This window comes from Cytophaga sp. FL35 (assembly GCF_014349235.1).
Taxonomy (GTDB): domain Bacteria; phylum Bacteroidota; class Bacteroidia; order Flavobacteriales; family Flavobacteriaceae; genus Euzebyella.
In genome coordinates this window covers 1-57,671 of the sequence record NZ_JACSOH010000026.1, presented here as the reverse complement: position 1 = coordinate 57,671, position 57,671 = coordinate 1, and the positions used below count along the sequence as shown (strand labels likewise).

General features: G+C 44.9%; 53 protein-coding genes (1 of these 53 running past the window's edge). 19 read left to right on the top strand and 34 right to left on the bottom strand.

Annotation, left to right across the window (positions count from 1 at the left end):
- The 21 genes from BIZ36_RS17185 to BIZ36_RS17085 all read right to left on the bottom strand — a co-directional run.
- Positions 1–578, bottom strand: partial view of a hypothetical protein gene (locus BIZ36_RS17185; protein ID WP_187459128.1) — the 5' portion only. It extends 268 nt beyond the left edge of the window; only the first 578 of its 846 coding nucleotides appear in the window; it begins with the start codon at positions 576–578; its stop codon lies beyond the left edge, outside the window.
- 313 nt (positions 579–891) lie between these two features.
- Complete coding sequence (locus tag BIZ36_RS17180) at positions 892–1,095, bottom strand: hypothetical protein (RefSeq protein ID WP_187459127.1); 204 nt, start codon at positions 1,093–1,095, stop codon at positions 892–894.
- Between the two features lie 6 nt (positions 1,096–1,101).
- Positions 1,102–2,130, bottom strand: a complete 1,029-nt coding sequence (locus BIZ36_RS17175) for a relaxase/mobilization nuclease domain-containing protein (protein ID WP_187459126.1) — start codon at positions 2,128–2,130, stop codon at positions 1,102–1,104.
- Positions 2,127–2,468: a plasmid mobilization protein gene (locus BIZ36_RS17170; protein WP_187459125.1), complete on the bottom strand. Its 342-nt coding sequence runs from the start codon at positions 2,466–2,468 to the stop codon at positions 2,127–2,129. The genes BIZ36_RS17175 and BIZ36_RS17170 overlap by 4 nt, the downstream gene beginning before the upstream one ends.
- Before the next feature lie 171 nt (positions 2,469–2,639).
- A complete protein-coding gene (locus tag BIZ36_RS17165) occupies positions 2,640–3,125 on the bottom strand; it encodes a hypothetical protein (protein ID WP_187459124.1) in 486 nt (161 codons plus the stop codon).
- Entirely contained in the window at positions 3,122–3,910 is a 789-nt protein-coding gene (locus BIZ36_RS17160; protein WP_187459123.1) for a hypothetical protein, read from the bottom strand. Before BIZ36_RS17160 ends, BIZ36_RS17165 begins: the two co-directional genes overlap by 4 nt.
- A 29-nt stretch (positions 3,911–3,939) precedes the next feature.
- On the bottom strand, positions 3,940–4,977 hold the full coding sequence (locus tag BIZ36_RS17155; protein WP_187459122.1) for a nucleotidyl transferase AbiEii/AbiGii toxin family protein: 1,038 nt from the start codon (positions 4,975–4,977) through the stop codon (positions 3,940–3,942).
- Complete coding sequence (locus BIZ36_RS17150) at positions 4,970–5,572, bottom strand: DUF6088 family protein (RefSeq protein ID WP_187459121.1); 603 nt, start codon at positions 5,570–5,572, stop codon at positions 4,970–4,972. The genes BIZ36_RS17155 and BIZ36_RS17150 overlap by 8 nt, the downstream gene beginning before the upstream one ends.
- 632 nt (positions 5,573–6,204) lie before the next feature.
- Positions 6,205–7,005 carry a PRTRC system ThiF family protein gene (locus BIZ36_RS17145; RefSeq protein ID WP_187459120.1) on the bottom strand — a complete coding sequence of 267 codons (801 nt, stop codon included), beginning with the start codon at positions 7,003–7,005 and terminating at the stop codon, positions 6,205–6,207.
- Complete coding sequence (locus tag BIZ36_RS17140) at positions 6,995–7,705, bottom strand: hypothetical protein (protein ID WP_187459119.1); 711 nt, start codon at positions 7,703–7,705, stop codon at positions 6,995–6,997. The genes BIZ36_RS17145 and BIZ36_RS17140 overlap by 11 nt, the downstream gene beginning before the upstream one ends.
- Positions 7,705–8,748 carry a hypothetical protein gene (locus tag BIZ36_RS17135; protein WP_187459118.1) on the bottom strand — a complete coding sequence of 348 codons (1,044 nt, stop codon included), beginning with the start codon at positions 8,746–8,748 and terminating at the stop codon, positions 7,705–7,707. The genes BIZ36_RS17140 and BIZ36_RS17135 overlap by 1 nt, the downstream gene beginning before the upstream one ends.
- A gap of 2 nt (positions 8,749–8,750) precedes the next feature.
- Complete coding sequence (locus BIZ36_RS17130; protein ID WP_187459117.1) at positions 8,751–8,966, bottom strand: PRTRC system protein C; 216 nt, start codon at positions 8,964–8,966, stop codon at positions 8,751–8,753.
- Positions 8,967–8,978: 12 nt separating this feature from the next.
- On the bottom strand, positions 8,979–9,464 hold the full coding sequence (locus BIZ36_RS17125; RefSeq protein ID WP_187459116.1) for a hypothetical protein: 486 nt from the start codon (positions 9,462–9,464) through the stop codon (positions 8,979–8,981).
- Positions 9,465–9,783: 319 nt separating this feature from the next.
- Entirely contained in the window at positions 9,784–10,983 is a 1,200-nt protein-coding gene (locus BIZ36_RS17120) for a hypothetical protein (RefSeq protein WP_099545113.1), read from the bottom strand.
- Entirely contained in the window at positions 10,984–11,814 is an 831-nt protein-coding gene (locus BIZ36_RS17115; RefSeq protein WP_187459115.1) for a serine/threonine protein kinase, read from the bottom strand.
- A 5-nt stretch (positions 11,815–11,819) separates the two neighbouring features.
- Entirely contained in the window at positions 11,820–12,521 is a 702-nt protein-coding gene (locus BIZ36_RS17110; protein WP_094997565.1) for an Lrp/AsnC family transcriptional regulator, read from the bottom strand.
- Between the two features lie 376 nt (positions 12,522–12,897).
- On the bottom strand, positions 12,898–17,913 hold the full coding sequence (locus tag BIZ36_RS17105; protein ID WP_187459114.1) for a helicase-like domain-containing protein: 5,016 nt from the start codon (positions 17,911–17,913) through the stop codon (positions 12,898–12,900).
- Between the two features lie 6 nt (positions 17,914–17,919).
- Entirely contained in the window at positions 17,920–18,285 is a 366-nt protein-coding gene (locus BIZ36_RS17100; protein ID WP_121848334.1) for a hypothetical protein, read from the bottom strand.
- 12 nt (positions 18,286–18,297) lie between these two features.
- Positions 18,298–18,612 (bottom strand): hypothetical protein, encoded by a 315-nt coding sequence (locus tag BIZ36_RS17095; protein WP_121848333.1) that lies wholly within the window; start codon positions 18,610–18,612, stop codon positions 18,298–18,300.
- Between the two features lie 3 nt (positions 18,613–18,615).
- Entirely contained in the window at positions 18,616–19,875 is a 1,260-nt protein-coding gene (locus BIZ36_RS17090) for a hypothetical protein (protein WP_162987842.1), read from the bottom strand.
- Between the two features lie 10 nt (positions 19,876–19,885).
- On the bottom strand, positions 19,886–20,680 hold the full coding sequence (locus BIZ36_RS17085; RefSeq protein WP_187459113.1) for a M23 family metallopeptidase: 795 nt from the start codon (positions 20,678–20,680) through the stop codon (positions 19,886–19,888).
- A 98-nt stretch (positions 20,681–20,778) separates the two neighbouring features.
- Between BIZ36_RS17085 and BIZ36_RS17080 the strand changes: the two genes are divergently transcribed.
- The 19 genes from BIZ36_RS17080 (at position 20,779) to BIZ36_RS16990 (ending at position 40,454) form a co-directional block, all read left to right on the top strand.
- Positions 20,779–21,990: a hypothetical protein gene (locus BIZ36_RS17080; RefSeq protein WP_121848330.1), complete on the top strand. Its 1,212-nt coding sequence runs from the start codon at positions 20,779–20,781 to the stop codon at positions 21,988–21,990.
- A 119-nt stretch (positions 21,991–22,109) separates the two neighbouring features.
- Positions 22,110–22,922, top strand: coding sequence for a hypothetical protein (locus BIZ36_RS17075; RefSeq protein WP_119648309.1), 813 nt, complete (start codon positions 22,110–22,112; stop codon positions 22,920–22,922).
- A 251-nt stretch (positions 22,923–23,173) separates the two neighbouring features.
- Positions 23,174–24,427, top strand: a complete 1,254-nt coding sequence (locus tag BIZ36_RS17070) for a toprim domain-containing protein (protein WP_187459112.1) — start codon at positions 23,174–23,176, stop codon at positions 24,425–24,427.
- 45 nt (positions 24,428–24,472) lie between these two features.
- Complete coding sequence (locus tag BIZ36_RS17065; RefSeq protein ID WP_187459111.1) at positions 24,473–26,938, top strand: type IV secretory system conjugative DNA transfer family protein; 2,466 nt, start codon at positions 24,473–24,475, stop codon at positions 26,936–26,938.
- Entirely contained in the window at positions 26,938–27,336 is a 399-nt protein-coding gene (locus tag BIZ36_RS17060; RefSeq protein WP_109649945.1) for a hypothetical protein, read from the top strand. Before BIZ36_RS17065 ends, BIZ36_RS17060 begins: the two co-directional genes overlap by 1 nt.
- Positions 27,337–27,509: 173 nt before the next feature.
- Positions 27,510–28,253 (top strand): ParA family protein, encoded by a 744-nt coding sequence (locus tag BIZ36_RS17055; RefSeq protein WP_187459110.1) that lies wholly within the window; start codon positions 27,510–27,512, stop codon positions 28,251–28,253.
- Between the two features lie 2 nt (positions 28,254–28,255).
- The gene (locus tag BIZ36_RS17050) at positions 28,256–28,696 is read left to right on the top strand and encodes a hypothetical protein (protein ID WP_187459109.1); all 441 of its coding nucleotides are present in this window, start codon (positions 28,256–28,258) and stop codon (positions 28,694–28,696) included.
- A 125-nt stretch (positions 28,697–28,821) separates the two neighbouring features.
- On the top strand, positions 28,822–29,049 hold the full coding sequence (locus BIZ36_RS17045) for a hypothetical protein (RefSeq protein WP_187459108.1): 228 nt from the start codon (positions 28,822–28,824) through the stop codon (positions 29,047–29,049).
- Positions 28,982–29,338: a hypothetical protein gene (locus BIZ36_RS17040; RefSeq protein WP_187459107.1), complete on the top strand. Its 357-nt coding sequence runs from the start codon at positions 28,982–28,984 to the stop codon at positions 29,336–29,338. Before BIZ36_RS17045 ends, BIZ36_RS17040 begins: the two co-directional genes overlap by 68 nt.
- A gap of 2 nt (positions 29,339–29,340) precedes the next feature.
- Positions 29,341–29,664 carry a DUF4133 domain-containing protein gene (locus BIZ36_RS17035; RefSeq protein ID WP_187459106.1) on the top strand — a complete coding sequence of 108 codons (324 nt, stop codon included), beginning with the start codon at positions 29,341–29,343 and terminating at the stop codon, positions 29,662–29,664.
- Positions 29,649–32,255, top strand: a complete 2,607-nt coding sequence (locus BIZ36_RS17030; RefSeq protein WP_187459105.1) for a TraG family conjugative transposon ATPase — start codon at positions 29,649–29,651, stop codon at positions 32,253–32,255. The genes BIZ36_RS17035 and BIZ36_RS17030 overlap by 16 nt, the downstream gene beginning before the upstream one ends.
- Positions 32,252–32,881, top strand: coding sequence for a TrbJ/VirB5 family protein (locus tag BIZ36_RS17025; protein ID WP_187459104.1), 630 nt, complete (start codon positions 32,252–32,254; stop codon positions 32,879–32,881). Before BIZ36_RS17030 ends, BIZ36_RS17025 begins: the two co-directional genes overlap by 4 nt.
- A gap of 8 nt (positions 32,882–32,889) precedes the next feature.
- Complete coding sequence (locus BIZ36_RS17020; RefSeq protein WP_187459103.1) at positions 32,890–33,795, top strand: type IV secretion system protein; 906 nt, start codon at positions 32,890–32,892, stop codon at positions 33,793–33,795.
- Between the two features lie 8 nt (positions 33,796–33,803).
- The gene (locus BIZ36_RS17015; protein ID WP_094997547.1) at positions 33,804–34,430 is read left to right on the top strand and encodes a hypothetical protein; all 627 of its coding nucleotides are present in this window, start codon (positions 33,804–33,806) and stop codon (positions 34,428–34,430) included.
- Between the two features lies 1 nt (position 34,431).
- A complete protein-coding gene (gene traM / locus BIZ36_RS17010) occupies positions 34,432–35,463 on the top strand; it encodes a conjugative transposon protein TraM (protein WP_187459102.1) in 1,032 nt (343 codons plus the stop codon).
- The gene (locus BIZ36_RS17005) at positions 35,460–36,443 is read left to right on the top strand and encodes a DUF4138 domain-containing protein (RefSeq protein ID WP_187459101.1); all 984 of its coding nucleotides are present in this window, start codon (positions 35,460–35,462) and stop codon (positions 36,441–36,443) included. The genes traM and BIZ36_RS17005 overlap by 4 nt, the downstream gene beginning before the upstream one ends.
- Before the next feature lie 90 nt (positions 36,444–36,533).
- Positions 36,534–37,085 carry a conjugal transfer protein TraO gene (locus tag BIZ36_RS17000; RefSeq protein ID WP_121848315.1) on the top strand — a complete coding sequence of 184 codons (552 nt, stop codon included), beginning with the start codon at positions 36,534–36,536 and terminating at the stop codon, positions 37,083–37,085.
- A gap of 11 nt (positions 37,086–37,096) precedes the next feature.
- Positions 37,097–39,520, top strand: coding sequence for a TraQ conjugal transfer family protein (locus BIZ36_RS16995; protein ID WP_187459100.1), 2,424 nt, complete (start codon positions 37,097–37,099; stop codon positions 39,518–39,520).
- On the top strand, positions 39,444–40,454 hold the full coding sequence (locus BIZ36_RS16990; RefSeq protein WP_187459099.1) for a hypothetical protein: 1,011 nt from the start codon (positions 39,444–39,446) through the stop codon (positions 40,452–40,454). Before BIZ36_RS16995 ends, BIZ36_RS16990 begins: the two co-directional genes overlap by 77 nt.
- A gap of 44 nt (positions 40,455–40,498) precedes the next feature.
- Here the strand turns inward: BIZ36_RS16990 and BIZ36_RS16985 are convergent, their stop codons facing one another.
- From BIZ36_RS16985 to BIZ36_RS16925, 13 genes are all read right to left on the bottom strand, one after another.
- Positions 40,499–40,984, bottom strand: coding sequence for a hypothetical protein (locus BIZ36_RS16985; RefSeq protein WP_187459098.1), 486 nt, complete (start codon positions 40,982–40,984; stop codon positions 40,499–40,501).
- A 321-nt stretch (positions 40,985–41,305) separates the two neighbouring features.
- Positions 41,306–43,042: an efflux RND transporter periplasmic adaptor subunit gene (locus BIZ36_RS16980; protein WP_187459097.1), complete on the bottom strand. Its 1,737-nt coding sequence runs from the start codon at positions 43,040–43,042 to the stop codon at positions 41,306–41,308.
- 6 nt (positions 43,043–43,048) lie between these two features.
- Positions 43,049–43,528 carry a DUF305 domain-containing protein gene (locus tag BIZ36_RS16975; protein WP_094998933.1) on the bottom strand — a complete coding sequence of 160 codons (480 nt, stop codon included), beginning with the start codon at positions 43,526–43,528 and terminating at the stop codon, positions 43,049–43,051.
- A gap of 19 nt (positions 43,529–43,547) precedes the next feature.
- On the bottom strand, positions 43,548–44,255 hold the full coding sequence (locus BIZ36_RS16970; RefSeq protein WP_187459096.1) for a PepSY domain-containing protein: 708 nt from the start codon (positions 44,253–44,255) through the stop codon (positions 43,548–43,550).
- Between the two features lie 5 nt (positions 44,256–44,260).
- Complete coding sequence (locus tag BIZ36_RS16965) at positions 44,261–46,774, bottom strand: heavy metal translocating P-type ATPase (RefSeq protein ID WP_187459095.1); 2,514 nt, start codon at positions 46,772–46,774, stop codon at positions 44,261–44,263.
- 1 nt (position 46,775) lies between these two features.
- A complete protein-coding gene (locus tag BIZ36_RS16960; protein ID WP_187459094.1) occupies positions 46,776–48,002 on the bottom strand; it encodes a permease in 1,227 nt (408 codons plus the stop codon).
- Between the two features lie 74 nt (positions 48,003–48,076).
- Positions 48,077–48,532 (bottom strand): heme-binding domain-containing protein, encoded by a 456-nt coding sequence (locus BIZ36_RS16955; protein ID WP_187459093.1) that lies wholly within the window; start codon positions 48,530–48,532, stop codon positions 48,077–48,079.
- Positions 48,533–49,129 (bottom strand): DUF3347 domain-containing protein, encoded by a 597-nt coding sequence (locus BIZ36_RS16950; protein WP_187459092.1) that lies wholly within the window; start codon positions 49,127–49,129, stop codon positions 48,533–48,535.
- 25 nt (positions 49,130–49,154) lie between these two features.
- Positions 49,155–51,602, bottom strand: a complete 2,448-nt coding sequence (locus BIZ36_RS16945; protein ID WP_187459091.1) for a multicopper oxidase domain-containing protein — start codon at positions 51,600–51,602, stop codon at positions 49,155–49,157.
- A 74-nt stretch (positions 51,603–51,676) separates the two neighbouring features.
- Positions 51,677–52,240, bottom strand: coding sequence for a helix-turn-helix domain-containing protein (locus BIZ36_RS16940; protein ID WP_187459090.1), 564 nt, complete (start codon positions 52,238–52,240; stop codon positions 51,677–51,679).
- A 2-nt stretch (positions 52,241–52,242) separates the two neighbouring features.
- Positions 52,243–53,541: a TolC family protein gene (locus BIZ36_RS16935; protein ID WP_187459089.1), complete on the bottom strand. Its 1,299-nt coding sequence runs from the start codon at positions 53,539–53,541 to the stop codon at positions 52,243–52,245.
- The gene (locus BIZ36_RS16930) at positions 53,538–57,290 is read right to left on the bottom strand and encodes an efflux RND transporter permease subunit (protein ID WP_187459088.1); all 3,753 of its coding nucleotides are present in this window, start codon (positions 57,288–57,290) and stop codon (positions 53,538–53,540) included. Before BIZ36_RS16930 ends, BIZ36_RS16935 begins: the two co-directional genes overlap by 4 nt.
- A 122-nt stretch (positions 57,291–57,412) precedes the next feature.
- On the bottom strand, positions 57,413–57,671 hold a 259-nt coding region (locus tag BIZ36_RS16925; protein ID WP_502709170.1), incomplete at its 5' end, for an HYC_CC_PP family protein.

Below are 57,671 nucleotides of genomic sequence, written 5' to 3'. Positions count from 1 at the left end.
TTTATCGGTTCAAGGAACCCTATTCCGAGGTCCACAATGGTAAATTTCAGGCTTTTCTTTATCGGGTAGTATTGGCCGCATAAAAAAATCGGATAATCAGCTTTTGAGTGTATTTCATAGTTTGTGAAAATTTCAATCAATGATTGCACGATTACGTCTTTGGAGTTATCCGCTAATACCAATCTAGGAAAATCAATGAAATCAGATTCTATATATTCGACAAACTCATCTTCGTGGTTCGGAAAAAATTCTTTTAGACGAATAGTTGTACCAGTATCTCTTCCTTGGAATTCATTAGATTCGAACAAGCCGTTTCTAAAAAGTATACCAAAATCAGAAGTGGATGCCGTAAGGTCTGCAAGTAGCTCTAAACTATTTTCCTTTTCTAATTTTCTAACTATGGCTTGAAGCAAAGCTGCCATATTAGCGTCAATCCAATTAAGATCTTTAAAGCAAACTGTAATGGGAGCATTTGAATAATGGCAACATTCCTTATAAAGTGATATCAGTTTCTCATGTCCAAAATGAGTAGTGGAAATGGTTCCTCTAAGTTTAACCGTTTGTATAGTTTCCGCCATAAAGGTCAAACATGAAGTGTAACAATCGCTTTCGTAAAGATTACAAATGTAATATATTTCTAAATTATGGAGTTACCAAGTAGTCAACAATAGTAAAAAGATTGCTCCAGTAATTTTCTATTCATCCAATGAATTCAATATTCTCGGTTATTACTAAGAACTATGTCCAATACAAAATCTTATGAATAGACTTAGTCAAGCCCTCTAAGGTATAAATGAGGTAAACTCTTTACAAATTGCACCTTTTGTAAAGAGTTAATTGTGCAACAGATTTTTAAATTCTTCCTTAAAAGTACAAATAACGACCTCCCTCCTATTTATTTAAGTGTAGCTTACCCATAGAAAGGAATAGGTTTCTATAATGTTTTTTTAGTTTTTCTCTTTCAGTCATGGGTTTTGGTTTATGGTCAGGACATTCCTTAGCTATCTTCTGGGACAGAATAGCTTCCAAATCCTCAACGGACAAGCTATCCACCAGGGCGTTTAACAATTTATCGCTGACTAGACCTCCTTCCATAATGCGCTATAACCTCCTTTTTTTTCTCTTCTTCCTTCGCTTCCAACGGTCGAAATCTTCCAGTTCCATTTTGAACGGAGTGAAAGGTTCGTCATCTAGGCCATCCTTTTGAGTGCCTCCCAAATCGTATTTTGGTTTTTCACCAATTTGGACTGTCCCTCCCTCAGCATCTTTTGCCTTTCCGATAGTGTTCCTTGATGGGCCTGTATCCGGAGCAACAACTCCTTTATTTCCTTGTTCTGGATGATTATTTTCGAGAATAACTCCACCGTCTCTGATTTGTTCATAATCGATCTGTTTTATGATGTTGTTCCATGAATATTTTCGGCCCAAGCTACTCCCCTTATAAATGACCCCTTCGTATTTGAAGGAGATACCGGAAACCCTTCCCGTGTTCTTGCTGATATTGAACTTTGGCCGAATATCCCTTGAACGCAATTGATTGAGAAATTCCTCTGTAGTAGATGAATGTTTTAACGCTTCCCTCAAATGATGTTGAAGTAGGCTTTTAATCGGTGGATTGCCTGTCCGGAGCGATTTTTCTATCTCTTTTTGAGTGAGCGCCGCCTCTCTTTCCAAGCTTGCGTCCGGTAGCTCTGAAAGACCAAATTTCTTTTCCAGCTTGCGTACCAAGCGTTCACTGCGCTCGTAGTCTCTGCTATCGCTGACCAACGCTCCTGATAGTTTTACCCTATTGGCAACGATATGGATGTGTTGGTGGTTTCGGTCATCATGGCGGTACATGATGTATTGGTTGTCATCGAACCCCATTCCCTTTAGATAGTCCGATCCCATCGAAACGAATTCCTTGTCGTTCATTTTTTCACCTGGCGGCAGGTTCAAGGACACATGATAGACCGCTTTGCCAAGTCTCGGGCGTAACTGCCGAATTAAATTGAACTCTTTGGTCATCTCGACTGGGCTTCCCAAATCTATATTCGCATCCAGTACAACGGCCTGGCCCAATTCCACCTTTTTTTGGTTATAGGCCAACAGTCCGTAAAAATCCTTGCCCTTTATCTGTTTTGCTATCATTTGTTGGTGATATTCGACTTTAATTCATGCAAGAGATGCCGTAACTCTCCCAAGTGACGATACAGGTCTTTAGGGGAATGCATACGCAAATGTGAATTTTTGGTCAGTTGGTTGATGTTGTTTCCGATCCGGCTCAACTCGACGAACAATTTTCTATCTTCTGGTGTCACCTTGGTTCTTGGTAACGGTCTGCCCGTTACCTTTTTTCGAATATAATCCGGTATGCCCATGCCCAACGTGGCCGCATTTCCGGAAACGATAAGGTATTCATTGACCGTCATGCGTACATTGACCCGTATCGCTTTCAATGATTCAATATCCTTTTTTGGCCGTGCCATAATCTAGGGTTTAGGGAGGATTCCCCACAAGCCTCGCGAACGAAGTGAGCGGTTTTTGCTTGCAAAAACATGGCTTGCTACGTGACCTCCGATTAACTTAGGCCAAACCTAAAACATATCGCAAGTCAATAAGGGCTTTGCCGTACACGGAGTGTTGTACGGTAAATCGATTCAGCAGAGTTTTACGTCCTCAAAAAGGATTTTAAGCGAAGCCTCCGCTTCAGGAACCTCAAAGTATCTATGGGATTCCAATACGAGATGCTTTAATGCGGATCTATAGCGTGCCTTGCCATGTGCGTTGTCCTCATAAAAAGTACAGGGGTCTTTAGGATGCACCTCCATGGGCGTTGTAAAGGATTTTACGTCTCTGTTCATATATTCGAACCGTTGGGAAGCCCTTCTGTGGATACCTTGAAGGGTAAGATCTTTGGGATATTTAGGGACATTGTAATAAAGTTCTTCCAAGATTACGATAAAGGCCCTCCTGCGGGAAAGTTTCGGTTTCTGCGAAGCGATGCCGATGGCATTTTGTACATCGCGTACCAAACGCTCGGCCAATAGGACCTGTGATCGGGAATATTCCTTGCCGTTGACCTCGGGATGTTCCTCCTTGGCCAATTCCTCCAGATAGCTGAGCAGTTTTTCCGACGGAATCATAATTTAGGGCCGCCCCTGCGTTTGTTTATGTTTGGTGTTCGCTCCATGGCATTTACCAAGGCCTTGGCAAGTTTTTCGGACCGAAGGGAGAGGCCCAGCAGGTGCTGTTGCGTTATAGAACCCGCCAACAAATAATCGGCCATGGTTGACTTCCCAGGCCAAAGCTTTGCCTTTACGACAAGATGTAGCAGTAATTGCTCGTGGGCATCGAGACCATAGCGTGCATTTTCCAGTTCCTTATCAAAATTTTTGAGATAAGCTTCGGGGCGTGGTTTCTTTTCTTTCACGGTTTTCTCCACTTTTTTCCATTGGGCCTGCGTCGAAAAATGCGCTGTTAAATAAGCTACAGAGAATCGGCCATATTCCCATTTCCGGTATGAAGTGGTCTGGTCCAAGAGTTCCATTTCTACAAAATCCACTAGCGGTTCATTGGACAATGGCCGTTTCAGGTCATATTCGACATTCTGGAGTGCTTCCAGCTGTGATTTTTCAGAACTATCCAGATTGTTCATCAGATGTCTTGCAAAAGTTTGGGATAGGTCGAACAGCGGTTGTTTATCTTCCAGAATGGCCTTTAACAGCAGTTCCCTTTGCTCTTTCGGGACTTCATCATAATGAAGTCCATACGTAAAAATGATCGCGACAAGGGTTTTTAGTTGCCCTTCCGAAAGCGTGGACTCTTTGTGGGAAGGGGAAAGACCATCCAGTTCAATGATGACCTCAACGAAAGACTGTCGGTCTATTGGCCGACTGAAATCCAGCACTTTATATAGGGTTTCCGACATGGTATAAATTTAATCAATATAGATTGTTCTCAACTTTTAGGCAAGGGAAATTCCACTCCCATTCTCCAATCCAAAGCAGTCATCTTTTCTAAAAACCCTTGGATTCCTTTGACCAAATCTTCATAGGCTGGGGAATCCCCATAAATCATTTGCTCTTGCATGGTTTTATAATCTGCCTTCCAATCGTCGTCATACTCGGGGGATGGGATGGGCCGTATATCTTGTGGTTGATGCAGATTATAATCGACCCCACCGAGTTTTGTGAATACATATCGATGGTTCACGATGGTTTCGTATAAACCTTTGTCGTGGATGGCATTTGTCGCAAATTCCGTTTTCGATAATTGGAAAATATCATACAAATGTCGGCTTAGCCTATCCACCCTTATTTTTTCCTTGGGACGTTGGAATTCCTCATGCAACAGGAAAAGTTTTTCCAAAAAAGTCCTTTCAGGGGTTACGGAAGGAATCTTCACTGGAGGCTCGACAAATTCGGCATCGGGATATTCTTCGTCAACAAAGGAGTTTATCGGTTTTAATCGAAAAGGTTCCCTTAAGGAGCGACAGCCAATCTCGACCTGTACCCTTGGTTGGATGTATCCGGGGGATTTGGTCAGAAATGGATAATAGATTTCTATGATACGGGGGTCTTGGTCGCTTGATTCGGCCTGAATGATATTGAAACCCACATCCTTAAATCCGCCGTTCTTAAATCGCTGCTGCAACACTGGATAAAATTTCCCTGAAATATAGGAGCTGGTTTCTTTCCTCAGCTTGGTCAGCTGTTTTTTTGATAGCTCCCCTGAATATCCAAAAAATCCGCGGTCAACGGCAAGGTCGATATCTTCACTAAACCGATCTATCAGTTTCCAAGCCTTGCTTAGCGAGGTCCCTCCTTTAAAGACCAAATGTTCCGCTATCTCCATTTCAAAGATTACCTTTAATGCCTGGACGACCCACCAGTCTTTTTCAACCGCAAAATCAGGTATTCCCGTTTTGTTTTCTACATTTTTAAAGATGGCAAGCCGATCTTCTTTAGGTATATCGTAAAATGTCCTTTTATTCATTTTCCAAGCTCTTTTCCATAATTTTACGGATCCATGCCGGAGCCAATGCTATATCGTGAAGCAGGTCTTTTTGGTCTTCTTTTTTCAATAGGGCAATAATCTTTGCTTCTTCCTCGTCCGTTAATTGTTCCTTTCCTATCTCGCGAAGGGCCTGTATGACCAGTCTGCTTATCTCGCCCTTGGCCGATAAATTCTTGGGGGTGGTCTTCTTTAGTTTTATGCTTCGCTTCCCCAATTTTAATTCCCGGGGAGCTCCATCGGTAAGGAAGACAAGTTTCATGGGTACCTGTGTGCTAAGCCCCAACGCACTTAAAGCATATACCCCGGTAGGTACCAACCTGATCTTGTCCCTTTTGGCTATGGCCCTAGCAATCTCCTCTGCCGTTGGCAATACCTCTCCCACATATTTACTTATCTTGGGACGGACATAAATTCCTTGGGCCACTCTTTTTATATACCCTTCTTTTTCAATCCTATGGAGGGCCAACCGTATGGCTTCAGGTGAACCCAATCCCCGAAAATCATCGGGGAACACTAATTCTCCCCGCTCCTTTTTAGAAATGGATTTTTTTATTTTAGACTCAACACTCTGCATAACACATTCATCTTATCTGTAACAAATTTAGTAAATTTTTGTTACAGAATACCTTTGGCTATTAATCTATTCCTACAATAGTTGCCTTCAAATTTGTTTGCGTAAAAAACGGTAAAATATCTTAAATACGGGAACCAACGGTACACACACCGAACAAAGTTCTCGTACACTATGGAACTACAAAACACGTTCCGCAAAGGTATGGGACCCCGATAGGGGCTTCCATACGTTTGCATCCCGTTTCGAGGGGGTTGAAAATCAGTAGCCGGAAAGACGACCGAATGCGAGCCAGCGCAGCGTGCTCGCTCGGTCAGGCTTGAAGGTGGAGGGTTTTCAATTCCCGCAGAAACCATGGGGAGGGAGAGAAAAAGACGAACCAATGAGAACGATTATTCCAATGGTAAGATCAAGAATATGGCCTCGGCCATCTTTTAGCGATATAATATCCCCAGACCGATAGTTCCATTACACCGAAGAGCCAAACCAGATCTTTTATAAATGGAATGCCGACCATGATGAAAAGAAAAAGTAGAAACGGTATTCTCAAAAAACGTTTGAGCCTGAGCATTCCCTGTAAAATAATCCACATAAAAATGATGAATCCCAAAAAGGGAAGCTTTTCGTAAAGAATATCAAGCGACAGCATGCACGTTGGATTTTATGGGGAGCGGATTCGTCCTGCCCGTTTCAAGGTTTACGAATGCCCCGTGATATTTGATTTTTTTGTTCACTAAAAGTTCATAGAGGCAATGGACGGCCATTGATGACAGGGCATCATTGATGAACAGCGATTGTTCCTGCAACTTGTCCGCATAGCTACACCCTTTACCCTGTTCCACCTCATCCTCCATTTTTGATAGGTCGGGGAACAAATCAACGATATGATCTAACTTTTGGTTTTGCACCTCCCCATTCGAAGGCCGATCATTGTGTTGCAGATTTCCGAGGACATACTGACCAAAATATTTCCCGTTGCCCAAATCCAACCAATAATGTTGGTTCTCATAGGGATAGAAACTTGAGTGTGGGTGTTCCAACACCTTTGCCAGTTCCAACCTAAAATCGGCACAGTCCACACAGCTAATGATCAAATTGGCGTGCAATCTTTTATCGTCCGCACCTATCCGTTCGGGAACGGCATCCCATTGCAGTCCGAAGGTATGGTTGACCTTGGTTACGGCACAAATGGCCTTGTTGCCCCCAACGTCCTGTGGGGCGTACAACTGTCGGCCCACGTTCGAAGGCTGTACCATATCCCCGTCGAAAACGGTCACATAGATGCCTGGATGCCCCAACTGCACCAAGGCATGGTCGAGCCTTGCCAAACGTGCCAACACGAGGGAACCATTGCCCCCTGCCCCGACCAACGCAATGGTTATGGGATGGGTGGGAGCGAAAAAATAATTCGGGGCGTAGTGGTAATTAGTTTTCATAGACATGCTGTAAAAGTTGGTGGTTCGGGAGTAAAAGGGCTTCCTCGAAATGCATCGTCTCGTGCATCTGGAGCATCAACTCAGTGTAGTTTCCGTTCAGCAGATGGTCGTGGTTCGTATGGGTAAACACGGACAGGAAAAATTGCTTTTCCACAAAGGCCATGATATCCTCATAAAAGTCCAAATGGCGATTTTGCAATGTCGCATCGCCCATGCACACCTTTCCAGAGGCATATATGTTCATAAAGGGGGCATGGTAGAGTTCAGTACCGTCATGGATGGGCTTTTTTCGAGTTATGGCAAAAACGGAAAGCGATTCCCCCGAAAGGGAAAATACCAATTTGGGTATGGGATATGTTCCCGTAGGTATGTCCAATTGCTCCTTAAAAAGAAGCCTTTCCGTGGGTCGGTCACAAGACCAGACCAACTGCAACGTCCCCTTGTCCCTGAAATAGAGCAACTGTTTGGGCAACCGGCCCTTAAAGGAAAACTCACTTTGGTCCACATCGACCAATTTGAGCATGTCCCTTACCATATCCATGGTAAGCGGGGATCCTGCCCCCAATTTCCCGTTTCGAATAGTATGCCTTGAAAAGTAACATTCGTCCCGTCCGTAATACCCGTTTATGGCCTCATAGCCTATGATGGCCATTTTGGGTACAAAGTGAAATTTCGGGTCTTGTAGGGTGTTTTCTTCCATCAGAGTTCTTTTAAGAGTTCGTTCAAACGATCGATAAAATTGAAAACGGCATTTATCTGCCCTTTCTCCCGCAATACAAAGGCCTTGGTCTCTTTACCAATGGTAAGGGATGTATCGTAGATGGTATGGGAGTATCCATACTGTGCAATCTCGTTTACAAAGTTGATATAGCCGTTTTCCAGTTGGGAATCCTCCCTATCCAAAAAGACGATCAGATCGTCCACCTCCATATCCATATCATCTTCCAAGAAACATAGGTTGGCAAAGGCATTGAAATCAATATTAGGGGCTTCCAACAGCAAATCCCGCATCATTTTGAACAAGGTGTTCTTTGAACGGTAGCCACGCATACAGGCCAGCCAATCGAAATCCTCGTACTCCGCATAATCGGAAGCATGGGCCTCGATAAAGCACAGGACGCATGGCCCCTCGGCACAGCAGTCGGTCTTGGGGTCGGATTCCGCTTCCGAGACCTCGAACGACCATTCGAGCAAGCATTCCAAGAGGTAGCCCATCCGCTTGAATACATTGTCAAAGGGCAATGAATGTACAAAGGACAGCAGGGCAGCGAACAGTTTAGGGCTACGGGAACGCAATGAAAATATGGGTGCCATTGGGATTGCCCAAATATGGTGCGCCTCAAAAACGGGTTTCATGACAAGGATGCCATTATTTCCCTCTTGGGTACATACCTCCTTTACCAGTGCATCGGGAATTTCCATGTGCAATCGTTGCAATTGTCCGAAGAACCGCATTTCAGGGCTATCGTGCATCAATGCGATTTCTTTGCCCGTAAGCGTATCCAATGCATTTTTCGTTAGGGTGCTTAGCGTATCCCATCGATTTCCGTCGGCACAGTCGAATACCTCGAATCGGGGCAAGATGGGGATGGTCAGGTCAGAAAAAAACGATCCCCTTGTTGGATGTGCTTGGGTCTTCTTGTTCCCGATGACGGCCTCTTCCGCGAATCGAGAATGCCGAACAAGGCCTTGTGGAAGTGCGACAGTTCCCCTTTTGATGGTATGTGCTTCTTTTTCATTCATCGCTATCCTTTGGTTCCCGCTATGGTCTTGAACATAATTTCATGCCGACCGTCGACAATGCCGTTGTCCACGATCTTGGCGTTGGTCAATTCGGGATACACCGAGGCATAGTGGTCTTTGATTTGGTCAGGTGTCCAATTTGGGTCGATGTCGTACAACAGGGATTCGCCCGAGACGTTCTTTAGCATAAATTTTCGTTCCAATCCTAATACTTCCATAGTGCTTGTGGTTTAAAAAAAGGTGGGTTGTTGATAGGCTTTCATATCCTCGATGGTCTTTTTAGCCAAAGCGTCGTTTTCATCGAGTTCCAGTACCTTCTTGGCCTGATCCACGGCCTTCTCGTGTTCGACCATCGGGTTGAATTTCTTGCCCTTGACCAGTTCCCTTAGGTCGGACAGGGCTTTCTTCTTTTTCTCCTTACGGTCGCTCGCCATTTTGGTCTTTTCCTCGGCCTTTTTCAGGTTGCCGAGATAGCCGTTGGCATTGTCGAACAGTACTTTTGTTTCCTGCATGGGTTTCCCCAACCGTTCCAAAAAGACGGTATCGATTTCCTCGATGCTGCCCTTGAGCGTAAAGGGCCGTATCGCTTTTAGGGCATTGTCGCCCTCCGATGCCTTTGGGAGTAGGGAGACCGCACAGTCCGTACCGTGAAAGGAGACCGATATGGAGAATTGTCCAATGCCCGTCTTGCCCAAAGATTTAAAGAATGTTTCCATAGGTATTGTTTTTAATTGTTGTTACAAGATACCCTCCAGAATCTTTAAATCATTGAAAATTAAGGATTTAAACCACAATCGACTTCTTCTTCCCCTCGCCACAAAATACGCCCCGAAGGGGCGTTGGAACCGGTGTTCGCTTATTGGAGGCGGGCGGGAATCATTGCAAATTTTTGGATGGACTTTAGGTAACCGTAAAAATTTTAGCGGAAGTAGTTTACGGTATCTATGGCAGGCTGTGTTGCATACGAAGTAGGGCTTTCGTTAATTCATGCGCTTTTCGTAGTTGATAACTGAGATGTATAAATCCATAGGAAATTTAAATAGAATCCCATTTGTGACTTAAGACCATTCCTCTTAATCTGTGAAAAACATTTAAAGCAGAAAGGTTGGAGTCTACAACATCCGAAAAATCCCTGTCTTTTCCTCGTATTCCATTGTCATTAAAATATTTGGTCAGTCTATCGGCTCCTTCCAGTCTTAATTTAATGGATTCCTTAGTCTCAATATAAGATTCTTTCACGGTATTTTGGGCTTGCATGCGTAAACATTGTAGATAGTGCCGGAAAGACTCTCGGTCGCCATATTTGACAGTTGTTGGTTGCGCACCAGAAAAGAGAATATCGGCATAACCAGAAAGGTTTTCTGTATCCGTTCTTAAATCACTCAAAATACCCAAACGTCTCGCAATATCTAAAAACGGTATCTGATATTCCGATAGGCTCTGAGGACAATAGTACCATGTTGACCTCCTACTAACAGAATCCTCCGGATTGTTGAACTTATTGGCATTAAAGCTCCTAACATTGAGCCAATTTCCGGATGCTATTGCATCGGTTTTCGTAAGTGCCAAATTGAGCATTTGATGATTGGCGTAGCCAACAACAACCTGTTTACCTTGAAGTTTTAAACCTGCGGTTAAATCCATTAGATTGACAAGCCAATTTGGGTTGTCAACCAAATAGCGATTGTTAGATGGTTCTGGTACCACATAGCAGCCTTGCACATTCCAAGTATCCATATATTCTAAAACATCGTGAATTGCCTCCTCAGAATTCATAGCTTCTTGAGATAAACACAAAGTGAAATAAATGTTTTCATGAACATTTAAATTCTGTGCTTCATTGATAATTAAAGTATGGTAGTTATACCAATTATCATTGATTTCAGAGCTTCTGCTTCCCGGTAGGATGAAAAATGGCGTTTCATAAGGGCTATTATACTCGTCCCTTAATACAGCGAGCATTCTTCTGACGTCGACCGAATTAAAAAGAGCTGTTGAATAATCCGATGGCCAAAACGAATGGGATGTCAATCTTCCATGGTCAGCGTGCGGCACATAAAATTGAGGATCAAAGACAACTTGACCACCTACTTTATGTATGTCCGGAACAAAACCGTTCATTTGATCTATGTCTTGATCTCTTGGACTCAAAATCACAGTGCCTGACTGCCAGTTCTTAATAAGGTGCTTGCAATGCGCCATCATTCCATATCCAAATTGAAGGTATAGTTCCATTTAATTTAAAGTAAGTGTTTCCTTTAAAGTGTCAAAAATAATTTTTGCCTCATTAGCCGTATTCGGCCTTCTATTTCTTCGATGGTCTCCTAAAAGACTAATAAAGGTAGAGAGTTGGAATTGTCCATCGCCTTCTATTCTCAGAGGCGGTAAAGATATATTCTCCAGTTTTCTAAGAACCTTAAAAATATCATTATCGACATCGACCATATAAAAATTTTGCCCCCTTAACAATTCATAACAAACCACCCCTATTGAAAAAAGGTCTGCGCGTATATCAATATCTTTTTTATAGTTTCTAAATTGTTCTGAGGATGCGTAACCCACTGTAAATAGGCCAAAGGGGTCATCAGACTTGGTTATGGATTCTAGATCAAGGTGTCTTGCTATTCCAAAATCAAGAAGCCAAAAGTTGTCATCATCGTCGAGGATAATATTCTCTGGTTTAATATCCCTATGCACCAGTTGTTTGTTTTCGGTATGAACAGCTATTTCGAGCATAGTGTCCAAAAACCGAACAATATCATTTATTAGGAACTTTCTGCCGTCATTTATGGCGTCCCTTAGATTTTGCCCTGAAATGTACTCTTCGACAATCCAAATAAATTCAGGGTCAGCTTCTTCGCAATTATGAGCGATGATTCTAGGTATATTCGGAGATTCGTCTAGTACGGATACCGCTCTTATTTCCCTTTTTGTTCGCTCTAAACTGTCAGAATTTGGAAAAACTTTCTTGAATACGATTTGACCATGTTCATCATGTGTACCTTGGAAAACTTCCTTTTGCCCCCCTTTTTTGATTAGATTTAAATCCTTTAATTCTTCTATCATAAAACTTACAAAGCTGATGCCAATTGACGGCCTATATATTCATTGATAATCCAAGAGAAATAAGACCCAGGTAGTTTGGCTTTTTTTGCCCTTACCTTCAATTTTGCGCCGTCTTCACTTTGAGATAAAATTCCAAGGTTGCCATTGATCGAAGACACTACATTCTCGGTTATGGTTTTATCAGGAAGCAACACATAAGAATGTGAGGAAAAGTTTTCATTTAACTGTGCTTGCTTAAACGCATTCTTCCAATCACTCATTTTAGCTTCGATGGAAATGATTTCACGTACAAAAAAGGAATTTTCAAAATCCTTTATTCTGGCAGTCATTCCGTTAAAGAATATAAGCTCTGCTTGCACCAGCTTTTTAAGGGATTTCTGAGCGGATTTTTCGGAGTACCCAAGTTGTTGAAGTATTCTTTTAAAACGGATACCTCTTTTACCATTTGAAGAAATATGGTGCAGGATTTTAATGTCTGTTTTATCGAGTTTGTTTCGCTTTGGCGACCAATCACTTTTATTAACATCTTCCCATACCACAATCAGAATATCTGGGATTCCTGTCTCAGCATAAACTTCCTTCAATATTTTAAACTTGTAATTTTTCTTCTCAAAGTTGTGAGTGTATTGATTTAGAAAAGTATTGACCAAGTCATTTTCAGGGCCTTCTTTTTCTTTCCTAAAGTTAAATTGCAAGTTATTGAGCATATAAATTTTGTTTTGAACAAAGATAACAACCTAAAGATAATTCCTTTTTTGTATTTGAACAGGATAATAAAAATAAAGAGTTTATCGCTCTTTGTTTTCAAAGAAAGTGCTAATAATAGGTTCTGAAAGGGTTAAATGAAATTTCTCCCTATTATATGCCGGACAAACAACTCCAATTTAATTTGAACTTCACAATCTCAGGAATCTCTGTAAGTTGCTTTTTAAAACAACCGCATAGCTATTGCCTAAGAAATATCCATTTTAAAGGGGCTGACTGTCAACATTCAACTACTTATTTATAAGGTAGTGTGGCTATATCTCACTTTAGGTGTGTTTACATTCTAAATTGGAATTTACGAAATAGTCTTTGCCGCGGTTAGACTTTGACTGCCCTTTTTCGTTTGAGCTCTTTGATATCCTGTCTTAATACCTGCATCTTGGCCGTTTTTTCCCGAGGGAAGCCAATGGCCGTTTTCTTTCTATGGGTCTCCATCGAACGTAGGTTATAGTCCAGATCGAATTTCTTGGAGCTGATTTCCCGTTTTACCTTTTGACATAGCTTGACGAGTTGCAGGGCCACTTTTTCCGGATCGAACCGTTGCTGTTTTCTGCCAGCGATGTGGATATTCCTGAACTCTAGCCGATAGCAATAGAGATAGTTGTGGTTTGAGGGAACATATTCCGCTTGAAAGACCAAATTGGCGTTCAGGGTTTGCAAGCGGGCAACTTGCTTGTGCTTTTGTATGTTCAGGTTCAAATTCGACCGTTCGACCATCGCCAGGCCCAATCCTTTGAAAAATGTTTTGGGTTCCCTTATGTTATGGACACGCGATTCGAGTTCGGAACCCGAAACGAGACCTAGCAAACTTCTTTGCAACTGGCCCATGTCCTCGGGTTCGATTTCATCCATGGGCAGGTTCAGCTGGCTGATCGTATTTTGCGCCCTCTCCAAATCGGCCACTTGGGAAACAATATGTTTGTTTTCCTTTTCGATGCGCTCGATGGCTTTGAAGGAATTGGCCTTGTTGAGCTCGTGCAACCGCTTTTGCGATTGTAGAAACTTTAGGTCATCCGAAAGCTTGACGAGTTGAAACTGGTCCATATCTCCAATCAACGCGGCCTGCATCTGTTCATAGGACAGGCTCTTGTCATCGGGAACGAGGTCGTCATAAATGCGCTTGTTCGGATCGGCCTCCCTGATCTGTTCCCGAAATCTTTCTTTATGGGTATTCAACGAATAGGAAAAGATGTCCGTGGAATCCTTGATGCCGTAAAATCGCTCCACCACCGTATTGCCATAGATTTGGGCCACTTCATTTCCCTTGCGCAGGCCCCGTCCGGCACGTTGGTCGAAGGCATCTGGGGAATAGGGAATGTCCATATGGAAGATGCCTACGACCCGTTTTTGGATATTCGTGCCCGTACCCAATACCTGTGTACTACCGAGTGCCACCCTAATCTCTCCATTTCGTATCTTTTCTTGCATGAAATCCGTTTTGTTCTTCGCCTTTTCCTCTTGGGCCAAGGCAATTTCATGGGCTGGAATGCCATAGTCTTCCCGAAGGATTTCACGGACAGTTTCATACGAGTTATATTGTCCAGGTTTCCAAACGTTCAGGTCGGAGAACACCAAGCACACCCCTTTGTGTTCCGATGTTTTTTTATAAAGCCCGGCGACATCCCGGCACAGACGCTGGAGTTTGAACTGATCGAGTTCCGAAAAATCAATGGCGAGATTGTCCTTTGCCAAAGGGTCGATCAAAAGGGACCGGTTGATATTGAGTGCCGTTATGTGGGCGGACTTCATTTGATCCTCGTTGTAAATGGGAACCTTGAACAGGGCATTTTGGTTCCGATCCTTGGTAAACCTGAGCGAGGCCTGTTTGAGTTCCTCATAGGCTGGTGTCGACTCTAAAATGATAAATTCCCTATCAACCTCAAGGTCATGGGTCCTGAAATGTTTGTCCCTGCAGATATGGGTAAAGGAGTTATACATCTTGCTCAGTTCGGGCAGGTTGGTGTAGTATCGAAATCGAGCGTGCATCCTCGGATCGCCAAAAATATTCGGTTCGATGCTAACGCTCTGCTTCAGGAAAATCGAGGCCCAGGCATCGAAATTGAAGATGTTCTTGCGCTTCAGTGCCGCAGGGGTAAGGTAGCGCTGGTAGGCATACAGTTCGGTGACCGAGTTTTTCAAAGGGGTACCGCTATAAAAAAAGATGTTTTTGTCGGGACCCATCCTATGGTGGATGGATTTTATGCTGATTTCGAGATCTAGGTTCCTTTGACTGTCCGAATGGTTGTTGAGGCCGGAAACGTTCTGGTGTCGGGTCGTGAAACCGATGTTCTTGAAATAATGGGCCTCGTCGATCATCAAGGCCTCGATGCCTAGATCGGTCAGGGTCGTTTCCGTCTCCCCGGACCGTTCCTCCAATTTTTTAAGGGTCGCCTGTAGCTTGTCCTCCAAATGTTCCTTCCTTTTGATCAGGCCCTTAATCAGTTTTTTGGATTCCTTGATATTTCCGTATTCCCTCGCAGTTTGCAGGTCCTGTTCAATCATGTCGATTTTTTCCCCAAGGATATCCATGACGAAATGCCTTGATTTGGGAATCTGTTTTAGATGGCCGTGCTCGGCGATGATAAGGTCGATCGCCCTATGGTTTTTGATCGTTCTCAATGTTTTGGTCCTTTTGTCCTTTGCCATGTTCTTCGAACTTAATCGGAGGATGATCAGTTGGGGGAAATTGGCCCTGATCTCGGCCTCGATCTGGGGGGCCACACTCTTTAAGGTCAATAGCAGGGTTCTCCTGCTCTTCCCGTGCTGTTTCAGCTTATGGGCCAGCATGGCCATGGATAGGGTCTTGCCCTTTCCGACCTGATGATCGTTCAAGGCACTCCCTTTGGTAAGCCCGAAGAGGGTGGAGTCGATCTGATGCTGGTAGGGCGGGTAGACCAAGGTATCGGGAAAGGTGAGCCATCCCTTGGGCACCGTGATATTGACATCGGCCAAAAAGGCCTGGTAATAGTTGTTCTCAATGGTGGCCTTCAACTCTTGCCGCCCTTCGATAAAGGACTTGAAGTGGAGCTGCAGCTCCTCGTAAAGATTTTGGGCCATCAAGGTGGCATCCTTGTCCAATTTCCTAATGGTCTTTCCAGATCGGTCCTTGTAGGAAGTAAAAATGACCGGATACCTATTTTCCGCAAAATGTTGCAATATCCGTTTATAGTTCGCCTTGACCTCATGGCGGAGCACCACACTGAATCGTTCGTGGGCCTCTTGGTTAAAGTCCCTTGGGAACATCAAGGTCAAGGTGGAGTTGAACTGCGCCATATTGATCTGAACCTTCTCGCCTATGAGTTCCTCCAAAAAGGACTCTTTTGCGGAAATAGGAATAAAATGGCTTTCGAAATTGAACTCGATATCGTCCAGGTCCAACTTTGCGGGAAGCAGTTCCGTCAACGCCCGTTCCATTATTTCCGTTTCGATTCCGAATGGCGGAGGATGCTTCCTGACATGTTCGATTTTGTCCTGGATATAGCCACTGGAAAATAAAAAATAAGGGACTAAGGCATAGCCCGCTTCGGATTCCGTATCGGGCTCCAAAAAAAAGGAACGGGTCTCCAACCCGTCAAGCAACAGTTCCTTTTCGGTGGTCTTGAAGGCTCTTGCCATGGCAGCTATATCGATCTGTCCGTTATGGTCAAATTGGTAACGAGCCATTTGTTCGGGATTCTCGAATCGTGGTTCCTTCGAGTTGGATAAATCTGGGCCAGTTTCGGCAGGAACAGTTTCATTGGGTTTTGCCTTAGTATGAGGAGCCTTTAGAAATCGTTCCAAGGTAAACGACGGATTTTTGCCATAACCCTTTCCGTCCTCCTTTTTCTCAAACTGTTGGCGGACCTGCTCGAAATAATGGTCGTCCTTCAGAAATATGAGATGCCCCTTCAGGAATCCCCACTTAAAATGGAAGGTGTCCAATTGGTAGTCCAGGTCCTGGAAGCGTCGGGCAACTTCTTGCTCCGGAAGTTCCCTTTTTTCGATATTGAGGTTGAGCAGTACGAGCTCGTTCCGCATACGGGCATAGTCCGCCACCAATTCCCTGATTTTATGGGGTACCTTTCTTGTGCTCTGTGGGTCGGTGTAAAACAACACTTCGCCCTTCTTGTTAAAATTGTAGGTACCAAAAAACAATCGGGAGTATTGTTTGGCTTCTTTATCGTGCAAGGCAATCGGAGGTAAAACCGTATCGACGATAGGAGGCGTTGGTGGTGCTGTTGTTTGTTCCTCGGCTATGGCCTCCTTTGGCAAGGGTTCCGGTTTTTTCGGTATATCTAAAGGTGCCGGACCGACCTCGAACTTGAAACCATCGGATTGTCCTTCCAGAAAACTGGACAGGAGTATTTCGTTGGGTTCAACGACCATACTTGGCCTGCTGTGGAAAAAGCCGAGCTTGGGCTTACCGTGGACGTTCCCCGGATTGTTCTTGAAAAAAAGATTGGTCAGAAAGGATTGACCTTCCAGTTCAACGGCTTCGGTATCCGCAAAATCCATTTCGTCGGCGGACAGCGTTTTTTTGTTGGAAGTCCTTCGGTAAACCAATAGATCCGATACGACCTTGGTGCCCTCCTTTACGAACAGATCGGTGTTGAAACGGTTGGCCAGGAGTAGGTCGTTCTCCAACAATATAGACTCCCTAAAGTCATTGTAGGCACTTCGCTCGGCAAAGGCCGAAGAGGTAACCAAGGCCGTGATACCGTCATGGCGTACCATCTTCGGCGCATAAAAATTAAAATAATTGCCCACATTCTTGAGCGGACCTTCCGTCAGGTAATCGTGTCGATAGGCCTTGGTGATGGGAATGTCGCCAAAAGGGATATTGGTCATGACCAAATCGAAACGGGTCTTATCCCCTAAATCCAGAAAAAAATCCTCAAAAGTGGTGTTCAGTACGGTTACACGGTCGTTTTTTTGGTTATTGGACTTGAGGATCTCAAAGGATAGGATATCAGGTTCCAAAGCCGTGATTTGGGCTTCGGGGAACGCCTTTTTCAATTCCTGCACATAGGCCCCATTGCCCGCCGAGGGTTCCAGTATGGTCTTGGGTTCAAACCCGTTCTTTTTTAGAAGACCGATTTTATATTCGATAAGGGTCTTGGGCGTATAGTAGCTGGTCAGATGGTACCGCCGCAACGAATCCAGGATTTCCCTGAAGGTCTCCGGAAAAGCCTGTTCAATCGTCCGCAGCAACTGTTTCCCTTGCTCCTCTTTTCCGGAGGGAGGATAGAACAACAGTTCCCCCAACTTGGCAAGTCCGGAATTGTTGATATAATAGTTCTTGGGATTCGATGCCTTTATCAAGGCAACGATCTGGGCCAAATGTTCCTGTTTCATCCCGGACTATTGAAGCGATTTCAGAATCTCCGCCCTTCCCTTTGGGTGTTTTTCGTTCAGGGCCCGATAGATGTCCGACAGGGCTTCATTGGCATGTTCCAGCGCAAGGGGCATGATGTGGCCGTCCTCAAGAAACTGTTCCTGCAATTTGGCGTGCAGGATATGGGCATTGATGGCAAAATCAAAACGGTATTCCGCGGCATCCAAACGGGCGGTAAGGTTCGGATAGGCCTCCAACGCGTAAAAACAAAAATGAAGGTCGGGACCGCATTCCCCGCTGGCAAGCTGGCGCTCCCAGTCCTTGATCGTTTCCGGATGTTCAGTTCGGAACCTTTGGGTTTCCGAGGTAAGCAATAGTTCTTCCTGTGTCATGGATTGTATTTTTTAAGGTTTGTTCGACGGTGTAAAATCAATTGTGTATTCGATGTTTCGCCATGGAGTTTCGTTCAATTCGATAAGGTGTTCGTACAAGGCGTTCTTGAACAGCATCACGCCGTCAAGTGAATCTAAGCGATAGAAAACGTGTCGACCCTTTTCGGAGCGGATGAAAAGCTCATAGGCCTCTTTCTCGGTGCTTTGGCTACATGGTGATAATATATCCGAAGTAAAATCCAACAACGTGGTAATACTGTCCATAAGGAAAGCATCCCGTAGTAGGGGACGGCCGTTTATATCGAAAATCGTTATCTCAAAAAGCATGGTTCAAATGGAAATTTTAATTTGTCTTTTTTTCTTTGTCCCCAATGGTTCCAAGGGATTGGTATGGTTCATATATTCCCTATAGCTATGGTAGTATTCGGGATGTTTGCTTTTTAGATTGGCAATGGGCCTATATTCCTTGAGTTCTGGTTTCTTGCCGTTTTTCGACAATGCAAAGTAGGTTTTACCTGAACCGTAATGCTTTTTTAGCAGTAGGGTATCATTGGTCTGCCGCAAGGGAATCTTGTCCACATCTATGAGAAAGTCTTTCTTCTCGATAAGGTTTTTGACGACCTCGTACTTTAACCGTTTGGGTGCGCTTTTGGATTCCAAAAAATCATCCAGCAATGTCCATTGCTTTAAAGCATCGATACCTCTTATACTGTCCGTAGCCTTTAGGTATAATCTGTTCCCATGAATGCCGAGGGAAACGCCGTATTTGGTCTCGGCCAAAACGGTTATCGATTTTTGTCCGAGCAGGGATCGGAACTCCTTTACCGAGAGGTAGCGTCGATTTTTTTCATTGGCGACTTTTAGATATGGCACCAGTACGACCACGTTTTTTCCTAGGGTTGCGGGAACGAAGAGTCCCTCCAAGCCTTGTTCGATCTGAATAGGCAACGTTTTGGAAAATTTGGGTAGTTTATCGCCAGGCGGCCCTAGAGTTTGGATGCCATTTTGTAGATGCCGATTGTATGAGTAAATATTACTTAAAGTATCGTTGAAAAGGTGGAGCAGCCTGTTTTTGGTCTGCATATCCAAATGGTCGACATCCCTTTGGAAATACCTGTGCTTCATAAACAAATGATCGGATCTGGAAGGATACAGGTGTTGAACTCTTTCCTTTAGTAGCGAAATGGAATAGTTGCGCCAGACCGGACAATTGTTCACATGGGTAAAGGATATATATGTCCTATTCTCTACACTATTATAGCCCAATAGCAGTTTCATCAGCTTATTTTCGTTTTCATGGATGGATATGCGACCTATAGGGGTAATATTCCGGTCTTTTTGGAACAGCCGGTCTTTACTTTTTAAAAGGGCCAACTGCTCTTTCAGTGCCGTATTGATAAAACCCGATTCGGCCAATTTGAGATCACGGACATATTGCAACTTTCTGAGGTCGTTCAATTGATCGGTCGGAACGGCCTTAAATTCAAATTTTTTAAATGCACTGAAGTCGGGGTCCAAAAATCGGGACACAAAATTTTTGATCCTGTGGAAGAGTTTAATGGAATTGCGAATAGTGAGGTACGATTTCATGGCTATCGGTTCAATCGATTTTTAAATTGGAATACGCCTCATATTTTATATTGAATGAAGGTGCGGGATTTATCCTGTTGCCGTCCTTAATGACTTCGTAATGCAGATGGGGGCCAGTGGAAATCCCCGTACTCCCAACGGTTCCGACAAAATCATGGGCATCGAGTGCTTCCCCGAGTTCGACCGCCACGGATTCCATATGCCCGTATAGGGTACTGAAACCATAGGCATGTGAAATGATGACATGCAGGCCATGCCCATTGGGATTGTTTTCGATATGGGCCACCCTTCCGGCAGCGGTACAATAGATCGGGGTATCCTTTTCCGCCGCCAAATCGACCCCAAAATGCTTCCTAGTGACCTGATGGATGGGATGGTGGCGGTTTCCATAGGAACTTGAGAGTACATAGTGCTCCCGGAACAGGGGAACCGTCGAGGGCACACTGTCCAAGATTTCCGGGCGCAAGGGCAAAAACGGTTTTAACCGGTCCATTTGCTCGAAATTTTCCAAGTCGTGCAATAATTCGTTGAGCCGTTGATAGATCAGGTCTTCCCTTGATTCCTCGGTCATGGGTTTGTTTATTTGCCTTGTTAGCTTTCCAAGGTCTTTGGTATTTTGGGGATTATTGTAAAAAAATCGATTGGCGGCGATACAAAGAAAGAACACCCCGACAAAAATCCAGTAACTGCTGTTCTGTGGGGTAAAATGACCGCTATCCGTGGAATTGGTGATGCCGCCCACTTTTTGGGCGTATCCCTTTATCCAACCAATCGAAGATTTTTTAATGTTCTTCCATGTGCTCATAACGAATTTATTGCGAAGAATCTTGACAAAATTTTGATTATTACAAATTTTACTTATATTTGTAGTAATTATTGCAAATATATGTAATTTTTACAAATATGAATAACACATGGCGAAAATTTGATGCAACGCTGGATCTACCGGCCCTAATGGATTATTTTGGGCTTGTGGTGCAACGAAAAACGAGTACCATTATATGCTACCAAATCGGGAAGGAGCAGTATATCGTCATAAGGACCGAGTTCGGATATCGCTATTACAAACCGAGCGGACCCAAGACAAAACTGACCGTTTTTGACTTTATATTGGAACGGCTTTCCCGAACGGATGCAGAGGCGAGAACGGGTCTGTGGACTAAAATCGAGGATTTCTATGTAGAGCTTGAAAAAAAATCGGAATTTTTTCTAAATGACGGCTCCAAAAATTCACTTGAAGTTGTTGACATCGGTTTCAATCATTTTGAAGCACTGACCGAGGAACTTTCCCTAAGGCCGAAAATCCTAGCAGGCGTCGGTTCCGACATTTTCCAAGATTGTATCTACGAAAATCCGGAGGGCCAATTGTATTTCCCCTATCGAAACTTAGCCAACACCCTTACGGGATATGCCATGGACAAGGAAGGGAAGCTTTCCCTGATAGCGGAAAGCGATATTTCCAAATCCGTTTGGTTCAGTAAGGTCCCCGATACCATCAAGCATTTAGTGGTACTGCGCAACCCCATGGAGGCCATGGCCTTTCATCGAAGGTTCCGATTGGAGAATGTGGTCTACCTTACGATATCCAACATCAATTACGAGACCTCGAAACTACTGGTGCAGATCCTGAAGCGTACGAAGCTGAAAAAAATGGTGCTCAGTTTTACCGGATCATCCAAGATCGAAGGCTATATCCACGACCTGATGCTCATTTCCTTTATCAACGACTCGCGTTTTTTGTTCCGGGTGGGCAAGGACCATTTGGCCGTCCGCTTCGATCCCGAAGGGCAGAAACCGTTGGCCAAGCTGCACAATGAGGTACTAAAATACAACGGTAGCTTGGCAAAGGAATATATCAAATACAACAAGGTGCCCGACCAATCCCTTTTGAACAGGAAGAGCATCGTGCTGACCAAGGAAAAGCAGTGGGTATCGTGCCGTATTCCCTTTGAGGTCAACGCACTTCGCTATTTTCTCTGGAGCTATTACCGAAACTATATGGACAAGACCGTTGAGATCGTTAAACCCGTACACGCCAATTGGAGGCTGGAGTTCGAAGCGAACGGGGTCTATGTCGGAACCGAAAAATTAAAGGCCTTTAGGATGGCCGTATAAATAAAGGGGGCGCTCCCGCCCCCTTCAATCCTTAATTCCGGACATGAAAAATGGAAATGTCATATCCAGAATTACAAAGTTAACAATTGTTTATTAATCCTTAATTTAAAACTTGAAAAATGGAAAAACAAGCACAGCAGGTTTTCGTAAAAGTGAACCAACGGTGGCAACGGGCTACCGTAACCGGAGAAAAGGACGGAAAGGTATCCGTCGTGAACAACGAGGGACAATCGTTCAAAGTGCCCAAAAAAAAGAAGTATTATGAACCCATCGAATCCAAGGACCAGAAATTTGCTTATAAAGACCTCGAAGAACAATTGAAGGGCCATTATATCAGCTATAAAAAAATCCTCCCGAACGTACGCACAAATCTGACCGAGGGACAGGAGCATTTCCACGAGTCCACCTATATCTCCGAGGGCGAGCTCAAGGAAAGTGCCAAAATGATACAGATGGTATATGACCGGAACTTGGGTACTAGACTGGACGTCCAGTACCGTAGAAATGAAAAGGTAACTCTGGACGAGGCATGGGCCTATAACCATACTTTCAGCGCCGATGAGTTCGAGCGCATGGTGGACAAAAAGGAGTTCGTGCTGTTCCAGGGAAGCACCAACGACGGCGAAGTGTTCCAAAAATTGGCCTATTACGAGCCAAAGGTACAGGATATCCGTACCAAACCGGCACTTTCCACGAACACCTATTTTTATGGGGTAAAGTTGACGGCGAAACAGGCCGATGCACTCAACAGGGGCCAGGAGCTCGAAATGGTCATCAAGAGCAAAGTCCACGGGAACAAACCGTATTTGGTATCCTGGTCCCCGCGCCGACAGACCTTTATTACCAAAAAAGTCGATTTGGAAAAGGCCAAAAAGCTTGAGGTCAACCCCGGCGAAAAAAAAAAATCGCGCGGCCGAGGCATGAAAGTCTGACCGATTGACCTAACAATGGGCCGTCCGTCACGGACGGCCTTCTTTTCATCCATACTATCTACAAAAGCAAATAACCTCAGGGCAACCCTACGAGGCATTCACAATGAAAAGACTTACAATTATCGAGATAAGTCTTTAGCATTTAAATCTCGATTACTGACTAAAGTTTGGGACATAACCGCATGTAATGCTCCCAAAAAAACCATGCCTATATGAAAAATTATGCCGAAAATCCGGAGCACTACAAACGGTTGATCGCCCAGATCGATCGTGAGGTCGATTTTCCCGGATACCTGATCGCACAGGGCTACCAATTGCTCAAGAAAAGTTCGGGTTCACAGGAATTTGGCAAGGAGGCGGAACGCCTCGTCCTACAGACAAAAAGAAATCCCGTAACCTATTTCAATCGCAACGACTCTTCGGACAAGGGGCGATTTTTCAAATACCTCCACAAACGCTCCGCCAATTTTTACGAAGCCGTAAAACAGGGACTGGGCATCATCCAAAGGGATTATCCCGAACCTTCCCCGGCCAAGGTGCACCAAAAGAACAACAGGCATATCAGCTTGGAAGATCGTTATCATATCGGCCCCTTGACCAGACCGAACTATTTAACGGAAGGTCGCGGACTCTCCATAAACACCCTCCAATCCGAAGCCTTCAAGGGCAGGATCTTCAATGCCTTCCACGTCAGTGATAACAAGGGCCGCATCGCCAATATCGCCCTTCCCAAATATGGGTTGGACGGAAAAATCAAGAACTATACGCTTTATAATAGGCCCTATCGGGACAGAAAGGACGGAAAGGTGAAAAGGTTCCGCTTGTTCCTCAACGAGCGTTATGAATACCTTTTCGTTTCCAATCCAAATATCAACGCAGAAAAAATAGTTTGTGTGGAGAGCGGTTTCGATGCCATGGCCTACCATGAACTGCACGGTTGCCCAAAAACATTCTACATCTCCATGTCGGGCCATATCGACGAGCGGAAACTCGAACAGTTCCTCCAATGGAATCGTACGGTAGATCCATCCCATACGCTCCCTCTTCTTTTGGCCTTTGACCATGATATCGAGGGGATGCGCTACGACCTTATTCTTTTGAGCCATTGGATCAATCGAAAGTCCAACCGGGTATTCATCGAAACGGATTGGAAACGCCCCGTGATGCGTTTGAAACTGAACTATCTCACCAAATCCATTGCTATCATGGAACGGGATACCGATTACATCAATGAACGGATTTCCAGAGGTTCTCACGGAATGCCCGAAGGTCTTCAAAAAGCCGTCTGCTATCGCGACAAGGTGCTTTGGGAACTGGATTTGGAAAGGATAGTCTCCCTCCCCCAACATTCCAGAACCTATTGGCGGCTGGCAGTGGAGGCACTTTCCCAATGCTTCGCACAGGGTATCCTGAAAATGGACAAATGCCCCACCATGAAGGATTGGAACGAGGAACTGATCTCGGTAAAAAAAAAGTCCAGTTGTCGGCTAGTGAATCTACTTTAAAAACTGTCATGGACAGACCGAGGAAAACCCAAAAAAGAAAAGGACATGCAAGATAAGAACAAGGGCTATATGGGCATGTACCTATCCGCTTTCCACTTCGCCATTATCCTATTCCGGGAGCAATATGCCCTGTACTTATTCCATTACGGGCATCAGGGATTCTCGGATAACATCCATTCCTTTCTAGTACGGTCCGGGCTACCGTCCCAAGGCATGGTCGCCCGTCTGCTCTTGCTGGGGCTTCTGATGGGCGGTATTATGATGTACCGTCCGGTCAAAAAAGAGGAAGTCGGTCGCAGAAAAAGTGTTGCGGGCTTTCTCGTGTCCTTGGCCTTGCTGTTCGTTTCTTGGTGGTGCCACGGTGCTTCCGAACTAGGGATGTGGGCCTCCATGATATTTCTTTCATTGGCCTACTTGGGATTGATGACTTTCGGGATGCGATTGTTCCAGTTTTTGGACTTCATGAACTTGGCAAAAAATGACCCCTTTAACGATACGAAGGAAACCTTCGAGCAGACTGGGGAGCGTATAGATACCCCATATTCCGCCAATATCCCATATACCTATTCGCACGATGGGAAACAACGGAAAGGATGGATTAATTTTGTCAATCTTTTCAGGGCGTTGTTGGTCATCGGCACTCCGGGGAGCGGCAAATCCTTTTCCGTTATCGAGGAGATCATGGCCCAGTTCATCGACAAGAAATACGCCATGGTCATCTACGATTTTAAGTTTGATACGCTGACCCGTAAGGCGTACGGTTATCTACAGGAGGCCATAAAAAAGCATGGGAACGATTCCGAAATGCCTTTCCCGAAGCTCTACCGAATCTGTTTTGATGACCTTCGGATGACGCACCGGAACAACCCCATGGATCCCTATGGGCTGGTCAATCAGTCGGATGCCATCGATACGGCCACGACCCTTATGAAAAACCTGAATCCCGAATGGATAAAACGGCAGGACTATTTTTCACGTAGTGCCATCAGTTATACAGGGGGCTGTATCTGGTATCTCAAGAAAAAATCGGAAGAAACGGGCAGGTATCTCTGTACCCCGGGGCATTTGGCCATTCTGACCACCGTAAAGATCGATATATTGATGGAAATCATGACCAAGGACGTAGAGGTACGCCAAATATTGGTTCCTTTTCGGGACGCATTGGAAAAGGAGGCCATGGAACAACTGTCTGGCCAGACCAGTACGGTCCAGATAAGCCTTTCTAGTATTGCGACCAAGGAAATTTTCTATGTGATGTCGGGCAACGACTTCAGTCTTGAGGTGAACGATCCCCGGTATCCCAAAATCGTATCGCTACAGAACAATCCCGAACGGAAGGAAGTCTACTCCGCACCCTTGGGCCTGTACATGAACACCATTCTCAAGCGGGTAAACAAACCTGGCAAGCGGCATATGGCATTGCTTATCGACGAGGTACCCACGTTGTTCATCATGTTGTTGCGGACCATTATCGATACCGGGAGGGAAAACAAGATCGCCACCATTTTGGGGCTTCAGAGCGTCGGACAGCTTATCCTGGATTACGGCCGGGAACTGGCCGATGTCATCTATGATAACTGTGCTAACCTTATCTGTGGTGCGGCCAAAGGCGAGACGGCCAAACGGTTGAGCGAGCTTTTCGGAAAGATCCATCAAGAAAAGGTCTCAAAGAACACGAGCAGTTCAGATGTAAGCACCAATCTGAGCACACAGATGATGGAGCTTTTGCCCAAGAGCAAGATCGCATCCATGTCTACCGGACATTTCGCAGGGTTGGTGGCCGATACTTTCGAGCATCAGATCAAGGAAAAGAAATGTTATGGCCAGTTGCTCCCAGACATCGAAGGCAAGCGAAGGGCCATGAAACACAAGTTGCCCGTTGTCAAGGATTTCAAACCGGAGAATTTCGGTGAACTGTTCCAAGCGCAGATGAAGCTCATAGAGGAACTGGATTTACAGAAGAACGTCTCGGGCTTGTTTACCAAGGAAATCGGGTACATCGAATTTTATGGTACGCGTCTGGAAGAAACGGCCAAAAATGCATTTACCAATGGTACCAAACGCCGAATTTTTAAGGATGTGGTCAAGGAGCTTCGCCTGTTCGATTTCAGGGAGGATATTCTGGAACTACTGAATACTGGTCCAAGGGGTGCCGATTGGCAAAGGTTATTGGCCTATATTGTGGAGGAATTTTTGGTACGTACGGAAATGGACCGTGTGGCCCAGGCCGAATTCGACAAGATCATCGGTGAAGTGGACTGCTTGGTAAAAGAAGAATATAAGGCCGTTACGGGAAAAGAGCTTGAGAGCGCCATATTTGACGAAAAGAAAATAAATGGTGAAATTGCAAAATCAATCGACAACTCCGAGGCGGCCGTAGAAAAATTCATGGACGATTTCGGGAAGGAACTTGATGAGTCCCTGTCCCAAAGTTTGGCAGCTTTGCAGGAAGAGACGGAGTATAATTTTGAAGAGGAATTTTCCTCGTATCCCATAGAAAATTTTGAATAATGGACATTGAATCGATCATCAATCTGGACTCCAAGGATTTGGGGTATATCGGGGAACGCTTAAAGGAAATACGTCTTGAACTGGTGGAATTGGACGATGTCGAAGACAAACGGTTCAGTCAGTTTTCGATGACCAACCTAAGCGATTACCTGAACATGGACCGTACAACTTTGGCCAATGTGGAGCGCGGTTCCTCAATGGTCAATTCCATCAAGATCATCCTCTATTTCTACAGTTTGGGCTATAATCCCATTTGGATTCTGTTACCCGATAACGAGTTCGTGCAAAAACGTAACCTTGGGGAAAATATGGTCTACCAAGAAGGGCTTCGCGAGAAATACCTTGAGCTGGAGGAACGGGTTTCAGAGGCCATGAAAGATTTCAAATCGTCCTTGTAAATTTTGCATTCGAAGTAATTTCTTGCCGTTAAAAAGATTTAGGTTCAATATCCCCATTATTGTCCGCAACAATCTACGTATGCTTTGTTCAATTGCTGTATAGCAATGTCCATAGCATTATACAATCATTGCTATATAGCAACGTATAGTGCAATAGATATTCAATGCTATATATGGATATAGTTTCAAATGTTCATAGTGTCATATGGCCATATGATACTATGGTTTTAAAAAGTATATTTATGGAAACAAAAATAATTTCATGTACGGGGGAAAAGGGCGGTTGTGGCAAGACGACCCTGAATATCATCTTGGCCACCAACCTTTTCCACTTGTACGGGAAGAAAGTGGTATTGATCGACATGGATAATCCCCAGTACTCTGTGTACAAAAAGAGGAACCGAGATCTTGGACAGGTAGGTTCGACCGAAATGCCGATGTTTCCCGTGGAGCGGGCAACGGTCCAGACCTTGGAACCGTTGATCAAAAAATATTATGGTACCGTGGATTTTATCATCGTCGATTTCCCCGGAAACCTTAACGAGGAAATGGTAAGGGGGCTGCTGTATGTCGAACATATCTTCATTCCCTTTTTCCTTGACGAACTGGAAATCGACAGTACGGCGGTGTTCTACAAAACACTGCAACGGAACTATCTATGGAACGAAAATCGGGTACTGCGGTCCATCAACCTGTTCTTCAACCGCTACGAGCTGGTCAAGGTCAATAAGTTCAATGCGGTAAGGAAAACCTTGGCGAAAGCGGGGATGCCCATGATGGAACAGGTCGTCATGGAACGGACCGTGTACAGGGAGCGATACCGGAATACCCTGATTCCTATTCCCCCGACAAAAGAGAACGGGGAACTGGGGCTAAAACGATTTATGGAAGAGGTCATGAGAATTTCAAAAAATTAAAAATGGGCAAAAAAGTAAATGTTAAGGACTTGCTGGAATCGGCCATCCTAGAGAATACGGATACCAAGGAAGAGGTCGAGGGACTTAGGAAACAACGGCACGGCACGGTCGGGAAAGACGAAAGAAACGATGATTACGTTAAAGATGGTAACACGCATAGGGCCACGGGACGTACATTTCCCTTGGCAAAGTTAAGCCGTAGGGAACAAAAGAAGGTAACGGATTTCGAGACGTTGCTGGAGCAAAACAATTATATCGACAAAAAGGAGCAGTTTATCTTTAGGTTGAGCAAGACCTGTTTTGAGGACTATGAGCGACTGGCCAGCGCATGCAGCTACAAGTTGGAAAAAAAGGTCTCGCGCAACGATATCATGCGAAAGGCCTTGGAGATTTACCACCAAGAAAACATTCGGGAACTTCAACGAATTATCGACAAGATTTGAATTGGCAGTGGGAACATATCGTCTATGCCGTCATCGGTATCCTGTGCCTGTTGTGGTACCTATGGGTCTTTGTCATACTTAAAAAATCAAAAAACGAAAAAAATGTTCAGGAAAATGATTCATATATGCAAAAATCACATATATTTGTAAAAAACACATCTTCAAAGGATAAAGATATGGACCAGTTACTCAACCGTGTCGATGAGAATGAAACCAGCTCCGAGCTGTTGGATATTTTCAATGCGTCCGATAAAGATGTTCAGAATGAATCCTTAATTCCAGAACATGAAAAATTCAAGATTATCAAAAATTCCGAGTCCCCTCTGGAACCGGAGGTGGACGACTCCGATTAAAGTCTTCCTGACCCTACTTCTTATTGTTGCTTTCCATTCGGCCGGCTTTGCCCAGATCGATGAACTGGTCGATCAGGTCAACGAGGCGGAACAGGGTACGGCACAGATAGGGAACAGTATTTTCCGCATCATCAAGATTGCCGCAGGTGTACTTCTGGCCATCGCGGCACTGGCCTTTCTCATCATCAGGGAACAGAACCAGGACATGGCCCGTAAAGTGGGCAATGCCATTGTGGGGCTCGTTATTTTCTACGGCCTTATCGAGATCGGGGAAAACTTGGCCAACTGATCATGGAAAACAAGCTGGTCAAAATTCCAAAGGCCCTGCAAAAGGACGTCTCCTTCTTTGGGCTTCGCGCTAAATATGTGGACCAAGCCTTTAGGGGCTCGTTCCTATCCCTGATGGTAGGGCTGTTCCTCAGCACGGTCATCCCGACCTTTCTGAGCCTTTTGCTTTCCTTCTGTACCGCGGCACTTTATATCGTACTCATGCTTTTCTATTCAAAAGCATACGGGGAAAATGGCTTTATCAAGTCCCGAGCGGACAGAAAGGGGCCGGATACCCTTAAAGGCCATGTCAACAAAAAAATGTTGGTACTATGGAAAAAAGATTGAATCTTCTGGATGCCTTTCCCATTTATGGTTATGAGGCACCGATTTTGGTATCCAAGGAGAGAGGTTGCCTGAGCATTCCGCTGCAATTGGAACTTCCCGAAATCTACACTTTGGACAGCAAGGACTATCTGAACCTGAACCGGATAGTCTCGGGTATCATGGAAATCCTGGGCGAGAACTGTCTTTTGCACAAACAGGACCTCTTCTTCGGGGAAACCTATTCCATGGACCGACAACGGTTGGAACGAGATTTTTTCGAGACCGAGGACGAACGCTATTTCAAGGACCGGCCGTTTTTGGAGCACCGGTGCTATCTGGCCATCCATAAAGTGCCCAAAAACTATATCGGCCGAACGCCTATCGGGGCCAATTCCTTCTTAAAAAAGGAGCGACGGTTCTATGGCCAAAGCTATGTTCCCGAAGAATACCTCGATGGGGACACAATGGCGGATTTCGAGGCCAGGGTCGGTGCCGTCAACGACCTTATCAACGATTCGGGCCTGATGAGCTCAAAAATCCTTGATTCCGAGGGACTTTTCGGTCGAGCGGGCTATTACGATAGTTATCTGGAAGCGGGCTACGGGGAAGGTACGGGCAGGGATATCGATTTTTCCGACCACGGGCTGGGGATCGGCGAAAAACAGGGACAATACTTCACTTTGGAAAATCTGGACCAGTTCTCCAAGGAGGATATGGCCTTTCACGAATATTTCGGAAAATACAGTACAGGAGACAACCTCTTCCCCATAGGGAACCTGTTTTCCTTGGGATTCAGGATTCCACAGGAACATATTGTCAACCAATATATCTATATACCCGAAAAGGAGAAGGCCATGGCCAAACTTAGGTCGAAGGCCAAACGTCTGGACAAATATGCCCGCAACCGCAAGGGGGATAAGAACAGCACCTACCGGGACCAAATCTATGAGTTCCAGCAGCATATCCTGAACGAGCATAAGGAACTGGTCTATTATCACTTGAACGTATTGGGCCTTTCTAGCTCCAAGAAGTCCTTTAGGTCGATGTGCAATTCCGTCCGGTCGGCTTTTCGAAAGCTGGGCATTCATGTCAAGGAAAATACCGTGGACCGAAAAAATCTCTTTTTCGGGGGTATCTTGGGCAACGGCATTGGGTTGAGCATGGAACTCTTCAGTCCCTTTTCCTCGGAGATGGCGGCCAGCCTTTGGTATTTTGAAGGGGGATATCGAAACAGGATGCACGGCCCCCACGGACTGCGCATGGTCGATAGGGCCACGGGAAAACCTTTGTTGGTAAGCCTCTACCGCGATCCCGAGGCAAAAGACTGGATCTTTAACCGGGGCATGCTCATCGCCTCCGGATCCGGTGGCGGAAAGACCTTTTTTGCCAATGCCTATTTGTTCTCCGAATATCGAGAGGGAGCGGAAATCCTGATTCTTGAGAACGGGAATTCCTATGACAAGTTGCTGGACCATCTGGATGGGGTCATCATAGAGAACGACGACAAAAATCCCTTTACGTTCAACCCCTTTATGCTGGATTCAGGGGATATGGTAGAAAAAGATGGCCAAGAGATGCTTACCGAGCACAAGCTGACCCAGCTTATCGCATTGGTCTATCTTCTGTTGGGACGAAAGGACAATGCAATGGACGACGGTCATGACAGTGCGGTAATCCAGACCATTATCGAATTGTTGGTACAGGGATATTATCGGGACCAGTTTATCAAGGATAGTCCCGATAACTCCTTCAACACTTTTTATGGGTATTCGGAAAGGCATTTGGAGCGGCTTATGGATTCCAAGGGCATACGAAAGGAAGTCTTCGACCCCAATCTGTTTTTACTGCTCTTGGGCAAATATGCCCACGATGGCCCCAGGGCATACCTGTTGAACAGTAGGGACAAAAGGATAGCCCAATTGGGCCGTGAAAGGTTGGTCTACTTCAAACTCGAAAACCTGATCGAAAACGAACAGCTCTTTCCGATCCTGGCGTTCCTGATGATCGATGTGTTTGACAAAAAACTGAAGGATCCCAGAAAACTTTCCCTAAACAAAATATTGGTCGTTGACGAGGCGTGGAACCTGTTCGACAATCCGATTATGGCCAACTACTTTGACGCCAAGTCCAGAATGGCCCGAAAATATGGAGGCCAGCCCATTTTTATCTCGCAAAAGGTAAGCGATTTTGTCAAATCCAAGTACATCGGCAATACCATCGTGGTGAACAGCCATATCAAGGTGTTGCTGGACCTCGGCGAGTTCGGTAATTCCTTTGGGGAAATCCAACGATTATTGGGCCTGAACGAGAAACAGAAGCAACTGATCCTATCCATCAACAAAGATTTGCCCATGGGCCGAAAGCTACGGGAAATGGCGATTTGTTGGAAGGACCGCGTCAAGGTGTTCGGATTGGAAACCTCGTTGCCGACCAAATGCCTATTCGAGACCAACCCCAACGAAAAAGCGAAGATCAACCGTCTCCACGAAAAACATGGCCGTGATTGGGAAAGAACGACCAACGCCTACAAACAGCTGCAAAACGAACTGGCGGAATCCGGTTCGGGGAATTTGAACGGCATCGATTATAACCCTAAAAATAAAAAACGATGAAGTATTTAAAACCAAAAATTGTATACCTAAAAATTTTGATCGGGCTACTCCCTTACTTTGGGGCCGCCCAGATTCCCGTGACCGATGTGGCGGCAAATGCCCAACTGGTCATCCTCAATCAAAATGTGGCCACGCTGAATTCGCAACTGGTCACCTTGAACTCGACCATGGGCAAGCTTTTGGCACAGATGGAACGGAACGTTACCGCAAATTCCAGTGCCTCCAAAATCCTTAGCCAAGACCTAACCGCAAAAAGGACCCCCGCCAGCTATGTCATGGGAAGTCCAGAAATGAACGAGCTATATGACTTGAAGGACAAGATCGTGGAAGCCTATAAGGGTACTCAGAAAAATCTGCGCTCTTTCGCCAATCTGGAAAAGGTGGAAAAGGAAAGGGCGACCGAAACCTTGGCCGATGCCCTGGTACAGGTTACCTCCTTGGTCTCCCAAGGATCGCATATCGCCTCCACGGGCGAAATCATCGAATCGGCCGACCGGCTTTCGGCACTACGGTCAATCTTGGACAAAATGGACAGCGTGCTGGAAACCATCATAAAGGTCAATACCTCGCTCTTGCAAAAAAACGAACACCGCAAAGCGGTTTATTCCTTGATCAAGACCAATTGATGTACGTTATGCAATCGGATACAGGTTTTAGGGTAACGGTCAACACGATATTCGACCAATATATCGATGATGCCTTTGCCAATTTGGGGCCCACCTTGGGCATTGGTTTTCAAATGGCAAAGATCGGGTTGGGCATTTTCGCCATCATGCATTTTGTGGGCAATGATCGCGCCGATGTGTTCAAGGCCCTAAAGTGGTTTCCCTTGATGTTCATCCTTTTCAACTACTCCGAGTTTGCACACGCCATCTTTGAATTCTACAACAACCTCGGTTCCTCGTTTGTCAGCACCCAAAAGAACTGGGATACCATCGGGCAAAAGGTGGCCCTGGCCCAAATCGATGTGGCAGCCAACAATGTGGTAGAATGGAACATGTTCAGCATGGATATCGATGCGCTACAATCCTTTGCCCTTACGGGTCTGGCAGGTTCCATAACAGCCTTCGCACATATTATCTCTACGCTGATTTTCGTGGGCATCAAGGCATTGGCCACCATTTACCTGTTCATCCTTATCATTTTCGGGCCGATCAATATCGGGCTTTCGTTCATTCCCGCCATTTCGGGCCTTTGGAAAGCCTGGTTGCAAAAGTTCATGAGCCTCTGTCTATGGCTTCCCATGTTATATGTAGTGGATATGTTCATGGTCAACCTTGTCGATGCGCTCGTGGACCATTTGTTGCGTAACAGTGACTACGACCTAGGATTGATCTTGAGTTCCTCCCTCCTGGTCTTGATGACCTCCTTCTTTTACATCAAGGCCCCTACACTGGCCAACTTTGTAGTGCAGGGACTCAATATTTCGGGCGGTGGCATCGTCTCAAAGCCCAAGCATTACGGCAAAAAAGCAATACAAACGGTCATCGATGCCAAGAGCGGCGGGGCCACAAAAGCGGTTAGGACACTAACGCAATAATTAGGATTATGAAAGGAAAATACGAGATATTCAATGATATCGCCCAAAGTAGGAGGCACAATAACCGACTGGTATATAGCTGCTTGATCTTAATGATAGCGGTCTTCGCGATTGCCATCTATTTCGTGGTATCGGCCCATGAGCGTGCCAACAATAACGCCTATGTGCTGCACGGTGGGCAACGCCTCCCTATGGTACCGATAAGGGATGCCAAGGAAAACCTCGAAATTCTTTGCGAAGGTCACGTCCAAAACTTTCATGAACTGTTTTTCTCGTTGGAACCCGATCTGAACCTGATCAAAAGAAACATAGAGGAAAAAGCCTTGTTCATGGTCGATTGGTCAGGCAACCGTTTATATGCCCGTTTGGTCGAAAAAAAATACTTCCATGATGTGGTAATGCGTGACTATCACTACTTTGTGGAACTTGATTCGATCCAGATCGACTATGCAACCTATCCGTTTCCGTTTACTTTTTACGGCAAACAGGCCATAGAAAAAGGCAAATCCACAACGTATAGGAACTTGGTCACTAAGGGGCACCTGAAAAAAGCGGGCATTACCCCAAACAACCTGAACGGCATCAAGATTATCGACTTTGAGGTCGTGGACAATTCCGATCTCGAGCGTAGGTAACATGAAATTCAGTGACAACATACAGAGTTTGAAGCGATGGGTCGTAAGGCACAGAAATTTTGCCATGGCCTTACCTTTTATTCTGGTACTGACCAGTTTTTTCGTCATTGAGAACGTCAAGGATTTTCAAATGGGGTTCGGCGACACTACCGATCCGACGAATGGCTTCAATCCGGAACTTCCCGGCAAGGTTCCGACCTTGGAATCCGAAGCTATCGCCGAGCCTTGGAAATTAAAGGACTCAACAGAAAAGGAAGAGGCAGGGAAATCTTCGTCCTTACCGGACATGACCCAGATGGACGATTCGCAAAACGATTCGCTCCAAAGAATTTTGAAGCGATTGGAAGGGCTATCCTTGGATACTAAAGTCCAGGAAACGGTGGAGGCCGACCCACTGGATAGAAAGAAAACCGTGGAGAGGGAAAAGAAGAACAGGATGACCGCGGAGGAGCAGAAACAAAAATTCGTGGAGAACCGCTTGGCCTACCGTGAAATGCTGCTGGAGGGAAAAAGGAAAATAGTCGGGGAATCCTTGACCGGCAACCGCAATCCACAACAGAAACGGATGCCCGAGAATAAAAAACCGACTTCCTTTAGGGCGACCGTATATGGCGACCAGTTCATCCTGCCCAATGAGAACGTAAGGCTACTGCTCATGGAAGATATGGTCCTTAGTGATAAACGATTTCCCAAAAATACCTTCATCTACGCTATGGCTTCCATAGAGGGAAACAGGGTGTATTTGGATATAGACAATATCGAGCACCATCCGGTCGATATCTCCGTCAGGGACTTCAACGATGGCAGGGAAGGAATCTACAACAAAAGGGCCGGGGAACTCTGGAGGGAGTACAAGGCCGAAATGGGAGGCGATGCACTGCGAGGGGCCACCGACGAAATTACCAGCGGCGCACCGGATGTTTTAAAAGGCATCGCCCAAGGGTTGGGTACTTTCCTTCGAAAAAAAAGGTTACGGGAAAAAGAAAAAATCCTATTGATCGATGATTATGAACTCTTATTGGCAACACAATGAAAATAAAAGCTGTACTTACAATAATTGGGCTATTGGGTTCCCTATCGGTTATGGCGAAAATGGACACCATTCCGGTTTCAAGGAACTATAAGACCATTCTGGTACTGCCCGCCCCTTATGATTTTTCCATCAATGGGAAGGAGCTGAATTTTTTGGAGTCCTTCCCGACGAAAAGTGCTTCCGCAACCTCAGAGCGTATCGTTTTGCTTATCTATAACGATGTGGCACCCGACACCTCCGATTTTACGAACTATACCATTTATACCCGTGACGGTCGTGCCTATGATTTTATCCTGGTACTGGTGGACATCCCCGCCAAGAAGAGATGGACCATAACCACCGACATGGTCGATAACCTCGAAGAGCTATCCCATAAGAAAAGTGTTACCGAATTGGATGAATCCGACTTTGCGTCATCTCCTGATATAAAAGACACCATGGCACCCACCGGAACAGTTGGGGAAAAATTGGAGATTAAGCCCGAAAAGGAAATTGATGGGGAACCCTTGCCGCTTACCCAGGAATTGTATGTCTTGGATAGAATGGAATATATACGGCGGAGATGTTATTACAACCAGTTCAACAAGGGCAAGATTATCCGATATTTTTCAAAATACGATGATATATTTCTCTGGCTGGAGAACGTGTATTATGAGAATAACGAAATATACCTACAGTTTCGCTTGGAGAACAAGGAACATATAGACTATGATGTCAATTTTATAAAGTTCAGCATCGCCACCAACTACAAGAATAGTTCGAGCAATGTCAAGACGGAACACAAACCCTTGTTCAGGTACAAAGTTCCCAAAAAAGTCGAGGGGAATTCCGAGAACTATTTCATGGTGGTCTTCGATAAGTTTACCCTTGACCGGAGAAAGTCCCTCGTAGTGGACCTGGATGAGGAAAAGGGCAATCGAAACCTGTCTTTGGAAATAGACCAACTTGTCATCAATAACCCATCAGGATTTAAATTATGAAAGGCCATAATGCGCATTTATAAGATAATGACCAACTCCAACCAATATAATAAAAAGACTGTCATCACTGGTTGGCTAAATTTTAAATAGATGAGAACAAAGTTATTTTTCATTACGGTGTTGTTTTGTTTTGCGGGTTCAGCCGTTTCAGGCCAAATGCGGGGCAACCTTGCTTCTTCGGTCGGCGTGAGCGGTGGCTATGTCGAGGATGGTTATGGTATTATGGGAACGTTTAATTTTCATCCCAATCGGTTCCAATATTTTCAGATAAGTGTTTTGGCCGCAATTGCCGAGGACAAGGGTGCCCAAAATATTCCCTATAATATTTTCACTATTCAGCCGGGGCTGTACTATCGTGTATTCATGGCGCCTCGAAGAAAAAATTTTAGCCTATTCCTCGGTGGCGGTGGGCTGTTCGGATACGAGGTCATCAACAACGGAAGCAATGAACTGCCCACCGGTGCGCTTATCAATGGCAAAAGCCAATTTATTTACGGCCTTTATCTCGGTGCGGAAATGGAAATAGGCCTGAGCAATGATTTTTCGCTATTGGTCAAGGCCAACGAATACTACCATGTCAATTCGGACGTGGGAAATTTTTATCCGTATGTCGGCGTCGGCCTACGGTATTTTTTGTTTTAAAAAGCGACGTTATGAAATTCAATACCCCGCAACGCATGGTCGCCATAGGTACGCTATGCATGATATTTATTATTGCCTGTAGCAAGGACTTTGAAGGAATAGTCCAAGATTCCTTCGATTTTACCTTTGATGGTAACAACGAGGAAAACGGTTTTGTATTTGAAGCTGCAAGAACGGATTTTAACTTGGAACCTGAGCGGATGGTCTCCACCGTTTCCTATTTCATGAAATATAATATCCTTGACGGAAAAGGCTATTATTTAGGTACGGAAAACGATACCATCCGCGAAAATGACACCATTTTGGTCAAGGACTTTGACCTATCCTACCGGTATATGCCCATCGATACGGGTATGCACAAAGTCAAGGTATTGGCCTGGGATTCAAACCGATTGCAAAAGGAGTTGGAGTTGGCCTACAATGTCAAGTACGCCAGTTTCAGCTTTCTCTTGGGAAAGGGTACCGGGGATTTCATTATCAATAGTCGGAATCCCGTAAATGTAACCTTGCTACGGGACAAGAACACGGTAGCTCCGGATGGGGATTCGACCGAGGAATTTGAGATTACCTACCAACTGGAAGATGGTTCTGGCAAGCTTCATTTGGACGATGTTACCTACGATGCTGGAACCCCCTTCAAGTTGCCCAAGGGCGTTACCGAATTTGGCTACTTACCAGAAACCTTGGGCGAGCACAAATTGACCATGGTTGCCAAGGCTCCCGATGGGGCATCCCTGACGAATGAGCTGCTGCTGACGGTCGGAAATGTCAATTTCACGTTCAGGGCGACCGCGGCATCCTCACAGGTGGAGCTGGACACCAACCTGGCAATCAATATCGATTTGCAGACACAGGACGAGGAAAGCGAAGTTACCTATGATATTAGCCATTCCTTTTCTTCCGATAGCCAAGGCGCAGGAACCGTACGGGACCAGAATGGCGGGGTCATGGACCCCGGGACTTTTCGCAGCATTGACCCCGGCAATTATAATTATACTTTTGAGGACGATGAATTGGGGCAGCGCAAAATCTATTTTGATATACGAGACAGCAATGGCCAGAGGAAAAGGGACAGTGTCGAGATCGAGATTGCCAACATTCCCTTCACGTTTAGCGGAAATTCGGAAAGCAACCAGGTATTCGTAAACCAACGGACACAGCTTAATTTCAATATCAAATCGAACGGCAACACATCCAATATCGATTATTTCCTGACCTATGACTTGGAAGAAGGAAACGGAAGGGTTACTGGGGTCAATGGAAATACGATCCGGAACAATACTGACTATCCGGTCGACTTGGGTAATTTCCCATTGTTCTATACGCCGGAAACCTTGGGCCCGCATCGCATCAATTTTCTCGTTACGGACAATTACGGGCAAGCGGTCGGACCTGTGGAGATCGATCTGGATGCCAATCCCCTTGAACTGGAATTCAATGCCTCGGCCAATAGCAACGAGGTATTGGTAGGCCAGCGTGGTACGATTTCATTGAGCCTTATCGAACAAGGGGATTACGATGGGGTTTCCTATGAACTGAATTACTTTATTTCAGGTGGTGACGCACAATTGTACAATGGAAATTCGCCAATAATCCCTAGCCAATATTTTTCGGTAAGTCCGGGAAGCTTTGCGTATGATTTCGTTGGGGACCAGGCGGGAACCTACGAAATAACCTTTTTGCTTCGTGACAGCAACGGTCAGATTCTTGAAGATAAGGTTACCGTTGTCGTTGGCAACAACGACTTTACGGTCAATATGACCCCGTCCAAGGCTACTGAGTTTTCCAACATTCCGGTGGGTATAATCGTGGATATCGACGAAGTTCCCGACGGAGCGAACGACAGTTACACGGCTTTCTTTTCCTCTAGTCAAAACGGGTCGATGTCCATTAATGGTATAACTTACGGTCCGGGGGAACAATTTCCTTTGGGTGCCGGGGTCAACAATATTTCCTATACCGGATCGGAACCCGGACAGCATAATATCGTTCTCAGTGTCGAATCGGGATCGGACGTTACCCGAACGGCCAACACTACCATCACTTTTGACCAGGTCGATTTTACCTTTACCGGGGGCACCCAAAAATCGGACATAACCGTAGGGGAAACCACTGGCCTCAATTTTAATATTTCGGAAAGTGTCGGGTCTTCGGATTACACGATGCGTTTCAGTATGAACGGCAATGCGCTCATTAGGGACTACAATGGTATAGAGGTAAGCCCCGGGAACAGTTATGATGTTAATACGGGCAACTTTAACTGGACGCTCGAAGGTACCAATGAAAGTACCGTTCGAATGGCTTTCACGGTCCGAAACGATACCGGATTGGAGAAAACCGTGGATATAACGGTAAACGTTGCGGCGAAAGGATTACACCTTTACCGCATCGGGCACATTGCAGCAGGCCTATATCGGGGAACAGGTGGATGTTAACTTCAATATTTCCGAAATCGGAATCGGTGGGGACACCTACGTGATGTATTTTTCGGCAAATGGTAACAATGGTTCTTTTGAATATGCGGGCACAAGCTATTCCGCTGGGGAAAGTTTTGATGTACCCGTGGGGGCATTTTCGGGAAAGTATGTCGGAACGACCGAAGGCAACCATAACATCACTTTTACGGTGCGCTCCTCATCAGATGTGGAGAAAACGGCCGATGTCAATATCAACTATGAAAGGTACGAGGAACCGTTCGAGTTAACCGTTAGTCAGGCTCCCGGAGAACGTTTGGAAGAAGAACCCTTTAACATCACGGTCATTACCAATGCCGTTGGCACCCATGATCCGGCGGTGACCTATCAAATGACATTTTCTTTCAATGGAAACCGTGTCGGTTATTTCTTTTATGGCGGAAATAGATATGATGAGGGGGAAACAATTCCATTGAATTACGGTAGTACCAACCTTACTTTCTATCCAGAGACCCCAAATACGTTTACAATTGATTTTGAGGTGGAGAACTCAACAGGACACTCCAAAAGCGGAAGCACATTTGTTGACACTTTAGGAAGGCCCGTGGCATTGGTCAAAGGGGAAAAGCACAATGTCAGTTGCGGAGGATTGAACGGTTGTGATTATCAAGTCAGGATCTATACCTGTTTTGATATCGGGTGCTCGGAGGCCTATGGCGGTGCTACGCTGGACCAGGTGGAAATTAGGATATTCAACCGGAGTACCAACCGATGGGATACCCGATTGTTCAATTACAACGAAGCCACGGGCAGTGGAGTGGATAGGTATTTCATGTTGGAAGAGGAACCCCGAGAAAGCCGTTTGAAATATCTTGATCAGGACTTTGAGGTCAGGGTCAGGGATACCAATGGCCAATGGAGTGATAAAGTGACGGGGAGAGTGGTCAGAGTTTGAGGCTCAAGAGCACTTTTAATGCAGTAAGCTAAACATAACTAAAACTAGCTTCTCTTGAAAGTATAGGTAATCACTACATCCTGATCATCCAGAAAATCCTCTTGGTCGACTACCAATCGGTTTTGGCTAAACTCTACGATAATCCAATCGTTACGATTATCAAATCGTATAATCCGGTTGTCAATTAGTTCGTAACTATCGTCCTCGACATTTTGAAATGCGGGTACTTCCCCACAGGACAGTCCGTTCTCATTAATAGAAAAAGCACCTCTTTCTTCAGCTCCCCGAGAGCTGAAGAAAGTGAGATTATCCTTTAAGCATTGGCGTATTTCGTTGGTGTTGAACAGGTCTACATTGACCGTACCGTCGCCGTTGATGTCCACGGCCGTATTGGAATCAATCGCCTCATATTCCCATTGACCCAACAAGGCTTGGTCTCTATCCGATTCCACGACACTGTCATCGTCGCTATTGCACGAAAAAAATAGTAGCATCGAGAATACAAGAAAGATGAAAATATTTGGTTTCATTGGAATTGACCTAGGTTTATTACAAATATATCAATAAGGATTACACATTTTAAACAAGAATTTTCAAAATTAATTGTGCGTGGGCAAGATAAATGCATGGAGCGCTTTTTTGCGCCTCCATGCTTTTATGCGCAGTGCCGAAGATGTTGAAAAACCGTAGCCGGAAAGACGACCGAATGCGGGCCAGCACAGCGTGCCCGCTCGGGAGGATTGAAGGCTTAGGATTTGCAACTTCCGCAGGCACAGGGGCAGGCATTCTGAAAATGGCCTGTCACATTAAAAAAAATAATTTTATAGTTATTTAGATGCTTTTTGAGGGATTTACTGTACCGTATCAATCACACTTCCGCAAGTAAGCATTGCATCCCCGTAATAAGGATTTCGTATTTCGGTATCTGCACTTATCCAAAATGCACCCTTGTTATTATTTGCCATTGGGCATTTTTGGATATAGACTTTTGGGTCTATATTATCAATATTCATTACAATGGGAACCATATTCTGATTCAATAACACAAAGTGGCTACGTTGGTTTTCAATGTCATCGTTCTCGGAAATGGCCCCCAACATCTTTTTGATTTTAGCAACGTGCGATTTTTCCATAGTCCCCAATTCCGATTCCCGAATAAGTTGGATTTCTTCCAGTGTTTCTTTTGCGAAAGCGGAAGTGTTTTTTGCGTCGCTGTCAACAAAAGCGTCCTTCATTTTCAAATACGGTTTTAAGCTTTTTTGAAAAATACTTTGAGTGTTTTTGGAAAATTCCATTTTCATATCTGACATAGGTTTCTCGTCATCGGCTGTATCTTGGTTCATCATCGATTTCTTGCCCTGTAACTGTGCGGCAGCATCTACCGTGAACGTGCCATTGGTTACTATTTCGTCACCATCCTGCAATCCGGAAACGACCGTAAATGTCTCGCCGGTTCGATTGCCGAGCGTAACTTCCCTCATTTCAAAAACGGGTTCGCTAGGAATTGTTTTTACGTAAACCAATGAGCGTTCGCCCGTCCACATCACCGCACTTGCCGGAATGCTCAATTGTGATGTTGTTCCGTTGGTCTTAGCTTCAATTTTTCCTGTAACAAACATTCCAGGCTTTAGCAACCCTTCATTGTTTTTTAGGTTTGCACGAACGATAACAGTACGGGTCTGGGTATTTAGAATGGGGTCAATAAACGAAATGGTCGCATCAAATTCCTTATTGGGGTAAGCATTGGTAACGACCTTGATTTTTTGTCCTTTCTTGAATTCGGATATCTGATTTTCATAGGCATCGAATTCGGCCCATACCGAATTTAGATTACTGACTTTTACAATAGGCTGCCCTTGTTTTACATAGTCGCCTTCGGCGGCCATCTTTTCGGAAACCGTACCTGATACCGTCGCATAAATCGGAAAGTTCTCTTTGACCTTGCTGGATTCCTCAATACTATTGATTTGGGCTTCTGAGAGTTTCCAAAGTTTGAGTTTGTTACGAACCGCATTATATAGGGATGGCTGTGATTCTTTAAGCGAAGCTGCAGTAATCAATTCCTGCTGTGCCGCTATCAGATTGGGTGCGTAGATGGTGGCAAGCAATTGTCCTCTTCTGACTTCCTGACCCTCATAATTTACGTTTAACCGTTCGATTCTGCCATCAAAATAACTGGCCTGGACCGCATTTTCTTCCTCGTTCATCTTGATTTTTCCCGAAAGGGAAATCATATTTTCGTCATCTGTGGACTGATTGCCCACGATGGATGTCTGGATGCCCGCCAATGCCATCGCATTTTTGGTCATTTTGATCTCGTTCATTGCCAGGCCATCGGCACTTGATTCCGCTGGAATCAAATCCATTCCGCAAATTGGGCAATCGCCCGGTTCGGGCTGCATAATCTGTGGGTGCATCGAGCATGTCCACATCTGGACTTCCCCATCTGCTGAATGGTCGTGACTGTCGGACATATCGGAAGCATCCTTATTGGATTTTGAATCTTCCGACGACCCGCCGAAAATGAGCCATCCACCGAGCAGACCGACCAGGATTGCAATAGCGATGTAAATGATATTCTTATTCATAACTAATTATTTTTCGTTCTGTAATCGCTCAATCATTTTTTTCATTTCGGTAATTTCCTTACGCTGTGCCTTAATAATTTCTTCTGCCAGTTTTTTAACCTCTGGGTCTTGAATATCGGCGCGTTCACTGGTCAATATAGCGATGGAATGGTGTGGTATCATCGCTTTCATCCATAACACATCACCTACTGTTGATTTTTGGTCGCGTACAAGAAATAATGCCCCCAGAAACAAGACCAAACTACCTAAAAGTATGGCAATATTCTTTTTCCTATCGGTGTACATCTTACGCATAAAGAACCACATTATCACTGCCATTGCAGCAATACCCAGACAGACCATATAGAAGCGTGTTAAGCTGAACCATACGTGGTCCCATTCATAGGTGTTGAGATACATCGTGATATACATAGCCACGAATGAGCAAGCCAGCATAATAAAAAAGGTTCTGTATTTTCCTTTGTTTGAGTGATTTGAATGTTCCATTATTTTTGAATTTTTGGTGTTATTTGTTTCTCTTTTTTATTTTTCTGATTGTGGGTGAACTGATGTACCATAACAAAAATCCGCTCAATACGGTTATCAATCCCAGTATGGAAAAGGCACGTAGTACGATTGTGTTAAAATCATCTCGACCTTCATAATCCATCGTATGGGTCATCCATAGAAAGTCGAACCAACGCCAATCCCGATGACGTAGCGTTTGGAACGCACCATCTTTTTCCGAAACATAGGCCTTTATATTTTCGGGTGTTTCATAACTTATAACATACGCTGGAAGCGGTCTACCGCGATATTCGCTATGGTTATCCACTTGCTCGATGAGCTCGATTCCTTTCACTTCAAGTTCAGGCAACATATTCCGTTCAGCGATTTTAAGCGCTTCGGTTTCTGAAATTGCCTTTTCTTCGGCACCTGTTCGGGCATCAAAAAGTTGTTTACCATTTATCCAGTAGAAAGGTTCACCATCGATTTCCCGAAGTTTTACGGATACAATGGCTTCTTCAAGATTCACCTCGGAAGGACTTATCAAATCCTTAAAGGCGGATGCCACAATCGGGTCCTGTCGAAACTGGTCGCCGTGTATTTCGTCAATATCGGTCCAACTGAAATACATACCGCTTATCGTCCACATCAAAAACTGGATGCCCAAGAAGATGCCCAGATAGCGGTGTGTTTTTCTAATTTTTATCGCTGTTTTTCTTTTTACCATATAATTTAGTCGATGTTTGAACCTTTGAGCCTTAGCGAATTGGCAATGACCGAAACCGAACTGAAACTCATCGCCAAGGCCGCTATCATCGGTGATAGCAAAATCCCGAAGAATGGGTACAGTAACCCCGCAGCAATGGGTATTCCCAAGGTGTTGTAAATCATCGCAAAAAACAGGTTCTGCTTGATGTTTCGCATCACTATATCGCTTAGATTTCTTGCCTTGACGATACCGTGCAGGTCGCCCTTGACCAAGGTTATCGCCGCACTTTCTATGGCCACATCGGTGCCAGTTCCCATAGCGATACCCACATCGCTTTTGGCCAAGGCAGGGGCATCGTTAATTCCATCACCAGCCATTGCGACCACTTTTCCGTTTTTCTGAAGTTTTTCCACTTCTTGCAGTTTATTTTCAGGTAGCATTCCTGCTTGAAAGTCGGCAAGATTGAGTTCGCTCGCCACAGCCTGTGCCGTATCGTGGTTGTCGCCCGTAAGCATTATCACGTTAATTCCCTTTTCCTGTAATTCCTTGATGGCCTTGGCACTGGTTACCTTGATTTTATCGCCAATGACCACATAGCCCACGGTTTTACCGTCTATAGCGAGATAGGAAACCGTTTTTCCCTGTTTTTGATAGGTTTGTGCTTCATTTTCCATCGCATCGGAAAGGTTTGCATTCGCTTGTTCCATCATTTTAGCATTGCCAAGAGCCACATCTTTACCGTTGACCTTCCCATCAACACCTTTTCCGGTAACGGCATTGAACCCTTCAGCTTTTAGGAATTCCGCGTTTTGTTCTTTTCCATATTTTACGGTGGCTTCCGCCAAAGGATGTTCACTTTGACTGTTTAGCGAAACAATATATTGAAGTACTTCGCTTTCGCGAAAGCGTTTATCGTCAAAAGAACCTACTTTCTCGACCGTGGGTTTTCCCTCGGTAATCGTTCCCGTTTTGTCCACGATGAGGGTATCTACCTTATCCATTTTTTCCAAGGCTTCAGCATTTTTAATGAGTACCCCATTTTGAGCACCCTTACCGACACCGACCATCACGGACATTGGCGTTGCCAAGCCTAAAGCGCAGGGACAGGCAATAATCAATACGGCAATGGCATTGACCAGTGCATAGACATAGGAGGGTTGAGGGCCCCATATCGCCCATACCCCAAAAGTTATGACTGCAATGATGACAACTATCGGCACAAAGTAGCCAGAAACCGTATCTGCCAATTTCTGGATAGGGGCGCGACTGCGACTGGCATCGTTGACCATCTGGATAATCTGGGACAGCAAGGTGTCAGAACCAACCTTTTCCGCTTTCATCAGAAAAGACTGATTGCCGTTTATTGTTCCACTGCTTACTTTGTCATCGACGGATTTGTTCACAGGAATAGGTTCGCCCGTTATCATCGATTCATCTATGGATGTTTCGCCCTCGGTGATAACACCGTCAACGGCAATTTTGTCACCCGGTTTGACACGAAGGATATCACCTAATTCGATGTCATCGATAGCAACTTCCTGTTCCTCACCATCCACCAATTTAATTGCCTTGTTGGGTGCCAGTTTCAATAGTTCCTTGACTGCGGAATTGGTCTTACTATGAGCACGAGCTTCCAGCACCTGACCGAGCAAGACCAAGGTCAAAATGACCGTAGCTGCTTCAAAATAAACGTGAACGGTGCCCGCTTCGGTCTTGAACTGGTCCGGAAAAAAGTCTGGTACGAGCATCCCAAATACGCTGAACAACCAAGCTACACCTGCACCTATACCGATAAGCGTGAACATGTTCAAGTTCCATGTTTTGATACTTCGATAGGCACGTTCAAAGAACATCCAAGTGGCATAAAATACTACTGGAATAGAAAGTCCGAACTGAATCCAGTTCCAATACTTCAATTCCAAAAAGTCGTACAATGGATTGTTGCTCAGCATTTCCGACATTGCTATCAGGAAGATTGGCAATGTAAAGACGACAGCTATCCAAAACTTTTTGAGCAGTTTTTTATAGGTCTTTTCCTCAGCAGAAAGGTCGGGTTCCATCGGTACCAAGTCCATTCCACAAATAGGACAGCTTCCCGGTTCGTCCTTTACGATTTCGGGATGCATTGGGCAGGTCCATTTTTCACCGCCGGAACTGGTGGAAAGGCTTTGTTCCTCGACCAAGTCCATCCCGCAAACTGGACAATCGCCCGGCTGGTCGTAGGTTTTATCGCCCTCGCAATGCATTGGGCAGTAAAACGTTCCCGTTCCCTTGCCCTTGGGCTTTTGCTTTTTCGTAGAAGCGGTATCATCTTCGTGATGATGCTCGCCCGGTTTGTGAATACTGTACGAACCATCTTCTTTCAGTGCTTTCTGAAACGTTTCGATGGGAATATGGGATTCCATTTCAATGGTCGCTTCGGCTTTTTCCAAATCGACAGATGCATTAGCCACACCCTTCACTCTGGAAAGGGTGTTCTCGACGTGGGTTCTGCAGCCGTTACAGGTCATTCCGTGTATGTGATAGGTGTGTTTCATTTTAATTGATTAAAAATTTGACTATTAAACCACCAGCAAGCCATACATAGCAAATGAAGGCCGCATATTTCAAAACAGTTTCCAACAAAGGGCTTTTGGGTGCCATTTCACTCATTGAATGTTCTACATCCTTTTTCTTGTAAAAGCCGAGATATATCAAATAAGCCGATATAGCGAGAAATGCGATGTTCAAAAAGAAGGTATAGTCAATCTTAAAGTGTTCCTTGTCCTGAATCTTGACCTGTGATGGGTCGGGCAGCATTCCCAATAAATCGAAACCATAGTGCAGGGCCAATGAAGTGCCAATTAATGCCGTAAACAACAGAAACAGAATGAAAAATGACATCCTCCACCCATAATATTTTGCATTGATACGCAGAACGGGAAAGACCACCAAATCACTAAAGATGAATGCCATAACCCCTGCAAAGCTGACCCCTTTACCAAAAAGCAAGGCAGCCAGAGGGATATTGCCCATAGAGCCGATGAATGTGAGAAAAGCCGCTACGGGACCGACCACGATATGTTCGAGAATTTCGAGAAAGGTGAAATCCGTTTTGCCCTGGCCGCTGTTAATAAAAAGCGTCTGAAAAAAGGAATCGGGTATGAAAGCCGCTACGATTCCAGCGATGGTAAAACCAACGGTGACATCCTTCCAGACCATTTGCCATTCCATCTTATATTTTTTGGCGACCCTGGCCCAGCTGTCCTCGTTTTGAATCTGTTTCTTCCAATCTTTGGAATCATCCATCTCATCATCATCCTGCCCTTCCAGATTCTTTCTCGCTTTTTCAATAAGTTTTTTGGGATTGATGACCCGAATAAGAATCCAGCAAATTAATATCAGTAACAGACCGCCCACATATTCCCCGACCACGAATTGCCAGCCCAAAAAGATGGAAATGATAATCCCCAATTCGATGACCAAGTTTGTCGATGCCAATAGGAAGGCAATCGAGGAAACAAAACTTGCCCCTTTCTTAAAGATGGATTTTGCACTTGCCAAAGCCGCAAAACTGCACGAACTACTTATGAAGCCGAAAAACGTTCCCAGCGCCACACTTTTTCCTTCATTTTCGCCCATCGTTTTTTGCATCCGCTTTTCGGTCACAAAAATCTGTATCATACTGCTGATGATATAACCCAAGATAAACGCCCAAAGTGCCATCCAGAAAAATCCCGTTGTGGTATAGGCCGCTTCGCCCCATTGTTTTAAAAAATCTTTCATACGCTTTACTTTTTGTGCCTGTCACGGGAAGGGTCACTAACCAACCATCAAACTTCCCTTCCCGCAGCAGGACTTTATTCCAAGCTATCTTTTAATTTTTCCATATAGTCAATTACTGCTGTTTTGTTCGCCTCAGAAAGAAAAGCATCTCTGTGAATCAGTGTATAGCTATCCAAAGGCATTTCCCCATCCTCAATCTGATTTATGATAGACCGCAACTTGCTGGTTTTTCTTCGGTCGGAAAGGTTGCCCCATTCGTTGAAATTCAATTCGGACTTTCCTTCTTTGATATGATGTTCCAAGTACCAAGCAGACGGTTGTATCTTGCTGTACCAAGGATACTCGGTATTATTACTATGGCAATCATAGCAGGAAACCTGCAACGATTGTTCTACCGTTACAGGTACATTGTTCACGAGCATAAAATCAGTTTCTGGTACCGTTTCACTCCGGTTATAGTCCACAGGGAAAAATTGTATGACAACCAAAGCAACCAATGCTACCCACGCTATGATTTTTACTATTTTCACTTAGTTTATTTCACGTTGTACCTTACCACAGGTAAGCATTTTATCACCGAAATAAGGATTTCTGATTTCTTCGTTCATACTAAGCCAAGCACCGCCTTTATTGTTATCGTACATTGGGCAGTACTGCTCATAAATGGTCATTGAAGTTCCCGTAATGGCCACCATATCGGTCATATCCTTGCTGAGCGTTTTGAAATGCTCTCGTTGGTGCTTGATATCGCTCTCGCCAATATGTTCGGCGTGTTCGGTGGCATCCTCAATGATGTCGTTCAATTCGTTTTGCTCGTCATCAGAATAACTTGATGCATCAAAGGATTTGAGCGATTGTGCCAACGTATTTCCCAGTTCCTTTGCTTGGGAATTGTCATCATTGACCAAGGCATCCTTCAAGTTGAAATAGGCCGTCAATATCGTTTCGGCCTTGGCATCTTGACTATTGCCCATAGTCATATCTGTTTTATCATCCATAGTTTCCTGATGCATTTCAGTGCTCACCGGTGTTGTAGCTTCTTTTTTGTTCCCATCTTTACAGGAAACTGTTGCAATCATTACAGCGGCAAGTGCCATTGTACTCATTGTTCTTTTTACTGACTTCATTTTGTTTGTTTTAAATTGTTACTTGTTAAAATCGGGCTAAAAGGCCGCCACCCCAGCCATATCGGTTGTTGTAATTTGCTTGTATTGAAAAATTTCGGGATAGGATATAGGAAGCTCCCACCAGCCACTGCGTTTCGCCTTGATAAGATGAATCCCCAATATCGTTCACCCAACCAAAGTCGGCCCGGTATTCGTATTCCCCTTCCAGAAAAATTCTCGGAAAAATCAAGAATTCCCGGTCCAGACGAATTCTTGGCCTTAATTGGTGGTCCATACTCACATCTACATTGAAGCGGTATGGGGTAAAGTATTTAACCCCTACCAAACCTACTGTATTGAAGGTGTCATAAGAATCGGGTGTGGAAGTTTCGGTATTTACCCCTACATATAGGCGCACCCAATCATTAAGGTATCTGTTATAGTTTACTTCGGCTTCAAGGTTTTTGTCATAGTCAAATTCGGCCCGTAGTCCGAACTCGTTGCGGATATTGCTTGACATTAGAAAGAGTTCATTGAAGTTTGAGCCCAAGCGCGCCATCCCCCACGAATAATAATGGTCTGTTTCGTCAATCAATTTTTGAACAGGAAAATCCTGCATCCTTTCATCCCTTGAGGTATCATAACTGAAAATGCGTGCCATACCGCCCATCATATGGTACAGGATATGGCAGTGAAAGAACCAATCGCCATACTCCTCGTTGTAAAACTCGATGACCACTTTCTGCATCGGTGGCACATTGACGGTATGCTTTAATGGGGAACGTTCGCCATTTTCGTTGATTACCCTAAAATAATGCCCGTGTAGGTGCATCGGGTGGTGCATCATTGTAAGGTTGTTGAGCGTAATGCGGGTTACTTCACCTCCTTTGATTTTAATTTTATCCGTTTCTGAAAGCGGCACACCGTTCATACTCCATACATACCGTTGCATATTCCCGGTCAGGTTCAATAGAATATCGTTCACGGGCAAATCAGCATTGTAGGTCGTATTTTCGGTTGCCTTTAAGAAATCATAGTTGAAGTAGGTTTTTCGGGTATCATAATCAAAAGATGAAGTGTCTTTCTTCATCATAGACATATTGTGACCCATATGACCCTTTATTTTATTGGATGCGTTCTTTTGGTTCATAGGCATTGAATCCTTTCCTGCCCGTTCGGCAGGCGGGTTCATTCCCTCCATACCGTCCATCTTTTTGTCCATCTCCATTTGCATATGATTTTCATTCATATCCATAGGTTTTTGGTCATCCATTTTCATTTTATCCATTTGGCCATTATTCATTGACATCGTATCGTGCATTCCCATAATCATCTTGCCGTCTTTCATATCCATCTTCATTCCGTACTTTTGCATCAGATATTCCGGCGTGTTCTTCTTTTTGTTACCGGCCATTGCAGGTGCGCCCATTTTCATATCCATTTTGGCCATCTGTTTCATCATTGCCACCTTATCGGGCCTGTCGATTCTTTTTGCCGGATACAGGGTTCCTTGGCCCAAGCGCAACGAAGTACTTCCAGAGCCATCCTGTGCCGTGGCCGTAACCTCCAAAGTACCCTCGGGAACGGTAACGATAACATCATAGGTCTCTGCAATGCCAAAAAGAAAACGACTTTTGAATACAGGTTCCACATCAATACCGTCGCCGGAGACCACCATAGGATTTCCGCCTCCGAAATCCATCCAATAATAGGTAGAGGCGGATGCGTTGATAAAACGAAGCCGCACTTTTTCGCCCGCCTCGAATTCTGGATATTCCGCCAAAGTTTTCCCATTGGTCAGAAATGCCGGATAATAGATATCGGCTATATCAGCACCTTCCATACGGTCTCTCCAAAACTTGAGTTGAGCACCAAAAGCTCCCTCTTTGATGACCCTCCCCAAAGGAACCGCCGTACCTTTTTTGACTTGATACCACTCATTCCCGCGCTTAAGGTTTCGCAGTACGTTCATTGGTTTTTCGTTGGTCCAGTCAGAGAGTACCACGACCAAATCCTTATCATATTCCAATGTTTTTTCCTTGGGCTGAATCATAATGGAGCCATAAACACCCTTTTGTTCTTGGAGCATCGTATGGGAATGGTACCAGTAGGTACCCGACTGGTTGATCGGGATTCTGTATTGGAAAGTGGTTCCCGGTTCTATTGGGGGTGTGGTCAGATATGGCACGCCATCATAAAAGTTAGGCAGTATCAATCCGTGCCAATGCACAGAGGTTTCCACATCCATTTTATTGGTCACGTTTATGATGGCGAGGTCGCCTTCGGTAAATTCCAATGTAGGGCCGGGAATACTGCCGTTGATGGTCATCCCGTTTGCCGTTACTCCTCCAAGTGTTATTTTATTATTTTCCAAAACAAGGCTATATTCCTTAACGGGTCTCCCCTCTTCCTTTCTATCCTGCCCGTTGGTTCCCACTTGGGCGAATACCGTAGAAGAAAACAGGAGCAATGTGATAATACTTAGTAATTTCATAGTTTTCTCATTGTTATTGTTCAACAAAAATATTACTGGCATTCAGTATGTTGTATCATAATTCTGGTTCATATCTATACAATTTTGTCCAAAGGATTTCTAAAATTTGTCCGGCCATCCTTGTAGTCGCTCAGGCTCATTCCAGTCTCGCTTTTAAATTGTTTGCTTAAATGATTGACGTTGCTGTAATCGAGCATCTGGCTTATTTCCGTAAAATTGTATTCCGGTGTCTGGATAAGTTCCTTGACCTTTTCTATCTTCAGTTTGATAAAATATTTTTCAATAGTGATGCCCTCTGTAATGGAAAACACCTTGCTGATTTTCGAATAGTCGCTTTGTAATTTATCCGCAAGAAAATCTGATAGCTTACCGTAAATCTCAAGTGGCATCATATTCAGTAACTTTATCAATTCAATTTTTACTTTCTCCGTCAATTTATCCTCGGTCGAAGTGATGAGTGCAAAACCGTTTTCTTTCAATAAAGTTTCGAGTTTATCTACATCATGGTCTTCAACATCCAAACGCAAACGGCCTAACTCTACCTGGAGCAAGTCAATGTTATGTGCATTCAATTCATCCTTCAACACCTTGATGCATCGGTCACAAACCATATTTTTTATATAGAAATCCTTGACCATAATCAATTGATTAAATAGTTGATAATTGCCGATTGCACGTAATACAATTGCACTGATTCGATTTGGTTCACTTGAAATTTTAACTGCAGTTCCTGAATGTCCAGCACATCGTTAAAATCGATGGTGCTTGTTTCATAGTTCTTTATCAGGATTTCCTCGGCATCCTTTGCCTGCTTAAGATTTTTTTGCTGCGTACTGAACTTTATTCGTGCTTGATTGTGTTGCGATGTTGCCTTCGCGAAAGCGGTTTCCAACGTGTTCAATCGGTCGTTTTTCTGGGATTCGATTTCCAGTTGTTTCAGTTCGTTCTGTTTGGAAATCGAGGAATAACGGTTGTTGAAAATGGGGATGGAGAGCGATACCATTGGCATCACGATATCCTTACCATTATCACTGAAGGTCATATCTGGCCGCTCGGAAACAGGTACATAGTCTAATCCAAAACCGATGTTCGGTGCACTTTCCTTTTGGTTGAGCAATTCCGATTGCTCGATGGATTCGTAAAGCCTGTCGTATTTGAGCAGTTCGGGATTGAGTGCCAAGCCTTCTTCGCTATAAATCGGGTCTTCCGTCGGAATGGTCATTTCTGGGACGACTTCCACGGCAATACTTTCTTTACGATTCAAGAGATTGTTGAAGCTCGCCTGTTCTGCCAAATAGTCTTCCTGCAAAACTTCTTTTTGCTGTTGCAGTTCGTTCTGTCGAATCTGTAATCGCAACACATCCACCGCAGAGGCTTTCCCAACTTCAACCGAGGTCAGTGCCAGCCTTTCGTAAGTTTGTAGCAACTTGATGTTCTCATCGAGCACATCCTGCTTTGCCCTGATGGAATACAGTTGGTAATAGGATTGGGCGACCGAGAGTGCCAGTTTGCGTTTGGCGATGGCAATTTCGACAAACTCGGTTTCCGCCATCGAACCCGCGTAGTTTTCCCGAGCGGTTATAGTGCCGAACCACGGCAACATCTGCGAAATAGAGAACCTTGCCCGTTGCGCACCCGTTCTTGTTTCGGGTTCGCTCACAAAATAGCCCGCACTTACTGTAGTATTGGGTAGTGTATTGACCTCATTGATCTTTTCCTCGGCAATATTGTACCGCAGCTCGTAGGCTTGAATCTCAGGATTGTTTCTTTCGGCTTCTTGAATGTAGGATTGTAATTGTTGCGCCTGCCCGCCGATTGAAATCAGTCCAATGCTCAATATTAGCAATGCGTTCAGGAGGGCTTTCGCACTTCGTGTTCGCTCAGCATAAACTTCAGCGGAAACAAGCAACAATCCAATTATGATTTTTATATTTTTCATTTGCTCGTGCGTTTAAGTTTATATTCTTCCCGCCAGCTATAAAGGACTGGCAACAGGAAATACGAGGTTACATCAATGAGCATCCCGCCCACAATGGGGATGGCCATTGGAATCATAATATCACTTCCCTTTCCTGTGGATGTCAGCACTGGCAATAATGCCAAAACTGTGGTTACGGTTGTCATCAAACAGGGACGGATACGCTTTCCTGCCGCTTCACGAGTGGCTTGACGAATACCCGGTTTGTCATTCGGCCTTTCCTTATCAAAGGACTGGTCGAGATAGGTCGCCATCACCACACCGTCATCCGTAGCGATGCCAAAAAGCGCGATGAACCCTACCCAGACCGCGACGCTCAGGTTAATGGTCTTGATGTTGAACAGTTCGCGAAGGTTCTCGCCGAACAAACTGAAATTGAGAAACCAATCCTGTCCGTATAGCCAAATCATCACAAAGCCACCTGCGAAGGCTATGGCGATACCCGTAAACACCATCAATGAGGTGGATACGGACTTAAACTGAAAGTACAGAATGAGGAATATGATTATCAGGCACAAGGGTACCACGACGGACAAGGTTTTCTCGGCACGTAACTGGTTTTCGTAAGTTCCGGTAAACTTGTAACTGATGCCCTTGGGAACGGTCAGTTCACCGTTGTCTATTTTGTCCTGAATCATTGCCTGGGCGTTTTCCACCACATCGACTTCGGCAAAGCCGTCGCGTTTATCGAACAGGACATAACCTACCAAAAACGTATCCTCGCTTTTGATAACCTGTGGGCCTTGCTCATATCGAATATCAACCAATTCGCCTAATGGAACAGGACTGCCTTTTTCTACGGGAACATAGATGTTCTTTAAGTCGGTCGGGTTATCACGTAGCTCACGGGGATAGCGTACCCGAACCGCATACCGCTCTCGGCCTTCCACCGTCTGGGTCAGGGGCATTCCGCCAACGGCCACTTGCAGGATTTCCTGCACGTCCATAATCGAAACACCGTAACGTGCCAGTTGTTCCCTTTTAATATCGACCAATAGATAGGGCTTGCCCACGATACGGTCTGCAAATACGGCCTGTTCCTTGACCCCTTCGGCCTGTTTCAAAATTTCTTCGAGCTTAAGTCCGAACACCTCGATCTCACGTAAGTCCTGCCCCTTGACCTTGATGCCCATCGGCGCACGCATTCCCGTCTGTAGCATCACCAAACGGGTTTCAATGGGCTGTAGTTTGGGTGCGGATGTGACACCCGGGAACTTTGTGACACGAACGATTTCGTTCCAGATATCATCCGGGCTTTGGATTTCAGGTCGCCAGTTACGGTAGTACTCGCCATCGTCATCAGGAATCAATTCGTTTCTTGTAATGGTAGTTTGCAATTGGGATGCTTCATAATTGGCATCGTTTTCAACTTCATTGTTCCGATTGATATGGAACCTTTCATTCTTCAAAACAAAGAGTCCGTCATCATTTACCCGATAGCGTTGCCGTTCCCCTGAAGCGTTGCGCATATACTCGGACTTGTACTGAATCACGTTTTCGTACATCGAGAGCGGTGCAGGATCGAGTGCGGATTCTGTTCTTCCTGCCTTTCCGACCACAGTCTCAATTTCAGGGATGGTGGCCACGGCCATATCCAGTTGCTGCAAGACCCGTTTGTTTTCTTCAACCCCAGCGTGTGGAAGCGACGTAGGCATCAGCAGGAACGAGCCCTCGTTGAGCGCTGGCATAAATTCCTTGCCCGTGTTGCGCATAATGAAGAAACCGAGAACAAGCAGCGTAGTAGGAATCACAAGAAACAACAACCTGTTTTGCAATGCCCATTTCAAGATACTATCGTAGTATTTCCTAAGCAGCGAAAAGATGCCCAGAACACCAAAACAGCTTACCGCCACAAAAATTAGGTTCATTGTCAGGCTACGGTCAAACCCGAGGGGTCGCCAGTATTCCGCCAATAGAAGCACTACGGCAATGGTGGCGATAGCCGTATTTATAAGATTTTTTTGCTTCCGCGAAAGCGTAACACGCATTGATAGAAAGGCTACTGCACCAAAAGCGACAAGTACCAATCCTATCCAATATCCGAAGACTACGGAAGTGAATCCCAATAGAATCAAAATTCCATTGATAACATATTTGAGTCGCTCCCGCATTTCGGTTTTTCTAAAAAAGGTTGCTGCAAAAGGTGGAATAAGAAACAGCGCAATGACAAGTGCTGCAGCTAGTGCCATTGTTTTGGTAAAGGCTAATGGTCGGAATAATTTTCCCTCGGCACCTACCATCGTAAACACGGGAAGAAAACTTATAATCGTCGTCATTACCGCCGTAACGATTGCACCCGAAACTTCGGCGGTGGCATTATAGACGATTTCATTCGTCGTAAAGGGTTGACCGTTCTCGTTTACCCGCAAGCCTTCATCTTCCAGATGGCGGATCATATTTTCGGCAAGGATAACACCCACATCGACCATTGTACCGATGGCAATCGCAATACCCGAAAGCGCCACGATGTTCGCATCCACATCAAAGAGCTTCATCGTTATAAATACCATCAGAACCGCCACAGGTAGCAGTCCAGAAATCAGAATTGATGCTCTTAGATTGAACACCATTATGATGATGACTAGAATCGTAATCAGGATTTCCAAGGTCAGGGCTTCGTTGAGCGTACCCAAGGTTTCCTGAATGAGTTCGGTACGGTCGTAAAAGGGAACGATGGTTACTTGTGAGGTTTTACCGTCTGCCAGTTCTTTTGAAGGAAGTCCCGCACTTAATTCGTTGATTTGGTCTTTGACGTTGTTGATGACTTCCAAAGGGTTGGCACCGTAGCGAGCGACAACCACACCGCCTACAACTTCGGCACCTTCTTTGTCCAATATCCCACGTCTGGTAGCCGGACCTAAATGGACATTGCCCACATCCTTAATTCTGATGGAGGTGAAATTTTCGGAATCGACTACGGCATTTTCGATATCGGAAATGGATTTTACATAACCCAGACCGCGAACCAGGTATTCGGCCTTGTTCATTTCCAAGGTCTGCGCACCAATATCCTGATTGCTTTCCTTGACTGCCTTCACGATATCGGCCAGACCGATATTGTACTGCCGCATCTTTTCGGGGTCAACATCTACCTGATATTCCTGAACATAACCGCCTATGGATGCCACTTCCGATACGCCGCTTGCAGAAGAGAGTGCATATTTTACGTAATAGTCCTGTATGCTTCGAAGTTCCTGCAAATCCCATCCGCCCGTTACATTTCCATCTTTATCACGACCTTCGAGGGTGTACCAGAAAATCTGACCCAATCCCGTAGCATCCGGACCCAAGGCGGGATTCACACCATCGGGCAATAGACCACTTGGAAGAGAATTTAGCTTTTCAAGGATGCGGCTACGCGACCAGTAGAATTCGATATCCTCTTCAAAAATGATATAGATACTCGAAAACCCGAACATCGAGGAACTACGAATGGTCTTAACACCCGGGATACCCAATAAGGAAGTAGTAAGCGGGTAGGTAATTTGGTCCTCGATATCCTGTGGCGAACGGCCTTGCCATTTGGTAAAAACTATCTGTTGGTTCTCGCCGATATCGGGTATGGCATCCACGGCCACCGGGTCGGTGGGCAAAATACCTGTATCCCAATTAAAGGGTGCGTTTACGACACCCCACCCAACAAATAGGGCGAGCATCAGTACCGCAACGAGCTTATTTTCTATAAGGAATTTTATGCCTTTGTTCAGCATATATATGATAATTAGACAGTTATACAAAGAGGTTGTCTTGCCGTCCTCTAAAAAAGAATACAACAAAACGAGCCCTCAATCCCGCACGTACGGAACAGGGCTTATAGCTTACTGTCTAAAAATCAAATTAAATACGTCTCGTATAGGGTCTGTACGTCCCGTTCAATAAAGGGGGGCGAGTAATCTTTGAAGGGAACGATGTTTTCATCAAGTCCTTCAAAGAGATTGATATAGGTGTAGAAAAATGTGGCAACAAAAGTTTGTTGCTCGAATGTCAGTTGATTGAATGAAGTTTTTAGGTCGTCTTGTCCTTCCTTGACAATCTTTTGGTCGGTACAACAAGATTTTTCGGTCATCGAAGGATTTTCACAGCTTTTGGCC

Bases quoted from the DNA above. Each gene is read 5' to 3' on its own strand.
- BIZ36_RS17180 (WP_187459127.1), bottom strand. From the start codon at position 1,095: ATGGAAGGAGGTCTAGTCAGCGATAAATTGTTAAACGCCCTGGTGGAT.
- BIZ36_RS17175 (WP_187459126.1), bottom strand. From the start codon at position 2,130: ATGATAGCAAAACAGATAAAGGGCAAGGATTTTTACGGACTGTTGGCC.
- BIZ36_RS17170 (WP_187459125.1), bottom strand. From the start codon at position 2,468: ATGGCACGGCCAAAAAAGGATATTGAATCATTGAAAGCGATACGGGTC.
- BIZ36_RS17165 (WP_187459124.1), bottom strand. From the start codon at position 3,125: ATGATTCCGTCGGAAAAACTGCTCAGCTATCTGGAGGAATTGGCCAAG.
- BIZ36_RS17160 (WP_187459123.1), bottom strand. From the start codon at position 3,910: ATGTCGGAAACCCTATATAAAGTGCTGGATTTCAGTCGGCCAATAGAC.
- BIZ36_RS17155 (WP_187459122.1), bottom strand. From the start codon at position 4,977: ATGAATAAAAGGACATTTTACGATATACCTAAAGAAGATCGGCTTGCC.
- BIZ36_RS17150 (WP_187459121.1), bottom strand. From the start codon at position 5,572: ATGCAGAGTGTTGAGTCTAAAATAAAAAAATCCATTTCTAAAAAGGAG.
- BIZ36_RS17145 (WP_187459120.1), bottom strand. From the start codon at position 7,005: ATGAAAACTAATTACCACTACGCCCCGAATTATTTTTTCGCTCCCACC.
- BIZ36_RS17140 (WP_187459119.1), bottom strand. From the start codon at position 7,705: ATGGAAGAAAACACCCTACAAGACCCGAAATTTCACTTTGTACCCAAA.
- BIZ36_RS17135 (WP_187459118.1), bottom strand. From the start codon at position 8,748: ATGAATGAAAAAGAAGCACATACCATCAAAAGGGGAACTGTCGCACTT.
- BIZ36_RS17130 (WP_187459117.1), bottom strand. From the start codon at position 8,966: ATGGAAGTATTAGGATTGGAACGAAAATTTATGCTAAAGAACGTCTCG.
- BIZ36_RS17125 (WP_187459116.1), bottom strand. From the start codon at position 9,464: ATGGAAACATTCTTTAAATCTTTGGGCAAGACGGGCATTGGACAATTC.
- BIZ36_RS17120 (WP_099545113.1), bottom strand. From the start codon at position 10,983: ATGGAACTATACCTTCAATTTGGATATGGAATGATGGCGCATTGCAAG.
- BIZ36_RS17115 (WP_187459115.1), bottom strand. From the start codon at position 11,814: ATGATAGAAGAATTAAAGGATTTAAATCTAATCAAAAAAGGGGGGCAA.
- BIZ36_RS17110 (WP_094997565.1), bottom strand. From the start codon at position 12,521: ATGCTCAATAACTTGCAATTTAACTTTAGGAAAGAAAAAGAAGGCCCT.
- BIZ36_RS17105 (WP_187459114.1), bottom strand. From the start codon at position 17,913: ATGAAACAGGAACATTTGGCCCAGATCGTTGCCTTGATAAAGGCATCG.
- BIZ36_RS17100 (WP_121848334.1), bottom strand. From the start codon at position 18,285: ATGACACAGGAAGAACTATTGCTTACCTCGGAAACCCAAAGGTTCCGA.
- BIZ36_RS17095 (WP_121848333.1), bottom strand. From the start codon at position 18,612: ATGCTTTTTGAGATAACGATTTTCGATATAAACGGCCGTCCCCTACTA.
- BIZ36_RS17090 (WP_162987842.1), bottom strand. From the start codon at position 19,875: ATGAAATCGTACCTCACTATTCGCAATTCCATTAAACTCTTCCACAGG.
- BIZ36_RS17085 (WP_187459113.1), bottom strand. From the start codon at position 20,680: ATGAGCACATGGAAGAACATTAAAAAATCTTCGATTGGTTGGATAAAG.
- BIZ36_RS17080 (WP_121848330.1), top strand. From the start codon at position 20,779: ATGAATAACACATGGCGAAAATTTGATGCAACGCTGGATCTACCGGCC.
- BIZ36_RS17075 (WP_119648309.1), top strand. From the start codon at position 22,110: ATGGAAAAACAAGCACAGCAGGTTTTCGTAAAAGTGAACCAACGGTGG.
- BIZ36_RS17065 (WP_187459111.1), top strand. From the start codon at position 24,473: ATGCAAGATAAGAACAAGGGCTATATGGGCATGTACCTATCCGCTTTC.
- BIZ36_RS17060 (WP_109649945.1), top strand. From the start codon at position 26,938: ATGGACATTGAATCGATCATCAATCTGGACTCCAAGGATTTGGGGTAT.
- BIZ36_RS17055 (WP_187459110.1), top strand. From the start codon at position 27,510: ATGGATATAGTTTCAAATGTTCATAGTGTCATATGGCCATATGATACT.
- BIZ36_RS17050 (WP_187459109.1), top strand. From the start codon at position 28,256: ATGGGCAAAAAAGTAAATGTTAAGGACTTGCTGGAATCGGCCATCCTA.
- BIZ36_RS17045 (WP_187459108.1), top strand. From the start codon at position 28,822: ATGCAAAAATCACATATATTTGTAAAAAACACATCTTCAAAGGATAAA.
- BIZ36_RS17040 (WP_187459107.1), top strand. From the start codon at position 28,982: ATGAAAAATTCAAGATTATCAAAAATTCCGAGTCCCCTCTGGAACCGG.
- BIZ36_RS17035 (WP_187459106.1), top strand. From the start codon at position 29,341: ATGGAAAACAAGCTGGTCAAAATTCCAAAGGCCCTGCAAAAGGACGTC.
- BIZ36_RS17030 (WP_187459105.1), top strand. From the start codon at position 29,649: ATGGAAAAAAGATTGAATCTTCTGGATGCCTTTCCCATTTATGGTTAT.
- BIZ36_RS17025 (WP_187459104.1), top strand. From the start codon at position 32,252: ATGAAGTATTTAAAACCAAAAATTGTATACCTAAAAATTTTGATCGGG.
- BIZ36_RS17020 (WP_187459103.1), top strand. From the start codon at position 32,890: ATGCAATCGGATACAGGTTTTAGGGTAACGGTCAACACGATATTCGAC.
- BIZ36_RS17015 (WP_094997547.1), top strand. From the start codon at position 33,804: ATGAAAGGAAAATACGAGATATTCAATGATATCGCCCAAAGTAGGAGG.
- traM (WP_187459102.1), top strand. From the start codon at position 34,432: ATGAAATTCAGTGACAACATACAGAGTTTGAAGCGATGGGTCGTAAGG.
- BIZ36_RS17005 (WP_187459101.1), top strand. From the start codon at position 35,460: ATGAAAATAAAAGCTGTACTTACAATAATTGGGCTATTGGGTTCCCTA.
- BIZ36_RS17000 (WP_121848315.1), top strand. From the start codon at position 36,534: ATGAGAACAAAGTTATTTTTCATTACGGTGTTGTTTTGTTTTGCGGGT.
- BIZ36_RS16995 (WP_187459100.1), top strand. From the start codon at position 37,097: ATGAAATTCAATACCCCGCAACGCATGGTCGCCATAGGTACGCTATGC.
- BIZ36_RS16985 (WP_187459098.1), bottom strand. From the start codon at position 40,984: ATGAAACCAAATATTTTCATCTTTCTTGTATTCTCGATGCTACTATTT.
- BIZ36_RS16980 (WP_187459097.1), bottom strand. From the start codon at position 43,042: ATGAATAAGAATATCATTTACATCGCTATTGCAATCCTGGTCGGTCTG.
- BIZ36_RS16975 (WP_094998933.1), bottom strand. From the start codon at position 43,528: ATGGAACATTCAAATCACTCAAACAAAGGAAAATACAGAACCTTTTTT.
- BIZ36_RS16970 (WP_187459096.1), bottom strand. From the start codon at position 44,255: ATGGTAAAAAGAAAAACAGCGATAAAAATTAGAAAAACACACCGCTAT.
- BIZ36_RS16965 (WP_187459095.1), bottom strand. From the start codon at position 46,774: ATGAAACACACCTATCACATACACGGAATGACCTGTAACGGCTGCAGA.
- BIZ36_RS16960 (WP_187459094.1), bottom strand. From the start codon at position 48,002: ATGAAAGATTTTTTAAAACAATGGGGCGAAGCGGCCTATACCACAACG.
- BIZ36_RS16950 (WP_187459092.1), bottom strand. From the start codon at position 49,129: ATGAAGTCAGTAAAAAGAACAATGAGTACAATGGCACTTGCCGCTGTA.
- BIZ36_RS16945 (WP_187459091.1), bottom strand. From the start codon at position 51,602: ATGAAATTACTAAGTATTATCACATTGCTCCTGTTTTCTTCTACGGTA.
- BIZ36_RS16940 (WP_187459090.1), bottom strand. From the start codon at position 52,240: ATGGTCAAGGATTTCTATATAAAAAATATGGTTTGTGACCGATGCATC.
- BIZ36_RS16935 (WP_187459089.1), bottom strand. From the start codon at position 53,541: ATGAAAAATATAAAAATCATAATTGGATTGTTGCTTGTTTCCGCTGAA.
- BIZ36_RS16930 (WP_187459088.1), bottom strand. From the start codon at position 57,290: ATGCTGAACAAAGGCATAAAATTCCTTATAGAAAATAAGCTCGTTGCG.